Consider the following 55,790-nt stretch of genomic DNA (forward strand, 5'->3'; position numbering starts at 1 on the left):
GCGCTCGGTGGTCTCCGAGGTGGTCTGGGGGCTGGTCTCGGTCACTTGGCGTCCTCGTTGGTCGAGCCCGGGGTGGAACGGATGCCGAGCTCGCGCTCACGCACCACGGTGTAGATCCGGGCGATGTCCTTCTTGACCGTGCGCAGCCGGCCGTGGCTCTCGAGCTGGCCGGTGGCGGCCTGGAAGCGGAGGTTGAACAGCTCCTCCTTGGCCTCGCGCAGGCGGGCCTCGAGGTCGACGTCGTTGAGGTCGTCGAGCTCGTGTGCAGTCAGCTGGGCGCTCATCAGAACTCTCCACCCTCTCGCGAGATGAACCGGGTCTTCATGGGGAGCTTGTGCATCGCACGGCGCATCGCCTCGCGGGCGACGTCCTCCGGCACGCCCGAGAGCTCGAACAAGACGCGGCCGGGCTTGACGTTGGCGATCCACCACTCCGGGGAGCCCTTACCCGAACCCATGCGGGTCTCGGCGGGCTTCTTGGTGAGCGGGCGGTCGGGGTAGATGTTGATCCACACCTTGCCGCCACGCTTGATGTGACGGGTCATGGCGATACGAGCGGACTCGATCTGACGGTTGGTCACGTAGTGACCCTCGATCGCCTGGATGCCGAAGTCACCGAAGGCGAGGCGGGTACCGCCCTTGGCCATCCCGCGCCGCTGGGGGTGGTGCTGCTTGCGGTGCTTGACACGACGGGGCATCAACATGGCTCAGGCCTCCGAAGGGGTCTCGGCGGGAGCAGCAGCGGTGGCCTCGGCGGGAGCCGGGGCCGGCTGGCTGTCGGAACGGGTCGGGCGGTCCGAGCGCGAGCCACGACCGGGACGGTCGCCACCGCGGCCGCCGCGGTTGCCACCGCGGCCGGGGACGCCGGCACGGGCGGCGGCCTGCGCCTGGCGCTCGGCACGGGAGCCGGACACCTCGCCCTTGTAGATCCAGACCTTCACGCCGATGCGGCCGAAGGTCGTGCGGGCCTCGTAGAAGCCGTAGTCGATGTCAGCGCGCAGCGTGTGCAGGGGCACGCGGCCCTCGCGGTAGAACTCCGTGCGCGACATCTCGGCGCCGTTGAGGCGACCCGAGCACTGGATCCGGATGCCCTTGGCACCCGAACGCATCGTGGTCTGCATCGCCTTGCGCATGGCGCGGCGGAACTGCACGCGGCCGGAGAGCTGCTCGGCGACGCCCTGGGCGACCAGCTGCGCGTCGACCTCGGGGTTCTTGACCTCGAGGATGTTCAGCTGCACCTGCTTGCCGGTGAGCTTCTCGAGCTCACCACGGATGCGGTCGGCCTCGGCGCCGCGGCGGCCGATGACGATGCCCGGCCGGGCGGTGTGGATGTCGACACGCACGCGGTCACGGGTGCGCTCGATCTCGACCTTGGAGATGCCGGCCCGCTCCATGCCCTTGGAGAGCAGCTTGCGGATCGCGACGTCCTCGCCGACGTAGGACTTGTACAGCTTGTCGGCGTACCACCGCGACTTGTGGTCGGTGGAGACACCGAGGCGGAAGCCGTTCGGGTTGATCTTCTGGCCCATCAGGCACCCTCTCCATCGGTCTCATCGGGCTGCACGACCAGCGTGATGTGGCTGGTGCGCTTGTTGATGCGGGTCGCCCGGCCCTGGGCGCGGGGCCGCCACCGCTTCATGGTGGGGCCCTCGTCGACCAGCGCCTTGCTGACGACCAGGTCGCCGGCGTCGAGACCCTCGGTGGTCTCCGCGTTGGCGATGGCCGACTCCAGCACCTTCAGGACGGTCTCGGCGGCAGCCTGCGGCGCGAAGGCCAGCACGTTGCGGGCCTCCTCGACGGGCAGGCCGCGGACCAGGTCGACGACCCGGCGCGCCTTCATCGGCGTGATCCGCGTGTGACGAGCGGTCGCGAAGGCACCCGGCTGGTCGCCGAGCAGCGACTCGCGACGAGCGCTCGTGCGGTTGCGTTGGGTGGTGGGCATCAGCGACGCCGTCCCTTCCGGTCTTCCTTGACGTGGCCGCGGTAGGTGCGCGTCGGGGCGAACTCCCCGAGCTTGTGGCCGACCATCGAGTCGGTCACGAACACCGGGACGTGCTTGCGTCCGTCGTGCACGGCGATCGTGTGGCCGATCATGGCCGGCACGATCATCGAGCGACGCGACCACGTCTTGATGACGTTGTGGCTGCCCTTGTCGTTCTCGGCGTCCACCTTCTTCATCAGGTGGTCGTCGACGAAGGGGCCCTTCTTCAGGCTGCGAGGCATGTCAGTTACTTCCTACCCTTACCGGACTTGCGACGGCGGATGATCTGGGAGTCGGAGGCCTTCGGACGGCGCGTGCGGCCCTCCGGCTTGCCCCAGGGCGAGACCGGGTGGCGACCACCGGAGGTCTTGCCCTCGCCACCGCCGTGCGGGTGGTCGACCGGGTTCATGACGACACCGCGCACGGTCGGGCGCTTGCCCTTCCAGCGCATGCGGCCGGCCTTGCCCCAGTTGATGTTCGACTGCTCGGCGTTGCCGACCGCGCCGATGGTGGCGCGACAGCGGACGTCGACGAAGCGCATCTCGCCCGAGGGCATGCGCAGCGTGGCGCGCGAGCCCTCACGGGCGACCAGTTGGGCGCTCATGCCGGCCGAGCGGGCGATCTTGGCGCCCCCACCGGGCCGCAGCTCGATGCAGTGGATCGTGGTACCGACCGGGATGTTGCGCAGCGGCAGGTTGTTGCCCACCTTGATGTCGGCGCCGACTCCGGACTCCACGACCGTGCCCTGCTGGAGGTTGCTCGGCGCCACGATGTAGCGCTTCTCGCCATCGACGTAGTGCAGCAGCGCGATGCGGGCGGTGCGGTTCGGGTCGTACTCGATGTGCGCGACTTTGGCGGGCACGCCGTCCTTGTCGTAGCGACGGAAGTCGATGATCCGGTAGGCACGCTTGTGACCGCCGCCCTGGTGCCGGGTGGTGATCCGGCCCTGGTTGTTGCGGCCGCCCTTCTTGGGCAGCGGCACGGTCAGGGACTTCTCCGGCGTCGTGCGGGTGATCTCGGCGAAGTCGGCCACCGACGAGCCACGACGGCCCGGGGTGGTCGGCTTGTACTTACGAATAGCCATAGCTCTAGTTCCTCGTCTCCTGGCCCGCTCAGCCGACCTGGCCGAAGATGTCGATCCGGTGGCCGTCGGCGAGGCTGACGATCGCGCGCTTGGTGCTCTTGCGCCTGCCCATGCCGTAGCGGGTCCGGCGGGTCTTGCCCGCGCGGTTGAGCGTGTTCACAGCGGTGACCTTGACGCCGAAGATCTTCTCGACCGCGATCTTGATCTCGGTCTTGTTGGCGTCGGGGCGCACGATGAACGTGTACTTGTTCTGGTCGAGCAGGCCGTAGCTCTTCTCGGAGACGACCGGGGCGATCAGGATGTCGCGGTGGTCCTTGTGCAGGGTGCTCACTTCGAGGCCTCCTTGCTGCCGGCCTTGCTGGCCTGGGCGACGAACGCCTCGTAGGCGCCCTGGGTGAAGATCACGTCGTCGGCGCAGAGCACGTCGTAGGTGTTGACCTGGTCGGCCGCCACCACGTGCACCTCGGGGACGTTGCGCAGCGACAGCCAGGTGACCTGGTCGGTGCGCTCGAGGACGACGAGGTAGCGCGGCCGGGTCGAGACCTCGCGCAGCGCGGCGAGCGCGGCCTTGGTCGAGGGCGTGGCGCCCTCGACGAGACCCTCGACCACGTGGATGCGGCCGTCGCGCGCCCGGTCCGAGAGGGCTCCGCGCAGAGCGGCGGCCTTCATCTTCTTGGGGGTGCGCTGGGAGTAGTCGCGCGGCTGCGGGCCGTGGACGATGCCACCGCCGGCGAACTGCGGGGCGCGGATCGAGCCCTGGCGGGCGCGGCCGGTGCCCTTCTGCTTGTACGGCTTGCGGCCACCACCCGCGACCTCGCCGCGGGTCTTGGTGGCGTGCGTGCCCTGGCGGGCGGCGGCCTGCTGCGCGACGACGACCTGGTGGATCAGCGGGATGTTGACCTTGACGTCGAAGATGTCGGCGGGCAGGTCGACCGAGACGGTCTTGACAGCCATGCTCAGGCCTCCTTCGCGAGCTTCTTGGCGGCCGAGCGGAGCACGACCACGCCGCCCTTGGGGCCGGGGACGGCACCCTTGAGCAGGATCAGGCCCTTCTCGGCATCCACCGCGTGCACGGTGATGTTCTGGGTGGTGACGGTGTCGGTGCCCATGCGACCGGCCATGCGCAGGCCCTTGAACACGCGGCCCGGCGTGGCGCAGGCGCCGATGGAGCCCGGCTTGCGGTGGTTGCGGTGCGCACCGTGCGAGGCGGAGACGCCGGCGAAGCCGTGGCGCTTCATCGTGCCGGCGAAGCCCTTGCCCTTGGAGGTACCGGTGACGTCAATCTCCTCGCCCGCGGCGAAGGTGTCGACGGCGATCTCCTGACCGACGGCGTACTCGCCGGCGGTGGCGGTGCGGATCTCGACCACGTGGCGGCGCGGCGTGGTGCCGGCCTTGGCGAAGTGACCCGCCTGCGGCTTGGTGACCTTGCGGCCCTCGATCTCGCCGAAGCCGATCTGGACGGCGTTGTAGCCGTCGGTCTCGGGCGTGCGGACCTGGGTGACCACGTTGGTGCTCGCGCGGATCACGGTCACGGGGACGACGAGGTTGTTCTCGTCCCAGACCTGGGTCATGCCGAGCTTGGTGCCCAGCAGCCCCTTGAGGTTGCGTTCCATAGTCGTCATGTCGTCAGCCCTCAGAGCTTGATCTCGATGTCGACGCCGGCGGGCAGGTCGAGGCGCATGAGCGAGTCGACGGTCTTCGGCGTGGGGTCGATGATGTCGATGAGGCGCTTGTGGGTGCGCATCTCGAAGTGCTCGCGGGAGTCCTTGTACTTGTGGGGCGAGCGGATGACGCAGTACACGTTCTTCTCGGTCGGCAGCGGCACCGGGCCGGCGACCTTCGCACCCGTACGGGTGACGGTGTCCACGATCTTGCGTGCCGAGGTGTCGATCACCTCGTGGTCATAGGCCTTGAGCCTGATGCGGATCTTCTGTCCCGCCATAGGTCTCGTCCGTCCTTCTCCGTAGTCCAGCCGCGTACGTGTCGAACCGGCCGTAGGTTTCGGCCCGTTCCCGTGTCGCTCCTGCCAGCTCCGCCGACCCCCGCGGTCGGGCGTGTCGCGCTCGGTGCACATATCTGTGCGCACGACACCAGGACCGGGGATCCTGCTGCTGACCTTCTCGGCGGCCCGGTTGGGGCGGGCGTTCGAGCGAATCGGGTCTCCCTGCACGGCGTGCAGATCCAGGCGAGGCACATCGTGGCCGCTGAGCATCCCAGCCGGCACGGTGAGCACCGGGTGGAGGAGACGCGATTCAGGAGTCAAGATGGGCCGCACCCGACGACCTTCTCGGGGCAACCCGGATATCTTGGCAGACTCCCGGGGTCACGCCAAATCGTTCCCGGTTCGCCCCGATGGTCGGCGCGGTCTGACACGATGACGGTCGAGTAAAGGACCAGCGTCTCACCGGCGCACCCACCCCCAGGAGTCGCGATGTCCGACGGCATGCCGCCGCCACCCGGCTGGCAGCCGCCTCCCGAGGCCGCTCCTGGGCAGCAATCCCCTCCCCCGGGCTGGCAGCAGGCTCCTCCGCCCTCACCGCAGCCGGGCCTGCCGCCGTCCGGCCCGGGCCACCCGGGGCCGCAGTACGCCGCTGCGCACAAGCCGGGCGCCATCGCGCTGCGCCCGCTGCGGCTCGGCGACATCTACGACGGCTCGTTCCGCGTGATCCGCTACAACCCGCGCGCCACGGTGGGGGCGGCCCTGGTCGTGGCGTCGGTCGCGATGCTCGTGCCGGTGCTCGTCACCGCGGTGCTCACCTGGACCCTCGGCACCTCCCTCGAGTTCGAGACCGACGCCCGTGGCAATCCCACCGATCTCGCCGGGGTCGCCGGGGCGCTCGGCGCCTACGGCTCGCTGCTGCTCGGCGCGTTCCTGCAGCAGATCGGTCTGCTGCTGGTCTCGGGCATGGTCGCCCACGTGGTGGCCGCCGCCGCCATCGGCCGCAAGCTCACCCTCGGCGAGGCCTGGGCCGCCACCCACGGCCGGCGCTGGCGGCTGGTGGGCCTGACCGTGCTGCTCACCGCCACTCTGCTCGCGCTCGCGCTCTACGCCGCGACCTTCTTCGTCCTCTACTTCGTGGGGGCGAGCGTCCTGGTCTACGTGCTGTACAGCCTGGTCACCGGACCGCTGCTCATCGTCGGCCTCCTCGTGTTCTGGGTGCGCGTCTACTACCTGGCCGTCCCGTGTCTGGTGCTCGAGCAGCTGGGCGTCTGGGCCTCGTTGCGGCGCTCGGCGTCGCTCACGAAGGGTCACTTCTGGCGCACCCTCGGCATCGGGCTGCTCACGGTGATCATCGCGGGGGTGGCCGGGCAGGTGCTGGGAGTGCCGGTCAGCCTCATCGGCAACGTGGCCGCCGTGCTCGTCGACCCGGCCTACAGCCTGCTCGTGCTCATCGTGGCGCAGGCGATCGGCAGCGCGCTCTCGGGTGCCCTGGTCGCACCGTTCTCGACCGCCGTCTCGGCGTGCCAGTACCTCGACCTGCGCATGCGCAAGGAGGCCTACGACGTCGACCTGATGACCCAGGCAGGCCTCACCGGCCCATGATCGCCACCCTGGCCGCTCGGGTCTCGCTCGTCGCGGGCGGCTCGCCGCTCACGCCGTCGCCGGACGACGCGCGCAGCCAGCTGCGTCGTGAGCTGGTCGACCCCGACTACCACCGAAGCGACCCCGTCCAGGCCGTGCTCGACGGTGTGCAGCGGCTCATCGACGGGGTCTCCCGGGCAGGCGGTACCCAGCGACCGGTCGTGCTCGTGGCCTCCCTGCTGCTCTTCGCCCTGCTCGTGCTCGGACTCGGCTGGCTGCTCTCCCGGGCCCGCCGCACGGCACGTCGCCCCGGCTCGGACACCCCGGTGCTGCACGACGTCTCGCTCACCGCCGCCCAGCTGCGGGCCCGGGCCGACGCCGCCCTGGCCGAGGGCCGCTTCGACGACGCCGTGGTCGACGGCTTCCGGGCGCTCGCCGTGCGCGAGGCCGAGGCGGGCCGGCTCGTCGACGCCCGGAGCGCCACCACGCGCGAGGTGGCCACTCGGCTGCGGGAACGGCACCTCCGGCTCGACGCGCAGGTCACCGCCGCGGCCACCACGTTCGACCTGGTGCTCTACGGGCACCACGCCGCGAGTGCGCGGCAGGCCCGAGACGTCCTCGCCCTCGACGACACACTGGTGGGCGCCCGATGAGCGCGACCACGACCGCCACCGCCAGGTCCGCGGCTGCGCCGTCGCCCCGCGGGCGCCGCGGTCGACGCTTCGGCACCCTGCTCATCGTGGCCGGGCTGGTCTCGGCGGTCGTGGTGGCCCTCGCCGTCGGCGGCGACGCCCCTCGCACCGGGTTCCTCGACCCCGACAACCCCGACCCAGCGGGCGCCCAGGCGGTGGCCCGGGTGCTGTCCGACGACGGCATCGAGGTGCAGGTCGTGCGGTCTGCCGCCGCTCTGCGCGCGGCATCGTCCGATGGCGACGCGACCGTGCTGGTCACCTCGCCCGAACACCTGGGCCGCAGCACCGCCCGTCACCTGCTCGCCGAAGCGGCTCCCGGCACGCTGGTCATCGCCCAGCCCGATCTGCTGGCGCTCGACGCCCTCGACCTCGATCTCGACACCTCCTACGCCCCCGAGCTGGGCGGCAGCCCGGTCGAGGCCGACTGCGACCTCCCGCAGGTCGTGGGCCTGCGCCTCGAGGTCGACCGGCCCACCGGGTACTCCGGGCGCAGCGAGCAGAGCTGCTTCGGCGCGGACCCCTCGCTGCTCGTCGTGCGCGATGGCATCACCGTGCTGGGCGCGAGCGAACTGCTGAGCAACGACCAGATCGTGCGCGCCGACAACGCCGCCATCGCACTGCGGATCCTCGGCCAGCGCGACCGGCTGGTCTGGTACGTGCCGTCGATCGAGGATCTCCAGGGCGACGACGCCGCCACGCTCGGGTCGCTGCTGCCGCCGTGGCTCGGGCCGGGGGTCGTGCTCGTGCTGATCGCACTCGTGGCCCTGGTGCTCTGGCGCGCCCGGCGCCTGGGCCCCTTGGCCACCGAGAACCTGCCGGTGGTGGTGCGCGCCGCCGAGACCACGCACAGCCAGGGCCGGCTCTACCGGCGCGCCGGTGATCGAGAGCACGCGGCAGCAGCGCTGCGGCGCGCGACGCGACGACGTCTCACGACCCGTCTGCGGCTGGGTCGCGAGACGACCCACGGCACCTTCGTCCTGGCCGTCGCGGCCGCGACGGGCCGCGCCGAGCGCGACGTGGCCGCGCTGCTCGCCCACGACTCGACCCCCGAGACCGACGCCGACCTGGTGTCGCTCGCCGACGCCCTGCACACCCTCGAGAAAGAGGTACACCCGTGACCGACCCGTTCACGTCGGACTCCTCCCCCCACCACCGCACCCCCGAGGTCACGGAGGCCGCCCGCGATCGGCTGGGCGCCGTCCGGGCCGAGGTGGCGAAAGCCGTCGTGGGGCAGGACGCCGCGGTCTCCGGGCTGCTGGTGGCGTTGCTGTGCGGTGGGCACGTGCTGATGGAGGGTGTGCCCGGCACGGCGAAGACCCTGCTGGTGCGCACCCTGGCCGCCAGCCTCTCGGTGGAGTCTCGACGCGTGCAGTTCACGCCCGACCTCATGCCCGGCGACATCACGGGCTCGATGGTCATCGACAACCGCGAGGGAGAGCTGCGCTTTCGCGAGGGTCCGGTGTTCACCAACCTGCTGCTCGCCGACGAGATCAACCGCACGCCGCCGAAGACCCAGTCGGCGCTGCTGGAGGCCATGGAGGAGGGCCAGGTCTCGATCGACGGCGTCTCTCGGCCGCTGCCGGCGCCGTTCCTCGTGGCCGCGACCCAGAACCCGGTCGAGTTCGAGGGCACCTACCCGCTGCCCGAGGCCCAACTCGACCGGTTCCTGCTCAAGGTCGTGCTGCCCGTGCCCGAGCGAGAGCAGGAGGTCGAGATCCTGGCCCGGCACGCGGGCGGCTTCGACCCTCGCGACGTCGCCGGCGCCGGGGTCACCGCCGTGGCGAGCGCCGACGACATCGCCGCGGCGCGGGCCGCGGTCGGCGCGGTGCAGGTGTCCTCGGAGGTGCGGGGCTACATCGTCGACATCGCCCGCGCCACGCGTCAGTCGCCGTCGCTCTCGATGGGGGTCAGCCCGCGCGGCGCCACCGCGCTCCTGCGCTCGGCGCGCGCGTGGGCCTGGCTCAACCGCCGCGACTTCGTGACGCCCGACGACGTGAAGGATCTCGCCCACGCCACCTTGGCCCACCGGCTGGGCCTGCGGCCGGAGTCCGAACTCGAGGGCGTCGAGGTCGGCCAGGTGCTCGCCTCCGCCGTCTCGTCGGTGCAGGTGCCCCGCTGACCCATGGCGATCACCGGACGTCTCCCGTTGCTGCTGCTCGCCGGCCTCGTGCCGGTCGTGCTGGTGGCGCGCGGGAGCACGCCCTGGTTGTGGCTGCTGGTCGTGCTCGCCCTGAGCGGCCTGGACTGGCTGGCGGCGCCGGCACCGCGGACACTCGAGATCGCCCGCCGCTCCCCGGGGGCGACCAGGCTCGGCACCCCGGCGACCACCACGCTGCTGGTCACCAACGCCGGACGACGCCCCGTGCGGGCACTGGTGCGCGACGCGTGGCAACCGACCGCCGGCGCGAGCGGTAACCGACACCGCGTCCGGCTCGCAGTCGGCGCCCAGATCGCATGCGCGACCCCCCTGCTGCCCCGGCGCCGTGGCGATCTCCGCGCCGTGGGCGTGACCGTGCGGACACGAGGCCCGCTCGGCCTGGTGTGCCGGCAGCAGACGCGCGACGTGCCGGGTACGGTGCGTTCGCTGCCGCCCTTCGAGTCGCGCAAGCACCTGCCCTCGCGACTGGCCCGGCTACGCGAGCTCGACGGCCGAGCGGCCGTGCGCGTACGCGGCGAAGGCACCGAGTTCGACTCGCTGCGCGAGTACGTGCAGGGCGACGACGTGCGTTCGATCGATTGGCGCGCCTCGGCCCGGTCGCGCTCGGTGGTGGTGCGCACCTGGCAGCCGGAGCGCGACCGACGCGTGGTGCTGGTGCTCGACACCTCGCGCACCTCGGCCGGTCGTGTCGCGACGTCCGGGATGCAGGACGACGTCGACGGCGTGCCCCGGCTCGACTCCGCGATGGACGCCGCGCTGCTGCTCGGCGCGCTCGCGGCCCGGGCCGGTGATCGGGTCGACCTGGTCGCGGGCGACCGACGGATCCGCTCCCAGGTGCGGCTGCACGCCGCTCGCGACATCGCCGCACGCATGCAGGACGCCATGAGCACCTTGGAGCCGGTGATCGCCGAGGCCGACTGGTCGGCGCTCGCCGGGGCGGTGCAGGCGCTCGGGCGTCGCCGCGCGCTCGTCGTCCTGCTGACGCCGTTGGAGCCGACCGCGGTGGAGGAGAGCCTGCTGCCCGTGCTGCCGGCGCTGACCCGCTACCACCGGGTCGTGCTCGCCTCGGTACGTGACCCCGAGCTCGAGCGGCTGGCGGGGGTCCGCGACACGATCGACGACGTGTACGCCGCGGCCGCCGCCGAGCAGGCCCTGGCCCGGCGTCGACACACCGCCGACATGCTCGCCGCGTTGGGTGTCGACGTGGTGGATGCCGACGCCGAGTCGCTGCCGCCCGCCCTCGCCGACCACTACCTCACCCTCAAGGCCCGCGGGCTGCTGTGAGGTTCCGCCGAGCCCGCGGGCGAGAAGCCTCTAAGGTGAAGAAGTGGACTTGGACGCCTACGTCGCAGCGCACCTGCCGGCGTGGCAGCGCCTGGAGTCGCTGACGCGGCAGCGGCGGCTGACCGGGGCCGAGACCGACGAGCTGGTGGAGCTCTACCAACGGGTGGGCACGCACCTCTCCGTCGTCCGCACCAGTGCCCCCGACCCGAGCCTGGTCGCCTACCTCTCCGCCACCCTGGCGAAGGCCCGCACCCGCGCGGCCGGCACCCGTTCGGTCGGGTGGCGCGGCGTGGCCGGGTTCTACACCGAGCGCTTCCCGGCCGCCCTCTACCGGTTGCGGTACTGGTGGCTGGGCTGCCTGGCCGGCAACGTGGTCGTGACGGCGGTGATGATGCTGTGGCTGCTCGACCACCCAGACGTCGAGCAGTCGCTGCTGAGCCCCGGCGAGATCGACCAGTTGGTCAACCACGACGTCGAGGGCTACTACAGCGAGTACGCCGCCAGCCACTTCGCCGCCCAGGTGTGGGTCAACAACGCGTGGGTCGCTGCGCTGTGCATCGCTTTGGGCATCCTCGGACTCCCGGTGCTGTGGCTGCTGTTCCAGAACGTGGCCAACCTGGCGATCATCGGTTCGATCATGACCCGGCACGACCAGGGGCAGCACTTCTGGGGCTTGATCCTCCCCCATGGTCTGCTCGAGCTGACGGCCGTCTTCGTCGCCGGCGGCACCGGCCTGCGGCTGTTCTGGTCGTGGGTCGAGCCGCGCGAGCTCACCCGCACCCAGTCGCTGGCCCGCGAGGGCCGCACCGCGGGCACGATCGCGCTGGGGCTGGTCGCCGTGCTCGCCGTCTCCGGCGCCATCGAGGGTTTCGTGACGCCGTCCCCGCTGCCCACGTGGGCGCGCATCGGCATCGGCGTCACCGCCGAGGTGGCGTTCTGGGCCTACGTGTTCGTGCTGGGCAGAGCCGCCGCGCACCGCGGTCACACCGGTGACCTCGGCGCACGCGTGCTGGAGGACAGAGTGGCGACGCAGGCATGAGCAGCCCGTACCGCGCCACCGGCACGCCCGAGCGCGCCCTGCTGACCGACGACGACCTGGTCACCGGCGACGCCGTCGCCCTCGACCTGCCGGCGGCCGGGTTGGGCGCACGCCTGGTCAGCGGGCTCCTCGACGTGGTGGTGACCCTGGTGCTGCTGGTCGCACTCGCGATCGTCGTGTTCATCGTGGTGCTGCGGCGCGACGGCGCGATCCAGCACATCGGGTTCGTGCTGCTGATGGTCTTCACGTTCCTGGTGTTCCCGACGGCGCTGGAGACGCTCACGCGTGGCCGCTCCCTGGGCAAGCTGGCGATGGGTCTGCGCACCGTGCGCGACGACGCCGGGCCCATCACCTTCCAGCACGCCTTCACCCGGGCTCTCATCGGGTTCGTGGAGATCTACGCCTTCAGCGGCGTGCCCGCCTTCTTCGCGGCCCTGCTCAACGGCCGCGGCAAGCGCCTGGGCGACTACGCGGCCGGCACCTACGTGGTGCGGGAGCGGATGCGCCTGGACCTGCCCCGCCCGCCGATGATGCCGCCGCCGCTGCGCGCCTGGGCCGACTCCGCCGACATCGCGGCCCTGCCCACGGGCCTCGCGATCGCCGTCCGCCGCTACAACGCCCGGGCGGGAGAGATCAGCCCGCAGGCCCACGCCGAGGTCGGACGCCGTCTCGCCGCTCAGGTCGTCGGGTTCGTCGCCCCGCCCCCACCCCCCGGCACCCCGGACTGGGCGTTCCTCGCCGCGGTGGCCGCCACCCGGCGCGAGCGCGACCAAGCGCGCCTGGCGCGTGAGCAGTCGCTTCGTCGCCGACTGACGGCCGCGGCTCAGACCCGGCGGTAGGCCAGGTCGGTGATCGACCGGCCGGCGTCGAGGCCCTTGCGCTCGAAGCGGGTGACCGGACGCTCCGACCACCGTTCGACCTCGCCACCGGCCAGCGCGGGCTCGGCGTCGAGCACCTCACGCATCTGCTCGGCGTAGTCGGCCCAGTCGGTGGCCAGGCGCCAGACCCCGCCCGGACGCAGCCGCGATGCGACCAGCGCTGCGACCTCGGCCCGCACGAGCCTTCTCTTGTGGTGCCGGGTCTTCGGCCAGGGGTCGGGGAAGAAGGTCCACACCTCCTCCAGCGACGCCGGGCCGAGCAGGTGCTCGAGGCTCCAGCGGGCGTCGACGGAGCAGAATCGCACATGGGTGGCGCCCGCCCTGGCGACGCGCCAGAGGGAGTCCGCGACGCCGGGGCGCCAGACCTCGAGGGCCAAGACGTCGCGATCGGGGCGTGTGGCCGCCAGAGCGGCCGTGGCCTCGCCGACGCCGGACCCGATCTCGACGATCAGCGGCGCGGTGCGCCCGAACCAGTCGGCCAGCGCGAACCCGGGCTCGTCGACGGCGTCCTCGGGGATCACCATCTGCTCGTGGTGCGCCGTCCACGACTCCGCCTGCCGCGGGGTGAACCGGGCGCCACGCCGGGAGTAGCTGAGCACCTCACGCATCCGGCGGCCGTCGTCGGTGAGCCGCTGGTGCGGCCGCGCGGGGCGCGAGGCGGCCTGGGCCTGCGTTTCGTCGGACACCCGCCGGATTGTTCCAGTGCGGCCCAGCCAGGTGCCATTCCTGGGGAACCCACGAGGGGCCACCAACGCCAAGCCCCCCGAACCCGAGGGCTCAGGGGGCTTGGCGGTGTCGACCAGGTGGTCAGGTCACTTGTTGATCTTGGTGACCCGGCCGGCGCCGACGGTACGACCACCCTCACGGATGGCGAACCGCAGGCCCTCGTCCATGGCGATCGGCTGGATGAGCTCGACCGTCATCTCGGTGTTGTCGCCCGGCATGACCATCTCGGTGCCCTCGGGGAGGGTCACGACGCCGGTCACGTCGGTGGTCCGGAAGTAGAACTGCGGACGGTAGTTGTTGAAGAACGGCGTGTGACGGCCGCCCTCCTCCTTCGAGAGGATGTAGACCGAGGCCTCGAAGTCGGTGTGCGGGGTCGTGGTGCCCGGCTTGGCCAGCACCATGCCGCGCTCGACGTCCTCGCGCTTGGTACCGCGCAGGAGCAGACCGACGTTCTCACCGGCCTGGCCCTCGTCGAGGAGCTTGCGGAACATCTCGACACCGGTGACGGTGGTCTTGGTGGAGCCCTCGCGGATACCGAGCATCTCCACCTCCTCGTTCACCTTGATGATGCCGCGCTCGATACGACCGGTGACCACGGTGCCGCGGCCGGTGATCGTGAAGACGTCCTCGACGGGCATGAGGAACGGCTTCTCGGTGTCGCGCTCGGGCTGCGGGATGTACTCGTCGACGGCCTTCATGAGCTCGTTGATGCTCTCGGCCCACTTGGCGTCGCCGTTGAGGGCCGGGAAGGCGGCAACCTGCACGACCGGGACGTCGTCGCCGGGGAACTCGTACTCGGAGAGGAGCTCGCGCACCTCCATCTCGACGAGCTCGATGAGCTCCTCGTCGTCGACCATGTCGCACTTGTTGAGCGCCACGACCAGGGCGGGCACGCCGACCTGGCGCGCGAGCAGCACGTGCTCACGCGTCTGCGGCATCGGGCCGTCGGTGGCGGCGACCACGAGGATCGCGCCGTCCATCTGGGCCGCGCCCGTGATCATGTTCTTGATGTAGTCGGCGTGACCGGGGCAGTCGACGTGCGCGTAGTGGCGCGCCTCGGTCTGGTACTCGATGTGCGCGATCGAGATCGTGATGCCGCGCTGGCGCTCCTCGGGGGCCTTGTCGATGGAGTCGAAGGGCGACTCCTCGTTGAGGTCCGGGTAGGTGTCGTGCAGCACCTTCGAGATCGCTGCCGTCAGCGTCGTCTTGCCGTGGTCGATGTGACCGATGGTGCCGATGTTGACGTGCGGCTTGGTCCGCTCGAACTTCGCCTTAGCCACTGCTGGCTCCTCCTGGGTTGTTGATTCTGCTTAGTGGATGATTCTGGTGGATGCCGAGGGCTCGGGCCTACTCGCCCCGGACCTTCTTGACGATCTCGTCGGCGATGTTCGAGGGAACCTCGGCGTACGAGTCGAACTCCATCGAGTACGAGGCCTGGCCCGAGGTCTTGGACCGCAGGTCTCCCACGTACCCGAACATCTCTGAGAGCGGCACGAGGGCGGAGACGACCATGTCGCCGTGCCGCTCCTCCTGCGCCTGGATCTGGCCGCGCCGGCTGTTGATGTCGCCGATGACCGTGCCGAGGAAGTCCTCCGGCGTGGTCACCTCGACGGCGAACATCGGCTCGAGCAGCACGGGCTTGGCCATCCGGCAGGCCTCCTTGAAGGCCTGGAGTCCGGCGATCTTGAAGGCCAGCTCGGAGGAGTCGACGTCGTGGTAGGCGCCGTCCTCCAAAGCGACCTTGACGTCGACCATGGGGTAGCCGGCGAGGACGCCGAACTCCATGCCCTCCTGGGCACCCTGGTCGACCGAGGGGATGTACTCGCGCGGGACGCGACCACCGGTGACGTTGTTGGCGAACTCATAGCCCGCACCGGTGCCGGTCTCGGGGTCGATGTTCGGGCCGATCGAGATGACGACCTTCGCGAACTGACCCGAACCACCGGTCTGCTTCTTGTGCGTGTAGGAGTGGTTCGTGACGTCGCGACGGATGGTCTCGCGGTAGGCCACCTGCGGCTTGCCGACGGTCGCCTCGACGCGGAACTCGCGCTTCATGCGGTCGACGAGGATGTCGAGGTGAAGCTCACCCATGCCGGCGATGATGGTCTGGCCGGTCTCCTCGTCGGTCTTCACCGTGAAGGTGGGGTCCTCGTCGGAGAGTCGCTGGATGGCGGTGGAGAGCTTCTCCTGGTCGCCCTTGGTCTTCGGCTCGATGGCGACCTCGATCACCGGGGCCGGGAAGGTCATCGACTCCAGCACGACCTGGTTGTTGCTGTCGCACAGCGTGTGGCCGGTTTTGGTGTCCTTCAGACCCATGACGGCGACGATCTGGCCGGCGCCGACCGACGCGATCTCCTCACGCTTGTTGGCGTGCATCTGGTAGACCTTGCCGATCCGCTCCTTGCGGCCGTTGACCGAGTTGACGACGGTCGAGCCGGCCTCGAGGACGCCGGAGTAGACGCGCACGTAGGTCAGCTTGCCCAGGTGCGGGTCGGCGGCGATCTTGTAGGCCAGGCCGGAGAACGGCTCGTCGTCCGAGGGCTTGCGCTTGATCTCGGTCTCCTCGTCGCCCGGCTTGTGGCCGACGATCGCGTCGACGTCGAGCGGGCTGGGGAGGTACTTGACGACGGCGTCGAGGAGGGGCTGGACGCCCTTGTTCTTGAACGCGGTGCCACAGAGGACCGGGTTGAGCTTGTCGGCCAGGGTGGCGCGACGGATCGCGGTCTCGAGCTCGGCGACGGTGAACTCCTCGCCCTCGAGGTACTTCTCCATGACGTCGTCGTCGGCCTCGGAGAGGGTCTCGAGCAGCTTCTCGCGGTACTCCGCTGCCTGCTCGGCCAGCTCGGCGGGGATCTCCTCGACGGTGTAGTCCTCACCCATCGTGGTCTCGCCGCGCCAGGTCAGCGCGCGCATGCCGACCAGGTCGACGACGCCGAGGAAGTCGCTCTCGGCACCGATGGGAAGCTGGAGCACCAGGGGCGTGGAGTTGAGGCGCTCCACCATCATGTCGACGCAGCGGAAGAAGTCGGCACCGGTGCGGTCGAGCTTGTTGACGAAGCACATGCGGGGCACGGAGTACTTGTTGGCCTGGCGCCACACGGTCATCGTCTGGGGCTCGACGCCCGCGACACCGTCGAACACCGCGACGGAGCCGTCGAGGACGCGCAGGGAGCGCTCCACCTCGGCGGTGAAGTCGACGTGCCCAGGGGTGTCGATGATGTTGATCTGGTGGTCCTTCCACCAGCAGGTGGTCGCGGCGGAGGTGATGGTGATGCCGCGCTCCTGCTCCTGCTCCATCCAGTCCATGACGGCGGCACCGTCGTGGACCTCACCGATCTTGTAGGAGATACCGGTGTAGAAGAGGATGCGCTCGGTCGTCGTCGTCTTGCCGGCGTCGATGTGCGCCATGATGCCGATGTTGCGGACGACGTTGAGGTCGGTGGTGATGTCGACAGCCACGATGTAGTCGCGTTCCTTAGGTGTCGTTGGGGCGGTGGGGGCGGGCCGCCGGGGTCACCGGCAGCCCGCCGGAGCTCACCAGCGGTAGTGGGCGAAGGCCTTGTTGGACTCGGCCATCTTGTGGGTGTCCTCGCGCTTCTTCACCGCGGCACCGAGGCCGTTGGAGGCGTCGAGGATCTCGTTCATCAGCCGCTCGGACATCGTCTTCTCGCGACGGTCGGCGGCGTAGCCGACGAGCCAGCGCAGCGCGAGCGTGGTGCCGCGCGTGCCCTTGACCTCGATCGGCACCTGGTAGGTCGCACCGCCGACGCGGCGGGACTTGACCTCGATGGCCGGCTTGACGTTGTCGAGCGCACGCTTGAGCGTGACGACCGGGTCGGTGCCGGTCTTCTCACGAGCACCCTCGAGAGCGGAGTACACGATGCGCTGCGCGACCTGCTTCTTGCCGTCGCGCAGCACCTTGGAGACCAGCTGGGTGACCAGCTGGGACCCGTAGACCGGGTCGACGTCGATCGGCCGCTTCGGAGCGGGGCCCTTGCGCGGCATTACTTCTTCTCCTTCTTCGCGCCGTAGCGGCTGCGCGCCTGCTGACGGTTCTTGACACCCTGGGTGTCGAGGGTGCCGCGGATGATCTTGTAGCGGACGCCGGGAAGATCCTTCACACGGCCACCGCGCACGAGCACGATCGAGTGCTCCTGGAGGTTGTGGCCCACGCCGGGGATGTAGGCAGTGACCTCGACGCCGCTGGAGAGACGCACACGGGCGACCTTGCGCAGGGCGGAGTTCGGCTTCTTCGGCGTGGTGGTGTAGACGCGGGTGCAGACGCCACGGCGCTGCGGAGACCCCTTCAGGGCAGGCGTCTTGTTCTTCGACACCTTGTCCTGGCGGCCCTTGCGGACCAGCTGCTGAATGGTGGGCACCGGGTGGTTCCCCTTCTGTTTCGCTCTCTCTGCGTGACGATCTGCCTCGCAGGTCGGTGGCCGCTCACGACTCGACATCGCTCGCGGCCCGGCGCGCCCGGGAGGTGCTCAGCCGAGCCACTGCTCACCCCCGAGGTCGGGCGTGTCGACCCACGGTGGTTCAGGGCGCGCGCAACGGCCTGGTTGACCCAGACACGAGGACCGAGGCTACCCGTCGCCTAGGGGGTGGTCAAAACGGTTCGCGACCGCCTGTGCAGGCGGGCGTCGACGTCGCTCCTCACCGCGCTGTCGAGGTGCGCGAGCAGGGCGACCGCCAGCACCGCGCCGAATGCCGTCAGGCCTCCCCCGATCAGCAGGGTCCATCGCGGACCGACGTGCTCACCGATCCAGCCGATCAGGGGCGCGCCCAGCGGCGTCCCGCCCATCACCACGGTCATGTAGAGCGCCATGACCCGACCTCGGAAGGCCGGCGCCGACCCGAGTTGCACCGTGGCGTTCGCGCTGTTGAGCAGGGTGAGCGTGCAGAACCCGATGACGGGGGCGAAGAGGGCGAAGGCGGTGTAGGACGGCAGCAGGCCGGCCACGATCTCGGCGGCCCCGAAGCCGAGGGTTGCGAAGAGGAGCAAGCGGAAGCGCACCCGCACCCTGCGGGCGGCCAGGAGCGCCCCGGTGAGTGAGCCCACCGCCAGGGCCGAGCCGAGCAGTCCGAACTCGCCGGCGCCCTTGCCGAACACCTCGGTGGCCATGAGAGCCGAGGTGACCTGGAAGTTCATGCCGAAGGTGCCGGCGAAGAACACCAGCACCAGCACGGCCAGGAGCTTCGGCTGACTGCGCAGGTAGGCGACGCCCTCGCGGAGCATGCCCGGCGTGCGGGCCACGCGGTCGGGGCTGTGCAGCAGGTCCGGGTCCATGCGCTGGAGCTGTGCGATGACGGCGAGGTAGGAGACGGCGTTGATGAGAATGACCCAGCCGGTGGCGGTGACGCCGCCGCCGAGCGCGCCGATCATCAACCCGGCGAGTGCGGGGCCGAGCATGCGGGCGGCGTTGAACGACGCGGAGTTCAGGCCGACGGCGTTGGCGAGGTCGTCGGGACCGACCATCTCGGAGACGAAGGACTGCCGCGCCGGGGCGTCGAAGGCGGAGCCGATGCCGAAGGCGAACGCCAGCACGTAGACGTGCCAGGTCGAGGCGACGCCGGTGACGGCGATGACGCCGAGCAGCAGGGCCGCGGCGGCCAGCGACAGCTGGCTGAGCTGGAGCAGCCTGCGCTTGGAGAAGCGGTCGGCGACGACGCCGGCGTACGGGCTGAGCAGCAGGACGGGCAGGAACTGCAGGCCGGTGGTGATGCCGAGGGCGGTGCCACCGCCGCCGAGACTGAGCACCAGCCAGTCCTGGGCGATGCGCTGCATCCAGGTGCCGGTGTTGGAGACGACGCTGCCGGCGAGGTAGAGGCGGTAGTTGGGGTTGGCCAGGGATCGGAACGTGGGACTCGTGGTGTCACTCCTTGGAAGCGAGGTGGTCGAGGATCGGAGCCGCGGCCCGGAGCGTCTCGCGCTCGGCGGGGGTCAGGTCGGCGAGGCGGCGGGCCAGCCAGGCGTCGCGACGGTCGCGGTCGGCCAACACGGTGGCTCGCCCGGACTCGGTGAGCGTGATCAGCTTGATGCGGCCATCGGACTCGTGGGCCCGGCGGACGACGTACCCGCCCTCCTCGAGACAGTTGATCGTGCGGGTCATCGAGGGCGGCTGCACGCGCTCGTGCTCGGCCAGCGCGCCGACCGTCGCCTCACCGGTGCGGTAGAGCACGCCCAGCACCGCCATCGAGCCCAGCGACAACTCGTTGTCGGGGTGCCGCTCGGCCGCCAGGCGACGCCGCAACCGCATCACACCCACCCGCAGCTCGCTCGCCAGGCCCGCGTCGGTGCGGGAGGCGTTCTCGATGGTCGGCATGATGGTTAGCCTAACTCATTACTGCCGCTAAGTATTCCGGTGCAGCCGTTGACGTTTGGGACCAATCGAGCCGTTTCGACCGGTACACCACTGCAGTTCTCGACCAAACCTGGCGAGCTAGGTGCCCTCAGGTGAGCCAGTGGGTGAGGGGCTCGATGGCGAAGTAGACGACGAACAGCCCGGCGACCACCCACAGCAGGGGGTGCACGGCGCGGGCCTGGCCGCGCACGACCTTGATGACCACGTAGGCGAGGAAGCCGGCCCCGATGCCGACGGTGATCGAGTAGGTGAAGGGCATCAGCACGATGGTCAGGAAGGCCGGGAGCGCGATCTCGACGTCGTCCCAGGCGATGTCCTTGACCTGCTGCATCATCAAGAAGCCCACCAGCACCAGGGCGGGCACGGCCGCCTCGGAGGGGATCACCGCCACGAGGGGCGAGAGGAACGTGGTGAGCAGGAACAGCACCCCGGTGACGATGGACGCCAGCCCGGTGCGCGCACCCTCCCCCACACCCGAGGCGGACTCGATGTAGGAGGTGTTCGACGAGACCCCGCCGAGGCCGCCGGCGATGGCTGCGACGGAGTCGACCACCAGGATCGACTGGGTGGACGGCGGGATGCCGTCCTCGTCGTTGAGCCCGGCCTCGGCGCCGATCGCGGTCATCGTGCCCATCGTGTCGAAGAAGTCGGCCAGCATGAGCGAGAAGACCAGCAGCAGGGTCGCGATGACGCCGAGTCCGGGTGCGGAGAACGCGCCGGTGAGCGACACCGTGCCCAGGGTGCCGAAATCGGGTACGTCGGCGATGGCACCCGGCCACGTCGGGGTGCTCAGCGACCAGGTCTTGGGCGCGAAGACCGCCTGCACGACGAACGCGAGGACCGTCGTGGCCACGATCGCGACGAGGATCGCACCCTTGACCTGCCGCACCCACAGGGCGACGACGAGCACGAGGCCGGCCGCGAACACCAGCACCGGCCAACCGGCGAGGGTTCCGCCGTTGCCGAGCTGCACCGGGACGGTGGTCTGGGCGGCGTCCGGGATGCGGGTCACGAAACCGGCATCGACGAAGCCGATGAGAGCGATGAAGAGGCCGATGCCGACCGAGATCGCGACCTTGAGCTGTCGGGGCACCGCGTGGAACACCGCGGCACGGAAGCCGGTGAGCACGAGCACCAGGATCACGATGCCCTCGAGCACGACCAGCCCCATCGCGTCGGCCCACGTCGAGCGGGTGGCGATGGCGACGGCGACGAAGGCGTTGAGGCCGAGCCCGGTCGCCAGTGCGAGCGGGAACCGCGCCACCGCCCCCATGGCGATGGTCATGATGCCCGCGACGAGGGCGGTGCCTGCGGCGATGGCGGGCAGGTTGGAGCCATCACCGCTGCCGCCACCGAGGTAGCCGCCGGTCGAGTCGGGCACGAAGCCGAGGATGAGCGGGTTCAGCACGACGATGTAGGCCATCGTCAAGAAGGTGACCACCCCGCCGCGGATCTCGCGGCCGAGCGTCGACCCGCGAGCGGTGATGTGGAAGTAGCGGTCCAGGGCGCCGGCGTCGGCCGGAGTGGTGGTCGTCACGTGGCCTGACCCTCGCCAACGGCGCGCCTGCTGTCAACGTGGCGGAGGGTCGTCCAGGGGGACGCCCCGGACACGATCGGTCGAGAACTGCCTCCGCACGGGGCTCTCGTGCTGTGGGTCGGCCCCCGCGGCGGCACCTCGACAGCCGGTAGGGTCACCCGCGTGGATCTGCGCGATGACCAGGCCGGCACCCAGGAGGTCGGCCGACGCACCCTGGTGATCGCCGACGTGGAGCCACTCGACGTCGACGGCGTGCGCACCGTGCTGGTGGGCACCGCGCTGTTCGGTGTCGCCTTCGTGGCGTTGCTGCCGTTCTACGGATCCCTGGCCGATCACGGACGCGCCTGGTGGCTGTGGACCGCGCTCGCAGGGTTCGGACTCGGCCTCTTCGGGCTGGAGTACTGCCGCCGACGTGTGCGCGTGCGGGCCGCCCGCGAGTTCGACACCAGCGACGGCGACGCAAGCGACGCGCCGTGATCGACCTGCCCCAGAGCCGGTGGGCCCTGGCCGGCCGTGCGGCCACCGACGGCTTCGGTCGACGCTTCGGGGAACTCGTGGCCTCGGGCACCGACGTCGACGGCGAGGCACGACTGGCCGATGCGCTGCTGCCCCGCGGCGCCCGAGTGCTCGACGTCGGCGCCGGCATGGGGCGGGTCACCGCAGCCCTGGCCGCCCGTGGCCACACCGTGGTCGGGATCGAGCCCGATCCGGTCCTCGTCGAGCAGGCCCACTCGACCTATCCCGGAATCGACGTGCTGCGCGCCGACGTGCTCGAGCTGGATCGAGGCCGGGCTGGCGACGAGCTACTCGGCGAGCGTCCGCACGCCTTCGATCTCATCGTGGTCGTGGGCAACGTGATGGTCTTCCTGGCCGAGGGCACCGAGCGCCGCACACTGTCGCTGCTGCGGGACCGGCTGGCTCCCGGTGGCCGGATCCTCCTGGGGTTCCGGCTCGTCGGTCCACCGGAACACGCCCGTCGCTACCCGGCCGAGGAGTTCGCGGACGACGCCGCGGCCGCCGGACTGCGCGTCGATGCGCGGTTCGGCAGCTACGAGCTGCACGCCCCGAACGACGAGTACACCGTGTGGTTGCTCAGCGCCGAGCCGGACAGCTGATCAGGTCGAGGAATCGACGCGGCCGATGGCGCGTCCGCGTCAGAAGCCCTCGTAGTTGTCGCTGGCGAGGTCGTCGACCAGCGGCTCGGGAAGCGGTTGCGGCTCGTGCTTCTTGGCCAGTCGCACCTCGGAGTGCGCACCGCACCCGTGGTCGAGCGAGACCACTCGGCCGTCGTCGTTCGCGTCGCCGTTGGCGCACACGCCGAACAGCTCGGCGAGAGGGCCGTTGAGGCGCATCAGGAAGCCGCACGTGGTGCACTTGTCGGGCGCCGACTGCGCGATGGGGGCGGACGGGCCGCCGGTTCCCTCGTACCAGCGCTGCGCGGCGAGCTCCCGCCCCTCGGGCGAGAGGGTGCGGGAGCGGCCGAGACCGAGGTCTCGTGCCACGTGGCGCACCTGGGCCTTGGCGTCCTGGTCGAGCGGGTCGTCGCCGAAGGAGTAGGTGGGCACCAGTCGCGGGTCGTCGTCGTCGACCGGCAGCAGGTCGCCCGGCGAGAGGTCGCCGGGCTTGATCCGCTCGCGGTAGGGCACCCACGAGGGCGCGACGATGGCCTCGGCTCCGGGCACGAGCACGATCTCGTCGACGGTCACGGCCTTCTGGCGCGAGGCCCGGGTCACGGTCACCGACCAGCGCCAACCGGCGTAACCGCGGCGCTCGCACGCGAAGAGGTGCGTGACCAGACGCTCGCCCTCGATCTCGTGACCGAGGTGCTCGCCGACGTCGGCGGTGTCGACGTCCTCGAGCAGGGCGGCGCGAGCGACGTCGATGGCGTTCACGACGGCGGAGTCGGCCTTGGCGCGGGCGAGTGTCCTCACGGCGAGACATCATGCCTGTTGCCCCCGCGTGCTGTCAGGTCGACCGGCTGTTCGGCGTCACGATCGGCGGCACGTCGGCCGGGTGTCCACCATCGGCGGACCTCGCGAGGCAGGATGGGGCCATGACCTCTCGCCCCTCGCAGCAGCACGACACGCTGCCCGAGGACGACGCTCCCGAGGCCATCGACCCGGACGCCGCGACGACGGCCGATCGTGCCCGTGCGGTCGGGCGCGGCCTGGGCTCGAGCGCCCGCGTGACGGCGCGCGGCGCCGTCGGCATGGCCCGCGCCACCGGCCGCGCGAGCCGGTACGTCGGCCGCCAGGCTCGACGCGCCGCCGACGCCGAGGGGGCCGCGGAGTCCGGCCTGAACCGACTCATCTACATGCACTTCTTCAACACCGCGGGCGATGCCGCGGTGGCGATCTCGCTGGCCGGCAGTCTGTTCTTCCAGGTGCCCTCGGGTGAGGCTCGCGGCCAGGTCGCGCTGTTCCTCGGCCTCACGATGCTGCCGTTCGCGATCGTGGCTCCGCTCCTCGGACCCTTCCTCGACCGGTTCAGCCACGGCCGCCGTTGGGCGATCGGCGCCACCATGGCCACGCGCGCCTTCCTGGCGTGGGCCCTGGCCGGCGCCCTGGCCGGCGGCGACTCGCCGTGGCTGTTCGCAGCCGCGCTCGGGGTGCTGGTGTCGTCGAAGGCGTACGGCGTCACCCGCGCCGCCGCCGTGCCGCGCCTGCTGCCCGACGGCTTCACCCTGGTCAAGGCCAATGGACGAGTGTCGCTGTCGGGCATCGTCGGCGCGACCGTGTCGGCTCCGATCGCGGCTCTCGCGTCGTTCGCCGGCCCCCAGTGGTCACTGCGCTACGCCTTCGTGCTCTTCGTCGTCGCGACCGTCTGCGCCATCCGGTTGCCGGTCCAGGTCGACTCCTCGGTCGGCGAGGGCGAGCTGGTGCTGTTGGGCCACGCCTCGGCGGCCCGGCCGGGGCGGCGTCCACGCACGCGGATCCCCGCCGCGGTCGCCTATGCGCTGCGCGCCAACTGCGGGCCCCGGTTCCTCACCGGCTTCCTCCTCATGTTCATGGCGTTCCTGCTGCGCGAGAATCCGCCGCAGAGCAGCCTCTCCGCGCAGGTGCTCACCGGTCTCGTGGTCGGTGCCGCCGGCCTCGGCAACGGCGCGGGCGTGGCGTTGGCGTCCGCCCTCAAGCGCATCGACCCCGCCCGCACGGTGGTGGTCGTGTTGGTCGTCGACTCGGCACTCGCTCTCGTGGCGACCGTGTTCTACGGCGTGCTGCCCCTCGTGCTGCTCGGCCTGGCCGCCGGCCTCACCCAGACGCTGGCGAAGTTCTGCCTCGACTCCACCATTCAGCGCGACATCCCGGCGCGGGTGCAGGCCAGCGCGTTCGCCCGTAGCGACACCACGCTCCAGTTCGCGTGGGTCATCGGCGGGTTCATCGGCATCGCGCTGCCGCTCTCCCCCGCTCAGCTCGGGCTCGGCGTGGCCGCCACCGTGGTCACGGCCTGGACGGCGTTCGTCGTCCTCGGCACCCGGCCCACCCGCTGACCCGGCGCCAGTTTTCAACTGACCCGGCGCCAGTTTTCACGTGACCCGGCGCCAGTTTTCCACTGACCTGCCACAACTTTTCGTGCGGAAAACTCGTGGCAGGTCAGCTGACAATTCGTGACGGCTCAGGTGAAAACTCGCGGCAGGTCACGCGAAAACTCGCGGCAGGTCACCCGAAAACTCGCGGCAGGTCACCCGAAAACTCGCGGCAGGTCACCCGAAAACTCGCGGCAGGTCACCCGAAAACTCGTGGCAGGTCAGCTCTCGAGCTCGTCGGCCAGGGCGCGGAGCACCTTGGCGGTGGCGCGGGCCGCGTTGCGCTCGGGGTGGCGTCCGTGGCGGTAGGCCTCACCCGTGGCGTCGAGCAGGCGGATGGCGTCCTCGACGATGACCTCCATCGCCTCGGGGCTCTTGCGCTTGGCCTGGGCGCGGTTGCGCGAGACCGACGCCGGGGCGTCGAGCACGCGGACCTGGAGCGCCTGGTCGCCCCGGCGGCCCTGGGCGATGCCGAACTCCACGCGCGTGCCGGCCTTGAGCGCCTCGGTGCCCTCGGGCAGCGCGTCGGAGCGCACGTAGACGTCGGGGCCGTTCTCCTGGGAGAGGAAGCCGAAGCCCTTCGCGGGGTCGTACCACTTCACCTTGCCAGCGGGCACAGCACTCGCATCCTTCGTCGCGGTCGGGGTCGGCTCCGGCGCGGAGCCTCGCAGAGCCTATGCGCACCGCGGGATCGGGTCGAACCCGATCAGCGGTGCAACAGCTCCGGCGCCAGCCGGACGACGCCCACGACCAGGCCGGCGAGGTTCGCCGCGAGCAGCACGAGGATCCAGAGCACGGCCGGGACGCGCGTCAGCCGAGCGAGTTGGTCGGGGTCGGAACCACGCCGACGGGTGCGCCCGGCACTGAGTAGTTCGAGCAGCGGGCGAGGTGCGGCGAGCAACAGCAGCCAGGCCACCAGGTAGGCCGCGACCGACTGCACCATCGGGTGGGCGTACCAGCCGACCAGCCCGACGCCGACGCCCGCGACCAGCACGACCACGAGCCCGTAGCCGTTGCGGATCCACACCAGCAGCAGGGCGAGCAGCACGACCAGCCCCCACAGCAGGGCCAGGCTGCGCCCGTCGGCCAGCAGCACGGCGGCGAGCACGCCCAGCGCGGCCGGCGCGAGGTAGCCGGCCGCGAGCATGGCGACCATGCCGGGCCCACTGGGTCGCCCTCGCGACAACGTGACGCCGGAGGTGTCGGCATGCAGGCGCACACCGCTGAGGCGTCGCCCGACGAGCACGGCCACCAGCGCGTGCCCGGCCTCGTGCACCACGGTGAGGCCCAGTCGCACCCAGGGCCAGGCCCACGTCACGAGGGCGAGCGCCGCCAGGCCGGTGAGCAGCACGAACGACGGGTCGGGCACCGGCTGACGCGACGTGACGTCGCCGAGGAGGCGGTCGATCACCGGTAGCGCTCGGGCTGGGAGAGCCGTTCGTTCATCGAGCCGGAGCGGAAGCCACGCGGGTCGATCGACGCCTCGTGAAACCCCGCCTCACGGACGGCGGCGAGCACGCGCGCCGCTGTCTCACCGCCGGCCAAGCGGCGGGCCAACGGTGCGTCGACCTCGACCGAGGCGGCCTCGCCCAGGTCTCGCACCCGCAGATCGCGCAGGATCACGCCGGCGCCCTCGAGCACCGCCCGCACAGCGGCCTCGGCCCGCTCGACGCGCGCCAGCCGCGTCGGGGTGATCTCGAGGCCGTAGGCGACACGAGAGGAGAGGCAGGCGGCCGCGGGCTTGCTCCAGGTGGGCACGCCCCAACGCCGGGAGAGCTCGCGCACCTGGGCCTTGGTGAGCCCGGCGTCGGCCAGCGGCGTGACGGCGCCGCGCTCGTCGGCGGCCCGGATGCCGGGCCGGAAGCCGGCGCGCACGTCGTCGGCGTTCGTGCCGGTGGCCACGGCGGCGAGACCGTGCTCGGCGGCCAGCGGCACGAGGGTGTCGAGCAGCTCGGCCTTGCAGAAGTAGCACCGGTCGCCGGCGTTGGCCCGGTAGCCCACACGGTCGAGCTCATGGGTCGCAGGCGTCAGCACGCGCACGCCGAGCTGCTCGGCCAGGGCGCGCGCAGGGTCGCGCTCGGCGGCCGGCAGGGCGTGGGAGTAGCCCGTGGCCGCGACGACGCGGTCACGGCCCAGCACCCGGACCGCGGCGGCCAGCACCAGCGCGCTGTCGGCGCCGCCGCTGAAGGCCACCAGTACCGACCCGAGCTCGCGCAGCCGCTGCTCGAGAGCCACGCGGCGCTGTTCGAGCACGTGCTCGGCGAGCCAGCCGGGGAAGGCCTCGAGGCTCTCGAGCACGACGTCGGTGCCGGCGTCGAGCAGCTCCTCGCGGGTGCAGCCGCCGGTGAGCACCGAGACGCTCAGCACGCCCGCGGCCCGCGCGCCCTCGACGTCGTGCACGTGGTCGCCGACGTAGACCGAGGCCCCGTGGGTGCGCAGCGCCTCGGCCTTGCCCACGCCCCAGACCCAACCCTCGAGGTGGTCGACGTCGAGGGCGAGCCGGTCGAGGTGGCGCTGCGCGTTCGGTGTGTACTTGCCGGTGACGACGACCGTGCCGCCCCCGAGCTCGCGGACCGCCGCCAGCGCCTCGTGGGCGCCGGGCAGCGGGGGCACGGTCGCCACGGCGTGGTCGGGGTAGAGCTCGCGGAACCGGTCTCCGGCCGGCCCGATCTGCTCGGCCGGCAGGTACGGCGCGAGCAGCTGCTCCAGCGGCGGCCCCAGCCGTCTCGTCATCTCCTCGGCGGGCAGCTCGACCCCGAGCTCGGTCGCGAGCACGCCCAGGGTGGCCCGAAAACCCGGCACGGTGTCGATGAGCGTCATGTCGAGGTCGAAGCCCACCACCAGCGGTGGCAGGAGGTCGCGCGACATGCGGGCAGCCTAGCCAGACGGGGCCACCGTGCGTTCGGGGTGCGCGGCGCCCGGCGATTTGCCAGAATGTACGGCTCACCGCCTCCGCTTCCTGGGACCGAAGGCGGTGCGGCACCACCGCAGCACCCCTGGACGTCCCTGACCGGAGGCCCCGATGCTCCCCGAGCCGCCCCGCATACGCCGGGTGCTCGCGCGCGCGCTCGCGGCCCTGGCGGTGGGAGCCGTGGTCGTCACGCTGGCGCCCGCAGCGTCGTCCTCGGCCGCGGGAGGCGACCGAGGTCGTCTCTACCTGATCACGTTCCGGGGGCCGGGCACGGCCGGGTCCGAGAGCGACCCACCCGCCCTGCTCCAGTCGCTGCGCATGCGCGTGCACCAGGACCAGGTGCTCGACGCCCTCGAAGCCCCTGAACCGGTGTATCGCTGGACGACGGCGCTCGACGGCGTCGCCGTGCGCCTCACCCGCGACCAGGCGGCGGAGGCCGCCACGGTGCCCTCCGTCGCACGGGTCGAGCCCGACCAGCTGCGGCCGCTGGCCTCAATCGGTGCCCAGGCCGCCACCGCGGCGGCCCGCAGGCTGCTGGGCACCCAGGGCCGCGACCGGGGCGGGGCCGGCGTGGTCGTCGGCGTCGTCGACACCGGCATCGACCCCGACAACCCGGTCTTCGCACCGGGCGGCCGACTGGGGCGGGCCTCGCACCACTTCGACGGCCGCTGCGTCACCGGCCCGGGCTGGCCGGCGTCCGCCTGCTCCGGCAAGGTCGTGGGCGCCCGGTGGTTCGCCGACGGGTTCGGGGCCGACAACCTCAGCAGTTCCGCGGCCCTCTCGGCCCGCGACGACGACGGCCACGGCACGCAGGTCGCCTCCATCATCGCCGGCAACACGGGTGTGCCGGTGCGTGTGGGCGACACCGGGATCGGCACCTTCTCAGGCGAGGCGCCGCAAGCGCGCCTGGCCGTGTACAAGGCGTGCTGGAGCGCACCCGACCCCGACGGCGACGGCTGTTCGACCGCCGACCTCGTCACCGCGATCGACCGCGCGACGGACGACGGCGTCGACGTGCTCAACCTCTCGGTGGGCGGGCCCAGCGAGATCGACACCGTCGACCTGGCGCTGCTCGGCGCCGTCGAACACGGCGTGAGCGTGGTGACCGCGGCCGGCAGCGCCGTGAGCGGCCACGACGCCGGCACCGCTCACCCCAGCCCGTGGGTCACCACCGTGGGGGCGACCACCGGCGTGCGCCGCACCGGCACGGTGGCGCTCGGACGCAACGGACCGCGCCTGACCGGGGCCAGCGCGGCCGGCGAAGCCGTCGGCCCGCTGCGCATGGTCGACGCAGCCAGGGCCCGGGCGGCGTCCGCGACGCGCGACGACGCTCGACTGTGCCTGCCTGGCTCGCTGGACGCGGCCGCGGTGCGCGACCGGATCGTCGTGTGCGACCGCGGAGACATCGGCCGGGTCGACAAGTCCGCCACGGTGGCCGCCGCCGACGGCGCCGGCATGGTCTTGGTCAACCGCGGACCCCGCTCGCTCGAGGCCGACTTCCAAAGCGTGCCGACCGTCAACGTGAGCACGCACTCCGGGGCGGTGCTGCGACGCTGGGTGCGCAAGCACCCGGGCGGCCTGGCTCGCATCGCGCCACGCCCGGTCACCGACCCCGACGCCCGGGTCACCGGCTGGTCGGCCACCGGCGACCCGGAGGCCGCCGTCCTCAAGCCCGACCTGGTCGCCGACGGCGACGGTCTGCTCGCGGCCGAGCCGGCGGGCGCCGCCAGCCGGTGGGGCCTGGTCTCCGGCACCTCCATGGCGGCCGCCAGGGTCGCCGGTGCCGCCGCCCGGCTCCGTGCACTGCCCGGCTGGAATGCCGCCCGTGTGCAGTCCGCGCTGACCACGAGTGCCGTGCCGGTCGCCGGCAGCGGCGTGCTCGCCCAGGGGGCGGGGCGTCTGGGCACCGAGCCGTCACGTCCGGTGCTCGTCATCACCCAGGGCGCCGCCGGCTACCGCCGCTGGCTCGAGGGCCGGTCCGTGACACTGAACCTGCCGAGCGTCACCCTGCTGCCGGGCGGGACGACGCATCGCACGGTCACCAACGCAGGTCGCGCGGCGCGCGTCGTGAGCGTGACCGGCAGCGACTTCACCCGAGCCGGCGTGAGCGTCTCGCCGTCGTCCGCCGTGATCGAGCCGGGTAGGTCGGTGCGGTTCACCATCTCCTCCCCCACCGGCCCGGGTCAGGACTCCGGGATCCTCACCTTCACCACCGGCCTCGGCGAGCAGCTCCGTGTGCCGGTGCTCATCGGCCGTTGATCACCGGGCCTCCACCGCCTTCCCCGTGGCGTCGGCGTTGAAGTCGGAGCTGAACCAGTCCGTCATGTCGACGCGCTTCGGCAGCACCCCCGCGTCGTAGAACGCGTCGGCCATCTTCTGCGTCGAGGCCACGATCTCGTCGTCGATCGGAACGGCGTCGACCGGCCGCTTCTTGGTGGCGAAGGCCGTGATCTCGGGGTCCAGACCGGCTCCCTGCGCCCACACCTTCGACCAGGCTTGCAGGTGAGCGGGCTGTCCGGACCAGATCTGGGCCTGCTGGATGCGAGAGAGGTAGTCCTCGAGAGCCGCCTCCGTCGCCGGGTCGTCGAGCGCCTGATCGGAGGCGACCTGGAAGTTGAGACCGTTCATCACCCCGTTGTCACCGTTGACGAGCACCTTGGCGCCGTCCTGGATCTGCACCTGCGAGGTGTACGGCTCCCACGTCGCCCACGCGTCGATGTGTCCGCTGGTGAAGGCCGCGAGCGCGTCGGAGGGCTGGAGCTCCACGACCTTGATGTCGTCGAGCGTGAGGCCCGCCTTGGCGAGCTGGCCGAGCAGGTTGTAGTTCGCCGAGCTGCCCGGGGCGACCGCCACGGTGGCCCCGGCCAGGTCGTCGACGGAGGTGAGGTCGGACCCCTTCGGCACCACGATGGCGTCTCCCTCCGCGGTGTAGCGGGCAGAGGCGACCACCTTGAACTCGCTCCCGGAGGCCGCGGCGAAGATCGGTGGGGTGTTGCCCACCATCGCCACGTCGATGGACTTGGCCGCCAAGGCCTCCATCATCGGCGGTCCGGAGGTGAAGGTGCTCCAGTCGATCTCATAGGGCGTGTCGTCGAGCCCGGAGGCCTGGAGCAGCGCTTGGGCGCTGACACCCTTCTGGTCTCCGGCGTGCAGGGTCACCTTCGAGAGGTCGATGCTGCCGTCGTCGTTGACGGCCGCGGCGTCCGGGTCGGCCACGCCGCAGGCGGAGAGGGTCGCGGCCGCCAGGAGCACCAGCGCTCCTGCGGCAGCGCGAAGGGTCCGTCGGGATCGGGTTGCTGGCGGGTTCATCGGTTGCTCCTGGTGGGATTGGTGGGGTGCGGCAGCCGTCCGGTGACGGGGTCGCGATCGGGATTGGGCGGGAGGGGTCGCACTCCGAGCGCGTGCAGGATGTCGGCTCGCGCGGCCGCGACCTCGGGGCGCTCGGGCGAGCGCTCGGTGCGGGGCAGCTCGGTGCGCCACTCGTAGGAGATGAGCCCCTGATCGAGCACCACGACGCGGTCGGCGAGCGCCAGGGCCTCGTCGACGTCGTGGGTGACGAGGAGGATGGCCATCCGGTGCTTGCGCCACAGCTCGATGACGAGCTGGTGCATCTCGATACGCGTCAGCGCGTCGAGCGCGCTGAACGGCTCGTCGAGCAGCAACAGCTCCGGTTCGACGACCAGGGCTCGAGCCAGGGAGACCCGCTGCGCCTGCCCGCCCGAGAGGTGCAGGGGCCAGGCGTCGCACCGCTCGGCCAGCCCGACCTCCGCCAGCGCGGCGGTGGCGCGCCTCGCGCGGTCTCGTCGGTCACCCTCGGCCAGCAGCGCGAGTTCGACGTTGCGTTGCACACGCTGCCAGGGCAGCAGCCGGGGCTCCTGGAACGCGACCGCGGTGCGACCGGTGACCCGCACCTCCTCGCGCGGGACGTCGTCGAGACCGGCGAGTCCGCGCAGGAGCGTCGACTTGCCGCACCCGGAGCGTCCGAGCAGGGCCACGAGCTCGCCCGGGGCGATGCTCAGGTCGATGCCGCGCAGCACCTCACGCTCACCGAAGCGTCGCCGGTGGGAGGCGACCACGGCGACCGGGCCGACGGGAGCGTCCGGATGCGGGCCGGAGTCGGCCGTCACGGAGGTGCGCGGTGCCGCGGGAGTGCTCAGGCGCGCCATGCCAGCACCCGCCTCTCCACGAGGCGGACGAGTGCGTCGGTGAGCAGGCCCAGCAGCATGTAGACCACGAGGCCGACGACGATGACGTCGTTCATGAGGAACTCACGGGCGTCCATGATCATCTTGCCGATGCCGCGGTCGGCTGCGATCTGCTCGGCGACGATGAGCGTCAGCCACGCCACCCCCAGGCTCTGGCGCAGCCCGGTCATCGCGTGGGGCATCGCCCCCGGGAGGACGACGTAGCGGATCCGCTGCCAGCGCGAGAGTCGCATGCTCGTGGCGGCCTCGGCGATCTTGCGGTCGACCCCACGGATACCGGCGACCAGGTTCAGGTAGAGGGGGAAGACGGACCCGAAGGCGACCAGCGCGATCTTCGGCTGCTCGCCCAGCCCCATCCAGAGGATGAACAGGGGGATCAGGCCCAGATGGGGCAGCATGCGCAGCATCTGCATGGGCGGGTCGATGACGAGCGCGCCCGCTGCGCTGAGCCCGGCGGGCAGTGCCAGCACGATGGCGAGCGCCGCCCCGATCGCGAACCCCAGCAGGGCTCGCTGCGCCGAGACCAGGGTGTTCTGCTGCAGCGTCGAGCCGAAGAGTCCCTGCGTGACGAGGTCGCGGACGGTGCCGGCGATGGTGACCGGGGAGGCCAGGGTGCTCTCCTGGAGCACGCCGAGGCTGCTCAGGGCCTGCCAGAGCACGAGCAGGGCGAGTGGCGAGAGCCACGGGAGCAGGGCGCGCCCCACGCGCCCCGCCGACCGGCTCCTCGCGGGTGCTGCGACTCGCAGGGGGTCCGTGGGGGGACCACCGCGGGGTAGGTCGGGATCGACGATGCCGGCGGCTGCCGGCACCTCAGTGATCGTTGACGAGGACATGCGTGCTCTCTCTCCGTTCGGTGGCCACCCCGGCCGGGGGGACGAGGGGGTCGGATGGGACGAGTGGGACGACGCCCCAGGGGTCGTCGTAGACGGGGCGCAAGGCCGCCGCTCCGGCCGCCACCGCCTGGATCGAGGGCCCGAACTGCGTGAAGACGGGTTCGATCGCGGGGAGCCGTGTGGTGGCGGCGAACGCCCGGGTCACCTCGGTGACCGCCGGGCGATAGCGGGTGAACGCCTGGCCCAGGAGGACCAGCCGGTCGGGGTCGACCATGTCGCGGACCCGAGCGGCCATCCGGCCCAGGCTCCGCGCTCGCTGCCGCAACGCGCCGTCGGCCGCGCGGTCGCCCGACTCGGCGCTCGCGACCAGCGCTGCCACGTCTGCACGCGACGCGAGTCGATCGCCGAGGGCTCGCGCGCCGACGGCCTGGTCGCCGGCCGCGACCGCGAAGCAGCCGCGCGCGCCGCACTCGCACGGCACGTCGTCGTCCACGGGGAAGTGCGTCAGCCGTACGGGGTGTGACACCTCGGCGCGGGACTCGTGCTCGGAGACCAGCACGAAGCTCGCCGTGCTCCGGGCGTAGACGTAGAGGGTCACACCGTCGCGCTCGTGCCCACGGAGGGCGTGGTCGGCGGAGGCGGCGGCCGAGAGGTGGTGGGCCGAGACCACGTCGAGCCCCAGCTCCTCGTGGAGGCGTGCCGCTGCCTCCTCGCGGTCGAGTGAGAGGTCGGGCCAGGGGCCGACGAGCCCCGCGCCGAGCGGAACCCGCTGCGGGAGCGAGCGCAGCATCTGCGCCACCGCCGAGGCGGTCTCGGTCGCGTCGAAGCGACCGGGCGTGTGCGCACGCTCGCGAGAGGCGACGACGCGGCCGGAGAGATCGCTCAGCGAGACCGTCGTCGCAGCGAGCCCGACGTGCACGCCCACCACCACGAAGCGGGAGACGTCGAGCTCCACGGGGACGCTCGGGCGGCCGGCGACGCCCGCAGGCACGAGGTCGGGACGCTCGCGCACCAGACCGGCCTCGACGAGGCGCGGCACCACGCGGGCGACCGTCGCGACACTGAGCCCGGTCGAGCGGGTCAGGTGATCGCGCGTGCGGGGGGCAGCACGCCGCAGTGCCTCGAGGATCTGCGTCGCCGCGGGGGCCTCGTGGCCGCGCGCGACGACCAGCCGGGGGGAAGCGGGCACCATCCAGCCTCTCAATGTCGAGTAATTTGATCGACATTGACCATAACGGCTCGCTGGGCCCAACCCGCACATCCGCCACCACAACCAGGGTGTTTCGCTCGACGCGAGAGAAAGGCTTCTCACCTGGCCTGGGGCCCTCCCAGCATGGCTAGGTCGCACCGGGTACGCCGGTGCGGCCTTCCCCTCGACGAAGGAGCCGCAGATGAGCATCGACACCCCCCTCGCCCCCTCCCGCGCCCGCACCGCGCGCGTCACGAATCGCCCTGCTCCCGAGCTCGGGGTCACCCGGATCGGTGGTCGCATCGGGGCGGAGCTGTCCGGCGTCCGCCTCGGTGCGGATCTGCCCGAGGAGACGATCGCGCGGATCCGCCACGCCCTCCTCGCGCACAAGGTCGTCTTCGTGCGGGGGCAGCACCACCTCGACGACGAGGCCCAGATCGGGTTCGCCGAACGCCTGGGCCCCCTCACCACGGCCCACCCCACCGTCAACACCGGCAGCGCCCGCGTGCTGGCCGTAGCCGCCAAGCAGGGCATGGCCGCCAACAGCTGGCACACCGACGTGACGTTCGTCGACCGGGTGCCGGCCATCAGCGTGCTGCGCGGCGTGGCGATCCCGGCCTACGGCGGCACCACCACCTGGGCGAACACCGCCTCGGCGTACCAGGCACTTCCCGAGCCGCTGCGGGTGCTGGCCGAGAGCCTGCGCGCCGTGCACACCAACGACTACGACTACGCCGCCACCGCCGAGTCGCCCGAGCGTGGCGAGGAGGACGACGTGTTCGACCGCCGAGAGTTCGGCAAGGTTCCCTTCCGCACCGAGCACCCCGTCGTCGCGGTGCACCCGGAGACGGGTGAGCGGTGCCTGCTGCTCGGGCACTTCGTCGAGCGCTTCGTCGGACTCAACACCGCGGAGTCACACGCCGTGTTCACGCTGCTGCAACAGCGCGTCACCGCACTCGAGAACACCGTGCGCTGGACCTGGCGCGAAGGCGACGTCGCCCTGTGGGACAACCGCGCCACCCAGCACTACGCCGTCGCCGACTTCGACGACCAGTACCGCGAGGTGCGGCGCATCACCGTGGCCGGCGGCGTGCCGGTCGGCGTCGACGGACGACCTGGGCGTGTCCTCGAAGGCGACGCCTCGGCGTACGCGAGCCTCGACGACCTGATCAGCTGATCTTCGGAGGCCGCCGCTGCGGCGCACGCCGGTCGACGTAGTCACGGGCGTGCGCCGGGCTCCACCCGTGCGCCTCGACCAGACCCCGGACGATCGTGTCGCAGTAGGCGGGCGAGGGCCGCACGTGCGGCACCCCCGTCGCGCCGTGCGGGGCGGTGAAGGTCAGCATGGGGGCACCGTCTCGTCGTCCGACCTCGACGAGTGTCTCGTACTCGCCCGGGCCGAGACGGTGCCGGCCGCCGGCCAGCGGCGCGAGCACGAGCGCCTCGACGGGGTCGTTCTCGGCGGGCAGCCGGTACATCTCCTGGGCGGCGATGTCGGCGAACTGCCCGGCACTCACGAGATAGGCGCGCGCCGCGGTGCTCCCCGGCGTGAGGTGGTCGTAGAACGCCACCCCGCCGCCCCACTGCGGCGAGTCGCCGGCGAAGTACACGGTGCCCGGCAGCCAGACCGCGGCGTCGGCCAGTGGCGGGCTGGTGTCGCGGGCTCCGGGGTTGCTGCGCGCACCTCCCGGCGGGCAGCCGCCCGCGAGGTAGCAGTCGAGACGGTCCCGGGCCAGGTTCGAGCCGTAGGAGACGTACCAGACGTGGGTCATCGTGCTCCACCGTAACGACGCCGAGAGGGAGCACGACGGCCCGCCCACCTCGCGGTGGACGGGCCGTCGCCGGTGGTGGCGCGATGCCCTACTTCGAGGGGTGCACCTTCACGACCATCACGTTGTTCTTCTTCTTGATCTTCTTGACGAAGATCGTGGTGCCGGTCTTCGGCACGTCGACGCTGTACCAGCCGGGCTGGTAGCGGCCCTCGTGCGTGCCGGTGCCGTGCTCGTCACTGTCGAACCACCAGTCGAGGTTGTCGTCGAACGTGCGCTCGGGGGTGATGCGCGGCAGCTGGAACGGGTCGCCGAGGTAGTGCAGCGTCTGACCACCCGTCTTGGCCGGACCGAACGCGGAGTCGAACGTCGCCGTCCGCGGCCGGGCGAGGGATCCGTCCGGCGTGTGGATGAAGTTCGGGTGCGCGTCGACCGGCAGGATCTCGCCGGATCCGGGGTGATCGCCGACGTTGTTGTCGGCTACCGAGGTGTCCCAGTAGGTGATGAGCGCGCCCGGACCGTTGCGGAAGAACTCGACCTCGTTCGGGTTGTCTCCCCCGACGAAGTTGTAGAGGTGCTTGAGCAGCCGGTCGCGGCCGACGTAGGAGCGGTTGTCGACGAAGTACGCGTTGGTGTACTGGTCGGTCTCCTCGCCGGTCGTGGTGGTGAACCCGTCGAGCTCCCAGCCCTCGGCACCCGCCTCGGCGGTGCCGAGGGTGGTGCCGGCCAGGGCGATGTCGTCGACCTTGAAGCCGGGCAGGGCGTAGCCGCCGTCGGTGACGTACTCGAAGCGGACGTCGGTGGCGTCGTCGGGCACGGTGGCCGAGAGGTCGACCCAGCCGTCGCTCTCCCCGGTGATGCCCGTGCCGTCGGAGGTGCCGCCGTCGGCCGGGTCGGTGGACTGGCTGGTCTCGAGGAAGCTCCAGGTGTCGCCGTCGTCGTTGGAGTAGGCGAGGTAGGCGTAGTCGTAGCCGGACTCGATGGAGTAGTCGACCTTCGCGGTGAGCTCGCCGCCACCTTCGACCGGGTAGGTCATGGTGTTGTCGAGGTCGTCGCCCTGGCCCGAGTAGTAGTAGCGCTCGCCGCAGGTGTCGCAGGGTGCGCCGTACTGCTTGGTGACCGACTTGTCGGGCAGCAGCACGATCAGGCCGTTCTTCTGCTTGCCACTGGTCGAGGCGCCGGGGCGCACGTAGTGGTAGGACGTGCGTCCGGTGCGGGCGACGTCGTAGTCGAGCCAGCCGAGCTGGAACTTCTCCCAGGCGCCGAACGGCATCGGCCGCTCGCCGATGCCGGAGTCCTTGACTCCGGTGCCGCGCGACTGCGACATCAGCGACCAGAAGCCGACGGAGTTCTCCGCGCCGCCGGTGTTGCCGGAGGTGTCGTAGAGGTCGGGCAGGCCGAGGTCGTGGCCGAACTCGTGGGCGAACACCGAGAGGCCGCCGTTCTCCGGCTGGATGGTGTAGTCGCCGACCCACACACCCGTGGGGTTGTCGGGCAGGGCCACGTCGGCGCCGTCGGGGTCGGAGACGCCGCCCTCGCCGACGTTGACTCCGCCGAACTGACCGCCGTCGACCGGGCCGGTGCCGTACGGCTCGACCTGGGCGTACCAGCGGTGGCTCCAGATGGCGTCCCCGGCGTAGATCGGGTCGCCGTCGGCCTGGTCGCCGCCCGCGTGCACGATCTGGAAGTGGTCGATGTAGCCGTCGGGCTCGTTGAAGTCGCCGTCGTTGTCGTAGTCGTAGCGGTCTTGGGTATCGAACGTCTTGAGGTACTTCGTGATCCGGTCCATCGACCAGCCGGCGTCGAGCTTGTCCTGGGTCCAGGTCGAGAGCGCGTCGCGGATGAGGTACCAGGTGTTCGAGCAGGCGATGGAGCCGCAGTAGTCACGGCCGTACCGGGCCTCGTTGAAGGGCACCTTGACCCAGTCGGTGACGGTGCCGTCGACGGAGTACTGACCGCTGGACTGGTCCTCGTAGAACTTCTTCATGCGCTTGAAGTACATGTCCTGGTAGTGCGACTGGTCGTAGTCGGACTGCCAGACGGTGCTGTTGTCGACCGAGCGGTCGGGCTTGGGGATCTCGTTGTGCAACGGGCCATCGAAGCGCTGGGCCTCGCTGTCCTCGCCATCGGGGTAGGCGGAGTGGCGGGTGTCGCCGAACTCGGCGAGCACGACGAAGATCTTGTCGGTGCCGGTCTGGGCGATCTTGCCGTAGGTGCCGGGCGCGACCTTCTCCGAGACGCCCGTGCCGCCTCGCTTGAGCCGCTGCGCGAGCGCCTGCTGGCGTACGTCGTCGTACTTCTTCTGCCACGGCATGCTCAAGGAGTCGCCGACGTCCTTGGGCTGCGGGGTGGCGTCGGACGCGCTGGGGGTGGCGCCCGAGGGGCCGGCGATCGCCGGCAGCGTGAAGGCGGCCGCGACCAGCGCGGTGCTCGCCAGTGTCACGAGGCGTGACTGTCTCACGTGGTTTCCTCTCATCCGAGAACGAGCGCCCGGATGCGCCCGTCAGAGGCCCGGAGCGGGAGTCACCCGACCAGGCACCGCTACCCGACCCCGAGCGGGCATCTCGGCGAAAGAGCGAATCGCCATCGTTATCAGTTCGTGACGCACCGGTCGTCACACGATCTGCGGACGACGCGGGGGCGCGCCGCAAACCCTCCCGCTCTCACCCTCCTGGGCCGGGCATTCGGGGTGAGTCAGCGCTGGCGGGCGTCGACGACGACGGCCGTGGCGTTGTCGGTGCCGCCGGCCTCGAGCGCCGCGGCGACGAGCGCGGCCGCCGCCTGCTCCGCGGTATCGCCGGTCGTGAGCAGCCGCTCGATCTCGTCGGGCCCGAGCAGCCCGCTGACGCCGTCGGAGCACAGCATGACCCGCGGGCAGGTGGCGACCGGCACGGTGAAGAAGTCGGGGTTGCCGGCGTGCGGGCCGCCGAGCGCCCGGGTGATGACGTGTCGCTCGGGGTGGTCGGCGACGGCCTCGGGCGCGAGCGCGCCGGAGTCGACGAGCTCCTGCACCACGGAGTGGTCGACGGTGAGCTGCCGCAGCGCACCCTCGACCACGCCGTAGGCACGCGAGTCGCCGAGGTTCATCAGCAACCAGGTCGGCTCGCCGGCCACGGTGACGACGGTCGCCGTGACGACGGTGGTGCCGGCGTGGAAGCGGCGGTGCCCGGCCGCGCGCTGTTCGGCGCCGTAGCGCAGGATCCGCTCCTGGCAGCGTGCGAGCAGGCGCACCAGGTCGCCCTCCTCGACGTCGCGCGGTGCGCCTTCGCCGACCTCGCCGACCTCGCGGGCCAGCCTGGCGATCTCCTCGACGGTGATCGCGCTGGCGACATCACCCCCGTCGTGGCCCCCCATGCCATCGGCCACCCCGAACAGCGGGGGCTGCACGGCATAGGCGTCTTCGTTGGCGGCCCGCACCCTGCCGACGTCGGTGACCGCACCGTGGGTCAGGAGCAGCGCGCTCACCGGGCGGCCCGCCCCGGTAGCGTGGTTCGGGTGTCGACCACCGGACCGGACGCCGCTGCGCCGCGCGCCGGGTACCGCTCGCTGGCCGACCAGCTGCGGGCGTGGCCCGACGACCGGCTCACCCGGCTGCTGAGCGCCCGTCTCGACCTCGCCACCCCTGCTCCTCACGACTCCGGCCAGTTGGCCTCCCGCGCAGCCACCCGGTCTTCGATCCTCCGGGCCCTCGACCAGCTCACCCGCACCGAGCTCGCTGTGCTCGACGCGGTGGTGGTGGCGGGCCACGCGACGAGGGCCACCCTGCCATCCATCCTGCACGCGAGCACCGACAACGTCGACGCCGCGCTCGTCACGTTGCTCGACCGGGCGCTGGTCTGGGAGTCGGCGGCTGGCCTGCGTCCGGTGACCGGAGCGGGCGAGGCGATGGTCGCGGGCTCGGCGGCGGGCACGAGCGGACTGCGACCCTGCTCGGCCGAGCCGATGGCGGCGTCCGAGATCGAGGCGCACGTCTCGCAGCTCTCGCCGCAGGCCGAGGCGATGCTGCGACACGTGCTCGACTCCGGTGGCGAGGCCACGAGCGGGACGGCGCGCACCACGGTGTCGCCCGACCGGGCGCGCACCCCGGCCGAGGAGCTGATCGCCCGCCGGCTGCTCCAGCCTCGAGGCGACGGCTCGCTCGTGCTGCCCGGCGAGGTGGGGCTGGTGCTGCGCGGCGGACGCACGACGTCCGAGCCGGTCGACGCGGTGCCCGAGGTGGCGACGTCCGCGCGGGATGCGGCGCTGGTCGACCGTACGGGGGCGGGGGCGGCGTTCGAGTTCGTGCGCCGCGTCGAGCAGCTCGCCGACGCGTGGGCGGTGCGGCCGCCGTCGTGCCTGCGCAACGGTGGTCTGGGCGTGCGCGAGCTGCGGGCGGCGGCCGGCGAGCTGGGCGTCGAGGAGCGGTACGCCGCCCTGGTGGTCGAGGTGGCCGCCGAGGCGTCGCTGCTGGCGGTGGGGCAGACGGTGGACGGAGAGCCGGTGTGGCTGCCCACCGACGAGCTCGACCGCTGGGTGGCCAAGGAGCCGGCGCAGCGGTGGCTGGTGCTGGCGCGCGCGTGGTGGGGCAGCAACCGGCTGCCGGGACTGGTGGGCTCGCGTGACACCGCCGGCAAGACCTGGAACGCGCTCGTGCCCGAGCTCGCCGGGGTGCACCAGGTCTCGACCCGCGGCCTGGTGCTCTCGGAGCTGGCGGGTCTGCCGGCGGGCCAGGTGCTGGCGACGGGCACCGGGCTGCCGGGGCTGGTGGAGCGGGTGGCGTTCCTGCGCCCGCGGCGCCCGCGCACGCGTGATGACATGGTGGCGTGGGCGGTGGCCGAGGCCGCCGACCTGGGCGTCACCGGGCTGGGCGGGCTCACCACCTATGGCCGGCTGCTGGTGGACGGCGACGACGCTGCCGCTGTGTTGGCCGCGTTGGCTGCCTTGTTGCCCGACCCGGTCGACCACGTGCTGGTGCAGGCCGACCTCACCGCGGTGGCGCCCGGGCCGCTGGAGTCGTCTCTGGCGCGGCGGCTCGCGACGGTGGCCGCCGTGGAGTCGCGCGGCGGGGCGACCGTGTACCGGTTCACGCCCGCCTCCGTGCGGCGCGCCCTCGACCTGGGCTGGACGGCCATCGAGGTGCACGACTTCCTCGCCGAGGTCTCGCGCACCCCGGTCCCGCAGCCGTTGACCTATCTGGTCGACGACACCGCCCGCACGTTCGGGTCGATCCGGGTCGGGCACGCCGAGGCGTTCCTGCGGGCCGACGACGAGACCGCGCTCGCCGAGCTCCTGCACCACCCCGGCGCCTCCTCGCTGGGGCTGCGGCGGTTGGCGCCGACAGTGCTCATCTCGACGCTGCCGCTCGACATGCTGCTCCCCCGGCTGCGCGCTCTCGGGGCCGCGCCGGTGGTGGAGGGCCCCGACGGCACGGTGCAGGTGGCGCGGCCGGACCGGCTGCGCGCCCGCACCCCACGAGCGCAGCGCTCCGGTGGTGCCCGTGCCGCCCGCGACGCCGCGTCGGTCGCGGCCGTCGTGGTCGCCGTCCGCTCCGGCGACGCCGCAGCGGCCTCGCGCCCGGCCGCGGCGCCCGAGCTCTCGCCGTCCGGCTCGTTGGCGGCGCTACGCGAGGCGATGGACGCACGCGCCGCGGTGGTGATCGGGTACGTCGACAACCACGGCGGACGCTCGGAGCGCCTGGTCGAGCCCGTCTCCTTGGACGGCGGCCGGCTCGTCGCCCGCGACCGGCGCTCCGACGACGTCCGTGAGTTCGCCGTGCACCGCATCACGTCGGTGCGGCGGGCGTGACGGTTCATCGGCCCCCCGATGAATCTGCGGGTTCCCGGGTGTTGCCCCATCGTGGAACCCGCAGGTTTATCGGCGCCCCGATGAATCTGCGGGTTCCCGGGTGTTGCCCCATCGTGGGACTCGCAGGTTTATCGGCGCCCCGATGAATCTCACAGCCAGCTGCAACGACCCGATCCGTAGGCTGGAGCAGTGAGTGACGGCCCCCTGATCGTGCAGTCCGACAAGACGCTCCTGCTCGAGATCGACCACGAGCAGGCGGCAGCGTGTCGCAAGGCCATCGCGCCGTTCGCGGAGTTGGAGCGCAGCCCGGAACACATCCACACCTATCGCCTCACGCCGCTGGGCCTGTGGAACGCCCGGGCCGCCGGGCACGACGCCGAGCAGGTCGTCGACACGCTGTTGGAGTTCAGCCGCTACGCCGTTCCGCACTCGCTGCTGGTCGACGTCGCCGAGACGATGGCCCGCTACGGGCGGCTGCGGCTCGAGAAGCACCCGACGCATGGGCTGGTGCTGGCCAGCAACGACCGGCCGGTGCTCGAGGAGGTGCTGCGCGCGAAGAAGGTGGCCGGCATGCTCGGCGAGCGCATCGACCCCGACACGGTCGTCGTCCACGCCAGCGAGCGCGGCAACCTCAAGCAGGCGCTGCTCAAGATCGGCTGGCCGGCCGAGGACTACGCCGGCTACGTCGACGGCGAGGCGCACCCCATCGACCTCGACGAATCCGAGTGGTCGCTGCGCGACTACCAGCGCGAGGCGGCGGAGTCGTTCTGGCACGGCGGCTCGGGCGTCGTCGTCCTGCCGTGTGGCGCCGGCAAGACGCTGGTCGGCGCGGCGGCCATGGCGCATGCGCGCGCCACCACCCTCATCCTCGTGACCAACACCGTGAGCGCGCGGCAGTGGAAGGACGAGCTCGTACGCCGTACGTCGCTGACCGAGGACGAGATCGGCGAGTACTCGGGTGCGGTCAAGGAGGTCCGGCCCGTCACCATCGCCACCTACCAGGTGCTCACGACCAAGCGGAAGGGCGTCTATTCGCACCTCGAGCTGCTCGACGCCCGCGACTGGGGCCTCATCGTCTACGACGAGGTGCACCTGCTGCCGGCGCCGATCTTCCGGATGACGGCGAACCTCCAGGCCCGCCGTCGCATCGGCCTGACCGCGACGCTGGTGCGCGAGGACGGCCGCGAGGGCGACGTGTTCTCCCTCATCGGCCCCAAGCGCTACGACGCACCGTGGAAGGACATCGAGTCCCAAGGCTGGATCGCCCCGGCCGACTGCGTCGAGGTGCGCGTGACCCTGCCGGACGACGAGCGCTTGGTCTACGCGACCGCCGAGTCCGACGAGCGCTACCGGCTCGCGTCGTGCACGCACCGCAAGGTCGACGTCGTGAAGTCGCTGTGCGAGCGGCACTCCGGCGAGCCGACGCTCGTCATCGGCCAGTACCTCGACCAGCTCGACGAGCTCGCCGCCGCGCTCGACGCCCCGGTTATCAAGGGCGAGACCACGGTCAAGGAGCGCCAGCGCCTCTTCGACGCCTTCCGCTCCGGCGAGATCGACCGGCTCGTGGTCTCGAAGGTCGCCAACTTCTCCATCGACCTGCCCTCGGCCCAGGTCGCCATCCAGGTCTCGGGCTCGTTCGGCTCCCGCCAGGAGGAGGCCCAGCGCCTCGGCCGCCTGCTCCGCCCCGGCGACCCCGGCCCGGACGGGATGCGCAAGGTCGCCCGCTTCTACACCGTCGTCTCCCGCGACACCGTCGACGCCGAGTTCGCCCAGAACCGGCAGCGGTTCCTGGCCGAGCAGGGGTACGCGTACCGGATCATCGATGCCGAGGATGTGCTGACGGGCTGAGCTCGGGTCAGGGGATCAACTCAACGATTTCTGGGAGCGTCGCGGCAAGTGCCCGGTCGAATGACGCCAACGCCCCTCCGCGGCTGCGGGCAAGGGCGGCGAGGTAGGCGTCCGTCACCTGGCGATGACCGATGACGTGGCCGAGGTCGGCCGACGCGTAGGAGAGGGAGTCTTCCCAGAACTCGCATCGTGGCGAGGCGTGCAGCGCTGTCAGGATTGTCATCGCCGTGCCTTGACTCTCGCCGACGCGCACCAGGAAGCGGACGAGAGAGCCCTCCACGATGGGACACACGGCAAACCGCTCGACGCTGGCTGACCACGTTGCTGCACGTGCGTGGTGCTCGTGATCGGTGACCGCGAGGGCGATCAGCGCGTTCGCATCGAGAAGGCACGTGGGCCTCATTCGTCGTCCAGTGCATCGGCCACGTCGGTGGAGGTGATGCGCTGGCCCAAGGTGATGGCGGGCAGCCCGCTGATCGGGTCCGTGCTCACCTTCACTGGGTCGCCCAGAGCGGCGAGTCCGCGCGTCGCCAGATCAGCCACCACTGCGGAGAGAGACTGGCGCCGCTGCCTGGCCAGTTCGGAGGCGCGACGATGCACGGCAGGAGGAAGGTCGACGGTGGTCCTCATGAATGCATCGTATGTGCATCGCGCGTGATGCGTGGGGGACTGTGCGCAACCTGCTGAACGACAGCACGCCCACCCTGGCCAAATCGAGGCCGCGCGATGGGGTGGCGCTGAGGGCCTCGTCACGGATTCCTCACGTCCGCCGCTTCGATAACCCGTGACAAATGTCGGCGGTCGCCTTTACGTTGCCTGACCAGGGGGCAGCCATGGCGACATCACCAACCACCAGCGACTACGCGTGGTCCGCGGCGGCTCTGTCGTGCTGGGGTAAAACGAGCCGGTTCGACGATACTTCGTGGCTGCCGACCGTTCAGCACCTTGAAGACAGTGCGGGCGTAGCCGACCGCGTCTGGGACTGGCTCCCCTCACGAACCCGTCAACACATTCAGCACTCCCTTCCCGAGGGTGCAAGCGATGGGCGGGCCCTGCTGCGCTGGCTTGCCGGTGTCCACGACATCGGCAAGCTCTCCCCTCCATTCGTCGCACAGCAGCCGGCACTCGCCGGGCGAGCGGTGAGCGCAGGTCTCCCCTGTTCCGTGAGTCGCGACGACATGCGCTTCGCGAAGCATGCATCCGTGGGCCACGTGCTGCTCTCGCGCTGGCTCAAAGACAGATTCGGCGCTCGACCCCGCGTCGCGAAGACCTACGCAGCGGTTGTCGGAAGCCACCACGGCATCGGGCCTGATTACTCGACTGTCAACGCCCTCGAATCCGGACGATCCGACCTGGTGGGCGGAGCAACGTGGGGCGAAGTGCAACGAGAAGCACTTGACACCATGGCGGAGATTTCGGGCGCCGACGCCTACCTTGACGCCTGGGCTCGTCATCCCCTGCCGTCGTCCGCCGCCATGCTGCTCACGGGCGCCGTCATCGTGTCCGACTGGCTCGCCTCCGACGAGAACCGCTTCGAGGTCACACCCCACCCTCAACCGGGTCGGGTCGAGCAGGCGTGGACCGATCTTCGCCTTCCGCGTGGCTGGCAACCGCAACGAGCGGTCACGAGTTATGAGGATAGGTTCGCCCGCAGGTTTCCCGGGCTTGGCCCCCTGCGGCCTCCCCAGCAACTGGTTCTGGATGCTGTGCGGCAATTGACCGACGCGATCGATGAGCCTCGCGGCGGGCTGGTCATCGTCGAGGCAGCCATGGGCTCCGGCAAGACCGAGGCAGCCCTCCTCGCGGCGGAGCGACTGGCGGCAACGCATGGCTGCGAAGGCGTGTTCGTCGCGCTCCCGACCATGGCCACCTCCAACGCGATGTTCGACCGAGTTCTCGCCTGGATCGAGCACTTGGAACTGAACGCCTCAGCCTCGGTGTTTCTTGCCCATGGCAAGGCAACGCTGCACGACCAGTACCGCGGGCTGGCGCACATCGATCGGCTCTCGGACATCTACGACGAGGGCGACTCCCCCACGACGGGAGTCCACGAGTGGCTCCAGGGCCGCAAGAAGGGCGTCTTGTCGAGCATGGTGGTCGGCACGATCGACCAAGTGCTCTTCACAGGCCTTCAAGCCAAGCACGTGATGCTGCGTCATCTGGCGCTTGCCGGCAAGGTGGTGATCGTCGACGAGGTGCATGCCGCCGACGACTTCATGCGCAGCTATCTGGAGACGTCCCTCGCATGGCTGGCTCGCTACGGCGTCCCGGTGGTGCTGATGTCGGCGACCTTGCCGCGGGCGCAGCGTCAGCAACTCGTGGATGCCTACCGGCGAGGACTCGACGCACCCAGTCAGCCGTTGCCGGACGCATCGGCCTACCCCTTGGTGACCACGGCCACCGCAGATCACGTGCGAGCGTTGACGCTGCCGGATCCGCCTCGCGCAGAACGAGTGGTCGATATCGGGGTTGTCGGCGACGATCTCGATGACCTCGCACAGCTGCTCGACCGCTGGCTGGTGGACGGCGGATGCGTGGCCGTCTTGCGCAACACGGTGCAGCGAGCTCAAGACGCTGCACGATTCCTACGGGAACGCTTCGGCGACGAGCACGTGACTCTTGTGCACTCTCGGTTCCTCGCCTGCCACCGAGCGCGCATCGAGGACGAACTACGTCAGCAGTTGGGGCCAGGCGACGAACACCGGCCTGCGATGCACATCGTGGTCGGCACGCAGGTGCTCGAGCAGTCGCTCGACGTGGACTTCGACGCGATGGTCAGCGACCTGGCACCCGCGGACCTCGTGCTCCAACGCATCGGTCGGCTGCATCGCCACGAGCGCTCGCGACCTCCAGCGCTGCGTTCTGCGCGGCTCGCCATCTCCGGAATTGTCTCGTGGAGCGATGCGGGCCCGGCGTTCGTTCCTGGCTCGAGGGCCGTGTACGGCGACAGCCGACTCATTCGCAGTGCGGCAGCCCTCGGCCTCCCCTCATCGACCACGCTCAGCAGCATCTCGCTGCCTGACCAGATCCGAGAGACGGTCGATACGGCCTACGCAGCCGAGCCAGCCGTGCCCGACTCATGGCTGGAGCGCTGCCACAAAGCAGACGAGCGAGCCGCTAGTCAGCGAAAGCAGCTTCTCGACCGGGCAAGTACCTACCGACTCCCCAACCCGTCTCAGGTCACCTCGCTCATCGGTCTCAACGATCAGCAGGAGGCCGAGTCGTCCGAAGGATCAGCACGGGTCCGAGACGGCGAGGACGGAATCGAAGTCATCGTCGTCATGCGCGACGAAAACGATGAGCTCCGCTTCGTTGACGCCGGCGAGAAGTGGCGAGAGGTTCGCATCCCGACGTTCCTCGAACCCCCCTCCGGTCGAGTGGCGCGGGCGTTGGCGACGTACACGGTCAATCTGCCGGTCCAGCTCACCGCGCCCAGACTCTTCGACCAAACGCTCCGAGAGCTCGAGCGCAACTGCTGGGAGAACTGGCAACAGTCGTGGTGGCTACGGGGCCAGCTCGTCCTCGTACTCGATGGCGAACTTTCCTGCCGGCTGGCAGGACACCGACTCATCTACGACTTCGGCGACGGCCTCGTCGTCACGAAGGAGGAGGCATGACCACCTTCGACCTCACGCGCGAGCCGTGGATCAAAGTGCTGTTGGCCTCGGGAGAGGAGGCAGAGCTGTCCCTGCGGGATGTGTTCGACCGAGCGCACGAGATCACCCGCCTCGCAGGAGAGCTCGCCACGCAGGACGTCGCCATCCTGCGTCTCCTGTTGGCCATCCTGCGCAGAAGTCTTCGCGACCGAGCAGGAGTGGAGGCATGGGGTGACCTGTGGCAGCAGGACGGACTCGACACCGAGCCCGTGCATCGCTACCTAGACGAGTATCAAGGCCGCTTCGACCTCCTGCACCCGGAGCGGCCCTTCTACCAAGTGGCAGATCTGCGCACAGCCAAGGGCGGGTTCACCGAGTTGGCGCGCCTCATCGCCGATATGCCCACTGGAGAGAAGTTCTTCACGAACCGAGCCGGAGCTGGCGCAGCGACGATCCCCCTGGCAGAGGCGGCCCGTTGGGTGGTGCACACCCAGGCCATGGATCCCTCTGGAATCAAGTCAGGTGCCATCGGCGACGACACAGTGAAAGGCGGGAAGGGCTACCCCATCGGCATCGGCTGGTGCGGCTGGCTTGGCCTGATCGTCGTGGAGGGCGAATCTCTTTACCGCACGTTGCTGCTCAACCTGCCCTGGGCGACGACGGACAGCGACCCTGATCGCGATCTGCCTGTCTGGGAGTTGGACGCGCCGCAAAGCAGTGCTCGCGATGACCGCCGACCGCGCGGACCCGCCGATCTTCAAACCTGGCAGAGTCGGCGACTCCGGCTTCACGTCGAGAATGCTTCGGCCATCGGGATCCTGATCTGCAACGGCGATGCCCTTCATCCACGCAATCGTTTCCGCGACGAGTTCATGACGTCCTGGCGGCGCAGCGAGGCTCAGATGAAGGCGTTGGGCACGGCAGAGGACGTCTGGATGCCGCGGGCACATCAGACGAACCGGCAGATCTGGCGTAGCTTGGCAGCCCTCCTAGCCGACCACCCCGACCGGGGCAGCGAGATGAAGCAAGGTCGCTGGCAGGAATGGCTCGACGAGCTTCAAAGCGAGGGCGAGCTTCCACGCGGCGAGTCGGTTCGCCTGCGGTGCGTCGGCATGGAGTACGGCTCCCAGAGCTCGACCACCGCAGACGTGATCGACGACGTCTTGGCGTTGCCTTTGGCGGTACTGACCGACCCCAAGTCCCGACGCGCAGCCATCGAAGCCGTCGTGGACGCCGAGAAGTTTGTGAAGAGACTCGGCACCTTGGCCATGGACATCGAAGAGGCCTCGGGTGGCTCTGGAGACGCACTCCCGCCGGTGCGTGACGCTGCCAAGGAAGAGGCGTACGGCTGCCTGGATGAGCCCTACCGGCGGTGGCTCGCACGACTCCAAGTGGGCGACGACCCACAGACCCAACGTCGTGAGTGGCAACAGCAGGCGGCGCAGATCGTGGAGGGGGTCGGCCAACGTCTGCTGAGCAGCGCGTCGCCCTCGGCCTGGATTGGTCACCTCAAAGACGATCAGACCAAGGACGCCGCGCTGGCCGACCGCCGATTCCGCGCAGGGCTTGCCAGGGAGTTGGCCGACCTCACACCTGACGACATCCCACCGGCATCCACCCAGGGAGAGACAACATGACGACTGATCCCAACCCGCTCGCCACGATGGTGTCGAGGCGGGCCATCGCGCTGGCGCGGGCCTATCAACGCGATGAACCTTCGGCGACTGCCGACCTGGCGCGACTTCGGCGTCTCGTGCCCGACACCGACGAGGTGGCGCCAGAGGCCTGGGAGCTCGTCCAACTCCCCGACGCCATGATCGGCGAAGCGCCCGATCCGAATGTCTATGAACGAGCCGCCCAGTACGCGGCGACCGCGGCGCTGGGCCTCTTCGCGTTGCACCAGCAGTCCGGACGTGATCACGCGATGCACAAATCGGGATGGGAGAACCACCTGGGTCGGTCATTGGCGCTGCTGCGGCTGCGCCGCGAGAGCGGGATCGACGCCAAGGTGCGCGCCCTGGTGCGGGCAGATCGTCAGGTCTCGGCTGTGCGGCATCTGCGAAGCCTCGTTGGCCTCCTACGGTCCGAGCAGATCCCGGTCGATTACGGCGACTTGGCGGCATCCCTTCATCAGCTGACCCGTCGAGGCGGACCCCAGGCCGTCCGCATCCGCTGGATGCGCGACTACCGCCGTCCGCTCAAGAACGACGAGACCGTCGAGACACCCACTGACCCGCCACCTACCGACGCAGCATCTACCGCTACGGGAGACCCCTCATGACGACGTTCATCGACCTGCACGTGCTTCAGACCGTGCCCAGTAGCAACATCAACCGCGACGACAGCGGCAGCCCGAAGTCGGCCATTTTCGGCGGAGTCCGGCGCGCCCGGGTCAGCTCCCAGGCGTGGAAGCGAGCCACCCGTAAGGACTTCGCTGCCTACCTCGACGACAGTGACCGCGGCATCCGGTCTCGGCGCATCATGGGCGACCTCGTCCGACGCATCCGCGCTCTCGACTCCACCATCGAGGCGGGCGAGGCGCTGGATCTGGCCAAAGCCGTGATGAGCGCGGCGTCCACCATCAAGTTCGAGAAGCCGAAGCGCAAGAAGGACGCTCAGCCCGACGACCCCGACCAGATCGACGTCAGCCAGTACCTGCTGTTCCTCAGCAACCAGCAACTCGCGAAGGTTGCGGAACTCGCCGTCGCCGCACGGGGCGGCAAGCCAGACCGTGTCGAGGCCCGGGCCGCGCTGAAGGACGGAAACGGCATCGAGGTCGCACTCTTCGGCCGCATGGTGGCCGACGACACCGCGTTCAACGTCGACGCCGCTGTACAAGTTGCCCACGCGCTCAGCACTCACGCGGTGGAGACTGAGTACGACTACTACACGGCGGTCGACGACGCGAAGGACTCCTCCCTCGAAGGCGAGGACGCCGGCGCGGGCATGATCGGTGTCATCGAGTTCAACTCGAGCACCCTCTACCGCTACGCGACCATCAATGTCGACCAGCTCATGAAGAACCTGGGTGCTGCCGACGTCACCGGACGAGCCGTCGAGGCGTTCGTGCGATCCTTCATCGTGAGCATGCCGACCGGCAAGCTCAACACGTTCGCAAACAACACGTTGCCCGATGCCGTCGTCGCGCAGGTGCGTACGCGTCGCCCGGTGAACCTGTGCGGTGCGTTCGAGTCGGCGGTCATCACCAAGCCCGACGAATCGATCTCTCAGCAGTCGGCACTGGCACTGGCCAACAAGGCAGCGGAGCTGGACGAGGCCTACGGCACCGCCCCCGAGACCTCACTCGTTCTCGCCGTCGGCGATGCACTCGGCGGCATCCTGAGCGGGACCGGCGAGCGGGTCGGGCTGAACGCACTGGTCGCAACGCTCGGCGAGTCTGCCCAGAACGCAGCGGCAGCAATCGAGTCCGCATGAGTGTCCTGCTCCTACGGCTGGCCGGCCCCCTGCAATCATGGGGTGACTCGAGCCGGTTCACCGCTCGCCGCACGCGCAACGAGCCGACGAAGAGCGGCGTCCTCGGCCTCCTCGCAGCTGCCCAAGGACGGCGCAGGACTGATCCGTTGGAGGATCTCGCAGCGCTGAGCTTCGGCGTGCGCATCGATCAACGCGGCCGGATCGAGCGCGACTTCCACACAGCGATTCGTCGGATCGAGGGCAAGAGGCCCGAACCCATGCCGCTGTCGACGCGCTACTACCTGACCGATGCACTGTTCCTGGTCGGACTCTCGGGTGACGGCAGTCTGCTCGAAGCGCTGCACGAGTCATTGTTGGAGCCGGCGTTTCCGCTGTACCTCGGGCGTCGCTCATGCGTCCCGCTCGAACCGCTCAGCCTCGGCGTGGATCACGACATCGCAGACGTCGAGTCAGCCCTGAGAGCCAAGGAGTGGCAAGCAGCCGAGTGGTACCGCCGCCAGCAAAGCCGTGAAGTGCACCTCGAGCTGGTGCTCGACGCCCATGAGGAGGCGGTGCGAGAGACCTTCGTCGAGACACAGCGCGACGTGCCACGGAGTTTCGATCCGGAACATCGGGAGTACGGGTGGCGCAGCGTGGTGCGTCCGGACCCTCTCGTGGTGGACAACCCCTTGGGAAGGTCCGGCGCTGACTTCATGGCCGTGCACGGAGGTGGCTGATGTACCTGACGCAGATGCATCTGAACTCGGCACGACGCGGCGCCGCCCGGCTACTTCAGTCTCCCCAGCGGATGCACGCCGCGGTGATGAACGGTTTCGCGCCCGGCGCCGAGACCAAGTCTTGTGCGGGTCGTGTGCTGTGGCGAGTGGACCGACTCAAAGACAGAACCACCCTCTACGTGTCGAGCCCCGGTCGACCGGACCTGACACACGTGGTCGAGCAGGCTGGCTGGCCGACGGGCGGTGACCCGTGGCGAACGGTCGACACGAGTCCGTTCAACGAGCGCCTGGCCGTTGGCCAGGCATGGCACTTTCGGCTGACGGCGAATCCGGTCAAGAGTCTCCGATCCGACACTGGTGGCCGCGGGAAGGTGGCGCCCCACGTGACTGCGCAGCGGCAGGAGGAGTGGTTCCGCAGCCGAGCCTCCGGCGTCGGTATCGAGCTCGCCGATGCGGCGCTGGTCGAGCGGCGCACGCTCAAGTTCGCGCGGCACACAGACCGTCCGGGGCAGCAGGTCACCGTCGCCACGGCCACCTTCGAGGGAACGCTCGGTGTGACCGATCCTGACGCTCTGCGCCATGCCTTGACGCACGGAGTAGGGCGGGCGAAGTCCTACGGCTGCGGGCTGATGACTCTGGCACCAGCGCGATGAAGGAGATCCCGGGCCCACGGCCGGTCGACATCAGCGAACTCGTCCGAGCCCAGGATCGACTGAGCTTCATCTACGTCGAGCGCTGCGTCGTACACCGATCGGACAATGCGATCACTGCCACCGATGAGCGCGGCACGGTGCACATCCCGGCAGCGACGTTGGGTGCACTGCTACTAGGACCGGGATCGACCGTGAGCCATCAGGCGATGGTGCTCATGGCCGAGAGCGGATCGACCGCTGTGTGGATCGGCGAACGAGGAGTGCGCTACTACGCGCACGGTCGCGGACTGGCTGAGTCGACCAGATTGCTGGAGGCCCAGGCAGCGGCGGTCACCAATCAGCGTGAACGACTTCGCGTTGCGCGAGCTATGTACGAGATGCGCTTCCCGGACGAGGACATCTCGACCGCCTCGATGCAGCAGCTCCGTGGCCGCGAGGGGGCGCGGGTCCGTCGGCTCTATCGGGAGCACGCAGAGAGGACTGGGGTCACATGGTCGAAACGTGACTACGACAAGGCGGACTTCGACAGCAGCAGCGAGATCAATCAAGCACTGTCTGCGGCGACGGCATGCCTCTACGGCATCACCCACGCCGTGATCATCGCCCTGGGATGCTCACCTGGCCTGGGCTTCGTGCACACCGGGCACTCCCGCTCCTTCGTCTTCGACATCGCAGACCTGTACAAGGCGGAGATCGCGATCCCGATCGCCTTCGACGTCGTGCGTGAACAACCCGAGGACATCGGCTCGGCGACCCGCCACGCTGTGCGGGATGCCGTCAAGAGCGGACACATCCTGGCGCGGTGCGCGAAGGATGTCCGACAACTGCTGATTCCCGGTGACACGGAAGGTGCGGACTGGAACGTCGTGCACCTCTGGGACGGTGGCAACCGCACCGTGGATGCGGGCACGAACTATCACGTGGACGTCCCGTGGTAGTCCTCGTGCTGACGGCGTGCCCGGCCGGCTTACGCGGCCACCTCACACGGTGGTTGCTCGAAGTCAGCCCCGGAGTCTTCATCGGCGAGATCACCGCTCGCGTGCGTGAACGGATGTGGTTGCGCGTCCTCGAACTTGCGAAGGACGGACGAGCGATCATGGTCTATTCGGCGGATTCCGAACAGGGCTTGTCGTACCGCGTCCATCGGCACGATTGGGAGCCCGTCGACTTCGATGGCGTATGGCTGATGCGACGCCCCGAGGAGGTGGATGCGACGCCCGCAATGCGACCCGGCTGGAGCAGCGTGGGACGGATGAGAAGGGCCCGCCGTGGGCGCTGACTGCACCGAAGTTCATGCAGGACTGCTTGTTGAGGTCATATCGTTGCAGGTCAGCAAGTGTGCTCCCCGCTCTCGCGGGGATGAGCCCTGTGCCGACCCGTCCTGCGCGGAGGCCGGCGACGTGCTCCCCGCTCTCGCGGGGATGAGCCCCCCGACCTGGCGGGCGGGTTCGCCATCCTCATGTGCTCCCCGCTCTCGCGGGGATGAGCCCTACCTGCACGGGCGCTCCAAGCTGGACCAGCGGTGCTCCCCGCTCTCGCGGGGATGAGCCCTCGGCGGATGCCGACGTGGTCGCCGCTGGTGTGTGCTCCCCGCTCTCGCGGGGATGAGCCCTGTATACCGCACTTAGCGTCTGACGCAACACCGTGCTCCCCGCTCTCGCGGGGATGAGCCCGGTCGGTGGCCCACGGCTTCGGTCGGAGCTGGGTGCTCCCCGCTCTCGCGGGGATGAGCCGTCCGTTCTCAATGGCCGACAGGGCACCGCGCGGTGCTCCCCGCTCTCGCGGGGATGAGCCCTCGCCGGATGCCTTGTCGTGGACGATCAGCGCGTGCTCCCCGCTCTCGCGGGGATGAGCCGCCGTCACAGCTCGCGTCGTCCCTGCCGTTGACGTGCTCCCCGCTCTCGCGGGGATGAGCCCGCCTCGGCCAGGGCGGAGCCGATCTGAAACGCGTGCTCCCCGCTCTCGCGGGGATGAGCCGGAGGCGACCGCAACCGTGGCGGCGCCCGCAGCGTGCTCCCCGCTCTCGCGGGGATGAGCCCCCGAACCCCTCGGCCTCGATGCGGGCCTCGATGTGCTCCCCGCTCTCGCGGGGATGAGCCGTTTCGCTCGTCGTTGTCGCCCCAGAAGAACAGGTGCTCCCCGCTCTCGCGGGGATGAGCCGGCGTCGTAGTCGCGGGGGTCGCCGGAGTAGACGTGCTCCCCGCTCTCGCGGGGATGAGCCCTCGAACTCCGCCATGCTGGTCGGGCTGTACCAGTGCTCCCCGCTCTCGCGGGGATGAGCCCATGTCGACCAACACGGTGCAGCGGTGGGGCCAGTGCTCCCCGCTCTCGCGGGGATGAGCCTGTGACCGTTTGCCATAAGCCAATCCTTAGGCTGTGCTCCCCGCTCTCGCGGGGATGAGCCCGGCTGGTCGAAGGCGCCGGTGAGGTCGGCGAAGTGCTCCCCGCTCTCGCGGGGATGAGCCCCCACGCTACGAGGCATCCGACTCGCCGCCCGTGTGCTCCCCGCTCTCGCGGGGATGAGCCTAGGTGTGAGTACCCTGTCAGTCGTCGTGCTAGGTGCTCTCCGCTCTCGCGGGGATGAGCCCGCAGCTGGCCTGCGCACAGTCGCCTCGTGCTGGTGCTCCCCGCTCTCGCGGGGATGAGCCGGCACCCGCCCCGCCTACGCCGTTCGGCGGCATGTGCTCCCCGCTCTCGCGGGGATGAGCCGTACCGGGGGCCGCTCATCGCGGGGACGCGCTTGTGCTCCCCGCTCTCGCGGGGATGAGCCCCCAGTGGCTCGCCTTCAAGAGTCGCGACGTCAGTGCTCCCCGCTCTCGCGGGGATGAGCCGGCCAGGCGCCAGTTGTTGAGGGCCTGCTTGATGTGCTCCCCGCTCTCGCGGGGATGAGCCGAGCCCGTGACCGAAGGCGACGACAACGAGGGAGTGCTCCCCGCTCTCGCGGGGATGAGCCCTGGTCGCTGCCATCGCCGCCGGCCCACGTCCGGTGCTCCCCGCTCTCGCGGGGATGAGCCCCGGCGCCGGGAGTCCGGGTGAAGATAGGTAGGTGCTCCCCGCTCTCGCGGGGATGAGCCCGGCTCGCCCTTGGCGGGGAGGCGGTCTTGGGGGTGCTCCCCGCTCTCGCGGGGATGAGCCTCAGGGAGCCCGAGGACGCGCCGGCCAGCCAGGGTGCTCCCCGCTCTCGCGGGGATGAGCCCCGCTTGACGTGCACGGTGACGCCGTTGCGGAAGTGCTCCCCGCTCTCGCGGGGATGAGCCGATGGTGACCTCGGTCGGCCGGTTGTCGAGGTCGTGCTCCCCGCTCTCGCGGGGATGAGCCCTGGCACGCGATCGGGATCGAGGCCGAGCACGAGTGCTCCCCGCTCTCGCGGGGATGAGCCGTGCCATCTGCCTGATTCCCTTCCGTTACTTGCGTGCTCCCCGCTCTCGCGGGGATGAGCCCCCCCCACCCGGCCGCCACCGTCGTGACCCGGGCGTGCTCCCCGCTCTCGCGGGGATGAGCCCTACCCGTTCAACCCCGGATGGTGGGACTCCAAGTGCTCCCCGCTCTCGCGGGGATGAGCCCAGGCCGAGGCGGTACAGCAGCCGGGTGTTGATGTGCTCCCCGCTCTCGCGGGGATGAGCCCCCTGCCTCCAATGGGAACACGGGCGGCACGACGTGCTCCCCGCTCTCGCGGGGATGAGCCCCGCCCTCATGGCCGATCGCCTTTAGCAGCGTGGTGCTCCCCGCTCTCGCGGGGATGAGCCGTCGAAGCTCACGCCCACTAGGTCGTAGGAGCCGTGCTCCCCGCTCTCGCGGGGATGAGCCCACGACCACGCAGATGCTCGCCCGCTTCGACACGTGCTCCCCGCTCTCGCGGGGATGAGCCGCCGCGGTGTCTATCGTGATCCCTATGCGCGGCGTGCTCCCCGCTCTCGCGGGGATGAGCCCCATGTCGGCAACGCTCGAAAATGAGGCCGATCCGACGCTCGAAAACGAGGCCACCGGTTCGTGTTGTCTAGTCTGCCGGGTCTTGGGTCTTGATGCTTGGCAGGGTGTCGATTCCGCGGTTGCGTAGCC

The 55,790-nt window shown here is 70.6% G+C and carries 54 protein-coding genes and 1 CRISPR repeat array (1 of these 55 running past the window's edge); of the genes, 22 read left to right on the plus strand and 32 right to left on the minus strand.

Translation table 11 applies throughout. The annotated features are described in order from the left end of the window. The 11 genes in view from rpsQ to rpsJ are tightly spaced (at most 28 nt apart) and all read right to left on the minus strand, a layout consistent with a single transcriptional unit that may run on beyond the window. On the minus strand, window positions 1–45 hold the start of the coding sequence (rpsQ, locus tag ISG29_RS14895; protein WP_194504241.1) for a 30S ribosomal protein S17. Its footprint begins 246 nt before the window's first position; the window shows 45 of its 291 coding nt (coding positions 1–45); the start codon lies at window positions 43–45; the stop codon falls past the left edge of the window. Next, the gene (rpmC, locus tag ISG29_RS14900) at window positions 42–284 is read right to left on the minus strand and encodes a 50S ribosomal protein L29 (RefSeq protein WP_194504242.1); all 243 of its coding nucleotides are present in this window, start codon (window positions 282–284) and stop codon (window positions 42–44) included. Before rpmC ends, rpsQ begins: the two co-directional genes overlap by 4 nt. Beyond that, window positions 284–703 (minus strand): 50S ribosomal protein L16, encoded by a 420-nt coding sequence (gene rplP / locus ISG29_RS14905; RefSeq protein ID WP_194504243.1) that lies wholly within the window; start codon window positions 701–703, stop codon window positions 284–286. Before rplP ends, rpmC begins: the two co-directional genes overlap by 1 nt. Before the next feature lie 3 nt (window positions 704–706). Then, complete coding sequence (rpsC, locus tag ISG29_RS14910; RefSeq protein WP_194504244.1) at window positions 707–1,528, minus strand: 30S ribosomal protein S3; 822 nt, start codon at window positions 1,526–1,528, stop codon at window positions 707–709. Further along, complete coding sequence (gene rplV / locus ISG29_RS14915) at window positions 1,528–1,941, minus strand: 50S ribosomal protein L22 (protein ID WP_194504245.1); 414 nt, start codon at window positions 1,939–1,941, stop codon at window positions 1,528–1,530. Before rplV ends, rpsC begins: the two co-directional genes overlap by 1 nt. Continuing rightward, entirely contained in the window at window positions 1,941–2,222 is a 282-nt protein-coding gene (rpsS, locus tag ISG29_RS14920; protein ID WP_110182960.1) for a 30S ribosomal protein S19, read from the minus strand. Before rpsS ends, rplV begins: the two co-directional genes overlap by 1 nt. Before the next feature lie 5 nt (window positions 2,223–2,227). Further along, entirely contained in the window at window positions 2,228–3,064 is an 837-nt protein-coding gene (rplB, locus tag ISG29_RS14925) for a 50S ribosomal protein L2 (RefSeq protein ID WP_194504246.1), read from the minus strand. Between the two features lie 28 nt (window positions 3,065–3,092). After that, window positions 3,093–3,395, minus strand: a complete 303-nt coding sequence (gene rplW, locus ISG29_RS14930) for a 50S ribosomal protein L23 (RefSeq protein ID WP_194504247.1) — start codon at window positions 3,393–3,395, stop codon at window positions 3,093–3,095. Further along, window positions 3,392–4,018: a 50S ribosomal protein L4 gene (rplD, locus tag ISG29_RS14935; protein WP_194504248.1), complete on the minus strand. Its 627-nt coding sequence runs from the start codon at window positions 4,016–4,018 to the stop codon at window positions 3,392–3,394. Before rplD ends, rplW begins: the two co-directional genes overlap by 4 nt. Window positions 4,019–4,020: 2 nt before the next feature. After that, window positions 4,021–4,686 (minus strand): 50S ribosomal protein L3, encoded by a 666-nt coding sequence (rplC, locus tag ISG29_RS14940; RefSeq protein ID WP_194504249.1) that lies wholly within the window; start codon window positions 4,684–4,686, stop codon window positions 4,021–4,023. A gap of 11 nt (window positions 4,687–4,697) precedes the next feature. Continuing rightward, on the minus strand, window positions 4,698–5,006 hold the full coding sequence (rpsJ, locus tag ISG29_RS14945) for a 30S ribosomal protein S10 (RefSeq protein ID WP_008360994.1): 309 nt from the start codon (window positions 5,004–5,006) through the stop codon (window positions 4,698–4,700). Window positions 5,007–5,495: 489 nt separating this feature from the next. Here rpsJ and ISG29_RS14950 point away from each other — a divergent pair, with 489 nt between their 5' ends. The 7 genes from ISG29_RS14950 to ISG29_RS14980 are packed head-to-tail and all read left to right on the plus strand — an operon-like array spanning window position 5,496 to window position 12,599. Further along, a complete protein-coding gene (locus tag ISG29_RS14950) occupies window positions 5,496–6,608 on the plus strand; it encodes a glycerophosphoryl diester phosphodiesterase membrane domain-containing protein (RefSeq protein WP_194504250.1) in 1,113 nt (370 codons plus the stop codon). Continuing rightward, window positions 6,605–7,240 (plus strand): DUF4129 domain-containing protein, encoded by a 636-nt coding sequence (locus ISG29_RS14955; protein WP_194504251.1) that lies wholly within the window; start codon window positions 6,605–6,607, stop codon window positions 7,238–7,240. Before ISG29_RS14950 ends, ISG29_RS14955 begins: the two co-directional genes overlap by 4 nt. Then, entirely contained in the window at window positions 7,237–8,397 is a 1,161-nt protein-coding gene (locus tag ISG29_RS14960) for a DUF4350 domain-containing protein (RefSeq protein ID WP_194504252.1), read from the plus strand. The genes ISG29_RS14955 and ISG29_RS14960 overlap by 4 nt, the downstream gene beginning before the upstream one ends. Further along, window positions 8,394–9,398 (plus strand): AAA family ATPase, encoded by a 1,005-nt coding sequence (locus ISG29_RS14965; RefSeq protein ID WP_194504253.1) that lies wholly within the window; start codon window positions 8,394–8,396, stop codon window positions 9,396–9,398. The genes ISG29_RS14960 and ISG29_RS14965 overlap by 4 nt, the downstream gene beginning before the upstream one ends. Before the next feature lie 3 nt (window positions 9,399–9,401). Then, window positions 9,402–10,721, plus strand: coding sequence for a DUF58 domain-containing protein (locus ISG29_RS14970; protein WP_194504254.1), 1,320 nt, complete (start codon window positions 9,402–9,404; stop codon window positions 10,719–10,721). Window positions 10,722–10,764: 43 nt separating this feature from the next. Further along, window positions 10,765–11,760, plus strand: a complete 996-nt coding sequence (locus ISG29_RS14975) for a stage II sporulation protein M (protein WP_194504255.1) — start codon at window positions 10,765–10,767, stop codon at window positions 11,758–11,760. Next, window positions 11,757–12,599, plus strand: coding sequence for an RDD family protein (locus tag ISG29_RS14980; protein WP_194504256.1), 843 nt, complete (start codon window positions 11,757–11,759; stop codon window positions 12,597–12,599). Before ISG29_RS14975 ends, ISG29_RS14980 begins: the two co-directional genes overlap by 4 nt. On the opposite strand, the gene trmB is transcribed toward ISG29_RS14980, so the two are convergent. The 8 genes from trmB to ISG29_RS15020 form a co-directional block, all read right to left on the minus strand. Further along, window positions 12,584–13,324 (minus strand): tRNA (guanine(46)-N(7))-methyltransferase TrmB, encoded by a 741-nt coding sequence (trmB, locus tag ISG29_RS14985; protein WP_328829363.1) that lies wholly within the window; start codon window positions 13,322–13,324, stop codon window positions 12,584–12,586. The genes ISG29_RS14980 and trmB overlap by 16 nt on opposite strands. A 126-nt stretch (window positions 13,325–13,450) precedes the next feature. Then, window positions 13,451–14,644 (minus strand): elongation factor Tu, encoded by a 1,194-nt coding sequence (tuf, locus tag ISG29_RS14990; RefSeq protein ID WP_194504257.1) that lies wholly within the window; start codon window positions 14,642–14,644, stop codon window positions 13,451–13,453. A gap of 67 nt (window positions 14,645–14,711) precedes the next feature. Beyond that, window positions 14,712–16,823, minus strand: a complete 2,112-nt coding sequence (fusA, locus tag ISG29_RS14995) for an elongation factor G (RefSeq protein ID WP_194504258.1) — start codon at window positions 16,821–16,823, stop codon at window positions 14,712–14,714. 75 nt (window positions 16,824–16,898) lie between these two features. Then, window positions 16,899–17,369 (minus strand): 30S ribosomal protein S7, encoded by a 471-nt coding sequence (gene rpsG / locus ISG29_RS15000; RefSeq protein WP_194504259.1) that lies wholly within the window; start codon window positions 17,367–17,369, stop codon window positions 16,899–16,901. After that, window positions 17,369–17,743, minus strand: a complete 375-nt coding sequence (gene rpsL / locus ISG29_RS15005; protein WP_194504260.1) for a 30S ribosomal protein S12 — start codon at window positions 17,741–17,743, stop codon at window positions 17,369–17,371. The genes rpsG and rpsL overlap by 1 nt, the downstream gene beginning before the upstream one ends. A gap of 218 nt (window positions 17,744–17,961) precedes the next feature. Next, window positions 17,962–19,215: an MFS transporter gene (locus tag ISG29_RS15010; protein ID WP_194504298.1), complete on the minus strand. Its 1,254-nt coding sequence runs from the start codon at window positions 19,213–19,215 to the stop codon at window positions 17,962–17,964. Window positions 19,216–19,240: 25 nt separating this feature from the next. Further along, complete coding sequence (locus ISG29_RS15015) at window positions 19,241–19,690, minus strand: MarR family winged helix-turn-helix transcriptional regulator (RefSeq protein WP_194504261.1); 450 nt, start codon at window positions 19,688–19,690, stop codon at window positions 19,241–19,243. Window positions 19,691–19,817: 127 nt separating this feature from the next. After that, complete coding sequence (locus ISG29_RS15020; protein WP_194504262.1) at window positions 19,818–21,266, minus strand: NCS2 family permease; 1,449 nt, start codon at window positions 21,264–21,266, stop codon at window positions 19,818–19,820. 162 nt (window positions 21,267–21,428) lie between these two features. Between ISG29_RS15020 and ISG29_RS15025 the strand changes: the two genes are divergently transcribed. Together ISG29_RS15025 and ISG29_RS15030 are read left to right on the plus strand one after the other, a co-directional pair. Further along, window positions 21,429–21,743 carry a DUF2530 domain-containing protein gene (locus tag ISG29_RS15025; protein ID WP_328829370.1) on the plus strand — a complete coding sequence of 105 codons (315 nt, stop codon included), beginning with the start codon at window positions 21,429–21,431 and terminating at the stop codon, window positions 21,741–21,743. Further along, a complete protein-coding gene (locus ISG29_RS15030) occupies window positions 21,740–22,381 on the plus strand; it encodes a class I SAM-dependent methyltransferase (RefSeq protein WP_207793160.1) in 642 nt (213 codons plus the stop codon). The genes ISG29_RS15025 and ISG29_RS15030 overlap by 4 nt, the downstream gene beginning before the upstream one ends. A gap of 39 nt (window positions 22,382–22,420) precedes the next feature. Here the strand turns inward: ISG29_RS15030 and ISG29_RS15035 are convergent, their stop codons facing one another. Further along, a complete protein-coding gene (locus tag ISG29_RS15035; protein WP_194504263.1) occupies window positions 22,421–23,197 on the minus strand; it encodes a DUF3027 domain-containing protein in 777 nt (258 codons plus the stop codon). A 122-nt stretch (window positions 23,198–23,319) separates the two neighbouring features. Between ISG29_RS15035 and ISG29_RS15040 the strand changes: the two genes are divergently transcribed. Next, the gene (locus ISG29_RS15040; RefSeq protein WP_194504264.1) at window positions 23,320–24,756 is read left to right on the plus strand and encodes an MFS transporter; all 1,437 of its coding nucleotides are present in this window, start codon (window positions 23,320–23,322) and stop codon (window positions 24,754–24,756) included. A gap of 257 nt (window positions 24,757–25,013) precedes the next feature. Here the strand turns inward: ISG29_RS15040 and ISG29_RS15045 are convergent, their stop codons facing one another. From ISG29_RS15045 to larE, 3 genes are all read right to left on the minus strand, one after another. Next, on the minus strand, window positions 25,014–25,409 hold the full coding sequence (locus tag ISG29_RS15045; protein ID WP_194504265.1) for a cold-shock protein: 396 nt from the start codon (window positions 25,407–25,409) through the stop codon (window positions 25,014–25,016). 89 nt (window positions 25,410–25,498) lie between these two features. After that, the gene (locus ISG29_RS15050) at window positions 25,499–26,203 is read right to left on the minus strand and encodes a M50 family metallopeptidase (protein ID WP_194504266.1); all 705 of its coding nucleotides are present in this window, start codon (window positions 26,201–26,203) and stop codon (window positions 25,499–25,501) included. Further along, entirely contained in the window at window positions 26,200–27,660 is a 1,461-nt protein-coding gene (gene larE, locus ISG29_RS15055; protein WP_207793161.1) for an ATP-dependent sacrificial sulfur transferase LarE, read from the minus strand. The genes ISG29_RS15050 and larE overlap by 4 nt, the downstream gene beginning before the upstream one ends. A gap of 154 nt (window positions 27,661–27,814) precedes the next feature. Here larE and ISG29_RS15060 point away from each other — a divergent pair, with 154 nt between their 5' ends. Further along, window positions 27,815–29,962: a S8 family serine peptidase gene (locus tag ISG29_RS15060; RefSeq protein ID WP_194504267.1), complete on the plus strand. Its 2,148-nt coding sequence runs from the start codon at window positions 27,815–27,817 to the stop codon at window positions 29,960–29,962. On the opposite strand, the gene ISG29_RS15065 is transcribed toward ISG29_RS15060, so the two are convergent. The 4 genes from ISG29_RS15065 to ISG29_RS15080 all read right to left on the minus strand — a co-directional run bounded on the left by ISG29_RS15065 (window position 29,963) and on the right by ISG29_RS15080 (window position 33,930). After that, window positions 29,963–31,012 (minus strand): ABC transporter substrate-binding protein, encoded by a 1,050-nt coding sequence (locus ISG29_RS15065; RefSeq protein ID WP_194504268.1) that lies wholly within the window; start codon window positions 31,010–31,012, stop codon window positions 29,963–29,965. Continuing rightward, window positions 31,009–31,869, minus strand: a complete 861-nt coding sequence (locus ISG29_RS15070) for an ABC transporter ATP-binding protein (RefSeq protein ID WP_194504269.1) — start codon at window positions 31,867–31,869, stop codon at window positions 31,009–31,011. The genes ISG29_RS15065 and ISG29_RS15070 overlap by 4 nt, the downstream gene beginning before the upstream one ends. Further along, on the minus strand, window positions 31,857–32,612 hold the full coding sequence (locus ISG29_RS15075) for an ABC transporter permease (RefSeq protein WP_207793162.1): 756 nt from the start codon (window positions 32,610–32,612) through the stop codon (window positions 31,857–31,859). Before ISG29_RS15075 ends, ISG29_RS15070 begins: the two co-directional genes overlap by 13 nt. Window positions 32,613–32,718: 106 nt before the next feature. Beyond that, window positions 32,719–33,930 (minus strand): ROK family transcriptional regulator, encoded by a 1,212-nt coding sequence (locus ISG29_RS15080; protein WP_194504271.1) that lies wholly within the window; start codon window positions 33,928–33,930, stop codon window positions 32,719–32,721. A gap of 202 nt (window positions 33,931–34,132) precedes the next feature. Here ISG29_RS15080 and ISG29_RS15085 point away from each other — a divergent pair, with 202 nt between their 5' ends. Further along, on the plus strand, window positions 34,133–35,107 hold the full coding sequence (locus ISG29_RS15085; RefSeq protein ID WP_194504272.1) for a TauD/TfdA dioxygenase family protein: 975 nt from the start codon (window positions 34,133–34,135) through the stop codon (window positions 35,105–35,107). Here the strand turns inward: ISG29_RS15085 and ISG29_RS15090 are convergent. The 3 genes from ISG29_RS15090 to ISG29_RS15100 form a co-directional block, all read right to left on the minus strand. After that, on the minus strand, window positions 35,100–35,702 hold the full coding sequence (locus tag ISG29_RS15090) for a histone deacetylase (RefSeq protein WP_194504273.1): 603 nt from the start codon (window positions 35,700–35,702) through the stop codon (window positions 35,100–35,102). The two genes, ISG29_RS15085 and ISG29_RS15090, sit on opposite strands and share 8 nt — an antisense overlap. An 88-nt stretch (window positions 35,703–35,790) precedes the next feature. Beyond that, complete coding sequence (locus tag ISG29_RS15095; RefSeq protein WP_207793163.1) at window positions 35,791–38,160, minus strand: immune inhibitor A domain-containing protein; 2,370 nt, start codon at window positions 38,158–38,160, stop codon at window positions 35,791–35,793. Between the two features lie 233 nt (window positions 38,161–38,393). Then, the gene (locus tag ISG29_RS15100; RefSeq protein ID WP_194504275.1) at window positions 38,394–39,164 is read right to left on the minus strand and encodes a PP2C family protein-serine/threonine phosphatase; all 771 of its coding nucleotides are present in this window, start codon (window positions 39,162–39,164) and stop codon (window positions 38,394–38,396) included. A gap of 30 nt (window positions 39,165–39,194) precedes the next feature. Between ISG29_RS15100 and ISG29_RS15105 the strand changes: the two genes are divergently transcribed. Both ISG29_RS15105 and ISG29_RS15110 read left to right on the plus strand, forming a co-directional pair. Continuing rightward, complete coding sequence (locus ISG29_RS15105) at window positions 39,195–41,483, plus strand: helicase-associated domain-containing protein (protein WP_194504276.1); 2,289 nt, start codon at window positions 39,195–39,197, stop codon at window positions 41,481–41,483. Between the two features lie 189 nt (window positions 41,484–41,672). Then, on the plus strand, window positions 41,673–43,331 hold the full coding sequence (locus ISG29_RS15110; protein WP_194504277.1) for a DNA repair helicase XPB: 1,659 nt from the start codon (window positions 41,673–41,675) through the stop codon (window positions 43,329–43,331). 7 nt (window positions 43,332–43,338) lie between these two features. Here the strand turns inward: ISG29_RS15110 and ISG29_RS15115 are convergent, their stop codons facing one another. Continuing rightward, window positions 43,339–43,734 (minus strand): TA system VapC family ribonuclease toxin, encoded by a 396-nt coding sequence (locus ISG29_RS15115; RefSeq protein ID WP_194504278.1) that lies wholly within the window; start codon window positions 43,732–43,734, stop codon window positions 43,339–43,341. After that, a complete protein-coding gene (locus tag ISG29_RS15120) occupies window positions 43,731–43,961 on the minus strand; it encodes a hypothetical protein (protein ID WP_194504279.1) in 231 nt (76 codons plus the stop codon). Before ISG29_RS15120 ends, ISG29_RS15115 begins: the two co-directional genes overlap by 4 nt. A gap of 203 nt (window positions 43,962–44,164) precedes the next feature. On the opposite strand from ISG29_RS15120, the gene cas3 reads away from it, so the two are divergent. Genes cas3 through cas2e form a run of 8 tightly spaced genes read left to right on the plus strand, consistent with a single transcriptional unit; the run spans window position 44,165 to window position 53,010 of the window. Further along, the gene (gene cas3 / locus ISG29_RS15125; RefSeq protein WP_194504280.1) at window positions 44,165–46,948 is read left to right on the plus strand and encodes a CRISPR-associated helicase Cas3'; all 2,784 of its coding nucleotides are present in this window, start codon (window positions 44,165–44,167) and stop codon (window positions 46,946–46,948) included. Next, window positions 46,945–48,564 carry a type I-E CRISPR-associated protein Cse1/CasA gene (gene casA, locus ISG29_RS15130; protein ID WP_194504281.1) on the plus strand — a complete coding sequence of 540 codons (1,620 nt, stop codon included), beginning with the start codon at window positions 46,945–46,947 and terminating at the stop codon, window positions 48,562–48,564. The genes cas3 and casA overlap by 4 nt, the downstream gene beginning before the upstream one ends. Next, on the plus strand, window positions 48,561–49,208 hold the full coding sequence (casB, locus tag ISG29_RS15135; RefSeq protein ID WP_194504282.1) for a type I-E CRISPR-associated protein Cse2/CasB: 648 nt from the start codon (window positions 48,561–48,563) through the stop codon (window positions 49,206–49,208). Before casA ends, casB begins: the two co-directional genes overlap by 4 nt. Next, on the plus strand, window positions 49,205–50,362 hold the full coding sequence (cas7e, locus tag ISG29_RS15140) for a type I-E CRISPR-associated protein Cas7/Cse4/CasC (protein ID WP_194504283.1): 1,158 nt from the start codon (window positions 49,205–49,207) through the stop codon (window positions 50,360–50,362). The genes casB and cas7e overlap by 4 nt, the downstream gene beginning before the upstream one ends. Beyond that, window positions 50,359–51,078, plus strand: coding sequence for a type I-E CRISPR-associated protein Cas5/CasD (cas5e, locus tag ISG29_RS15145; protein ID WP_194504284.1), 720 nt, complete (start codon window positions 50,359–50,361; stop codon window positions 51,076–51,078). Before cas7e ends, cas5e begins: the two co-directional genes overlap by 4 nt. Beyond that, entirely contained in the window at window positions 51,078–51,731 is a 654-nt protein-coding gene (gene cas6e, locus ISG29_RS15150) for a type I-E CRISPR-associated protein Cas6/Cse3/CasE (protein ID WP_194504285.1), read from the plus strand. Before cas5e ends, cas6e begins: the two co-directional genes overlap by 1 nt. After that, window positions 51,728–52,669, plus strand: coding sequence for a type I-E CRISPR-associated endonuclease Cas1e (gene cas1e / locus ISG29_RS15155; protein ID WP_194504286.1), 942 nt, complete (start codon window positions 51,728–51,730; stop codon window positions 52,667–52,669). Before cas6e ends, cas1e begins: the two co-directional genes overlap by 4 nt. Then, complete coding sequence (gene cas2e, locus ISG29_RS15160) at window positions 52,663–53,010, plus strand: type I-E CRISPR-associated endoribonuclease Cas2e (protein WP_194504287.1); 348 nt, start codon at window positions 52,663–52,665, stop codon at window positions 53,008–53,010. Before cas1e ends, cas2e begins: the two co-directional genes overlap by 7 nt. A 59-nt stretch (window positions 53,011–53,069) precedes the next feature. Beyond that, window positions 53,070–55,660: a CRISPR direct-repeat array (repeat unit 28 nt; unit sequence GTGCTCCCCGCTCTCGCGGGGATGAGCC). The last annotated feature ends 130 nt before the right edge of the window (window positions 55,661–55,790 follow it).

Source organism: Nocardioides acrostichi (assembly GCF_015319165.1).
Classification (GTDB): domain Bacteria; phylum Actinomycetota; class Actinomycetes; order Propionibacteriales; family Nocardioidaceae; genus Nocardioides; species Nocardioides acrostichi.

Coding starts and splice junctions, on each gene's coding strand:
- rpmC (WP_194504242.1), bottom strand. CDS start 284: ATGAGCGCCCAGCTGACTGCACACGAGCTCGACGACCTCAACGACGTC.
- rplP (WP_194504243.1), bottom strand. CDS start 703: ATGTTGATGCCCCGTCGTGTCAAGCACCGCAAGCAGCACCACCCCCAG.
- rpsC (WP_194504244.1), bottom strand. CDS start 1,528: ATGGGCCAGAAGATCAACCCGAACGGCTTCCGCCTCGGTGTCTCCACC.
- rplV (WP_194504245.1), bottom strand. CDS start 1,941: ATGCCCACCACCCAACGCAACCGCACGAGCGCTCGTCGCGAGTCGCTG.
- rpsS (WP_110182960.1), bottom strand. CDS start 2,222: ATGCCTCGCAGCCTGAAGAAGGGCCCCTTCGTCGACGACCACCTGATG.
- rplB (WP_194504246.1), bottom strand. CDS start 3,064: ATGGCTATTCGTAAGTACAAGCCGACCACCCCGGGCCGTCGTGGCTCG.
- rplD (WP_194504248.1), bottom strand. CDS start 4,018: ATGGCTGTCAAGACCGTCTCGGTCGACCTGCCCGCCGACATCTTCGAC.
- rplC (WP_194504249.1), bottom strand. CDS start 4,686: ATGACGACTATGGAACGCAACCTCAAGGGGCTGCTGGGCACCAAGCTC.
- rpsJ (WP_008360994.1), bottom strand. CDS start 5,006: ATGGCGGGACAGAAGATCCGCATCAGGCTCAAGGCCTATGACCACGAG.
- ISG29_RS14950 (WP_194504250.1), top strand. CDS start 5,496: ATGTCCGACGGCATGCCGCCGCCACCCGGCTGGCAGCCGCCTCCCGAG.
- ISG29_RS14955 (WP_194504251.1), top strand. CDS start 6,605: ATGATCGCCACCCTGGCCGCTCGGGTCTCGCTCGTCGCGGGCGGCTCG.
- ISG29_RS14960 (WP_194504252.1), top strand. CDS start 7,237: ATGAGCGCGACCACGACCGCCACCGCCAGGTCCGCGGCTGCGCCGTCG.
- ISG29_RS14970 (WP_194504254.1), top strand. CDS start 9,402: ATGGCGATCACCGGACGTCTCCCGTTGCTGCTGCTCGCCGGCCTCGTG.
- ISG29_RS14980 (WP_194504256.1), top strand. CDS start 11,757: ATGAGCAGCCCGTACCGCGCCACCGGCACGCCCGAGCGCGCCCTGCTG.
- rpsG (WP_194504259.1), bottom strand. CDS start 17,369: ATGCCGCGCAAGGGCCCCGCTCCGAAGCGGCCGATCGACGTCGACCCG.
- ISG29_RS15015 (WP_194504261.1), bottom strand. CDS start 19,690: ATGCCGACCATCGAGAACGCCTCCCGCACCGACGCGGGCCTGGCGAGC.
- ISG29_RS15040 (WP_194504264.1), top strand. CDS start 23,320: ATGACCTCTCGCCCCTCGCAGCAGCACGACACGCTGCCCGAGGACGAC.
- larE (WP_207793161.1), bottom strand. CDS start 27,660: ATGTCGCGCGACCTCCTGCCACCGCTGGTGGTGGGCTTCGACCTCGAC.
- ISG29_RS15060 (WP_194504267.1), top strand. CDS start 27,815: ATGCTCCCCGAGCCGCCCCGCATACGCCGGGTGCTCGCGCGCGCGCTC.
- ISG29_RS15065 (WP_194504268.1), bottom strand. CDS start 31,012: ATGAACCCGCCAGCAACCCGATCCCGACGGACCCTTCGCGCTGCCGCA.
- ISG29_RS15070 (WP_194504269.1), bottom strand. CDS start 31,869: ATGGCGCGCCTGAGCACTCCCGCGGCACCGCGCACCTCCGTGACGGCC.
- ISG29_RS15085 (WP_194504272.1), top strand. CDS start 34,133: ATGAGCATCGACACCCCCCTCGCCCCCTCCCGCGCCCGCACCGCGCGC.
- ISG29_RS15090 (WP_194504273.1), bottom strand. CDS start 35,702: ATGACCCACGTCTGGTACGTCTCCTACGGCTCGAACCTGGCCCGGGAC.
- ISG29_RS15115 (WP_194504278.1), bottom strand. CDS start 43,734: ATGAGGCCCACGTGCCTTCTCGATGCGAACGCGCTGATCGCCCTCGCG.
- ISG29_RS15120 (WP_194504279.1), bottom strand. CDS start 43,961: ATGAGGACCACCGTCGACCTTCCTCCTGCCGTGCATCGTCGCGCCTCC.
- cas3 (WP_194504280.1), top strand. CDS start 44,165: ATGGCGACATCACCAACCACCAGCGACTACGCGTGGTCCGCGGCGGCT.
- casA (WP_194504281.1), top strand. CDS start 46,945: ATGACCACCTTCGACCTCACGCGCGAGCCGTGGATCAAAGTGCTGTTG.
- casB (WP_194504282.1), top strand. CDS start 48,561: ATGACGACTGATCCCAACCCGCTCGCCACGATGGTGTCGAGGCGGGCC.
- cas7e (WP_194504283.1), top strand. CDS start 49,205: ATGACGACGTTCATCGACCTGCACGTGCTTCAGACCGTGCCCAGTAGC.
- cas5e (WP_194504284.1), top strand. CDS start 50,359: ATGAGTGTCCTGCTCCTACGGCTGGCCGGCCCCCTGCAATCATGGGGT.
- cas6e (WP_194504285.1), top strand. CDS start 51,078: ATGTACCTGACGCAGATGCATCTGAACTCGGCACGACGCGGCGCCGCC.
- cas1e (WP_194504286.1), top strand. CDS start 51,728: ATGAAGGAGATCCCGGGCCCACGGCCGGTCGACATCAGCGAACTCGTC.